The 57,528-nt window shown below is 67.9% G+C and carries 52 protein-coding genes and 1 tRNA gene (2 of these 53 only partly in view); 33 read left to right on the top strand and 20 right to left on the bottom strand.

Annotation, left to right across the window (positions count from 1 at the left end; all coding sequences use genetic code 11):
* The 6 genes from Q9K23_RS06135 to Q9K23_RS06110 form a co-directional block, all read left to right on the top strand.
* Positions 1-105, top strand: the 3' end of a protein-coding gene (locus Q9K23_RS06135) for a hypothetical protein (protein WP_305950428.1). Its footprint begins 165 nt before the window's first position; the window shows 105 of its 270 coding nt (coding positions 166-270); its start codon lies off the left edge, out of view; its stop codon occupies positions 103-105.
* Positions 106-446: 341 nt separating this feature from the next.
* Entirely contained in the window at positions 447-2,003 is a 1,557-nt protein-coding gene (locus Q9K23_RS06130; protein ID WP_305950537.1) for a hypothetical protein, read from the top strand.
* 1 nt (position 2,004) lies between these two features.
* Positions 2,005-2,442, top strand: a complete 438-nt coding sequence (locus Q9K23_RS06125) for a hypothetical protein (RefSeq protein WP_053778488.1) — start codon at positions 2,005-2,007, stop codon at positions 2,440-2,442.
* Positions 2,439-4,103 (top strand): FHA domain-containing protein, encoded by a 1,665-nt coding sequence (locus Q9K23_RS06120; RefSeq protein ID WP_053778487.1) that lies wholly within the window; start codon positions 2,439-2,441, stop codon positions 4,101-4,103. The genes Q9K23_RS06125 and Q9K23_RS06120 overlap by 4 nt, the downstream gene beginning before the upstream one ends.
* Positions 4,104-4,134: 31 nt before the next feature.
* Positions 4,135-6,255 carry a cation:proton antiporter gene (locus Q9K23_RS06115; RefSeq protein WP_053778486.1) on the top strand — a complete coding sequence of 707 codons (2,121 nt, stop codon included), beginning with the start codon at positions 4,135-4,137 and terminating at the stop codon, positions 6,253-6,255.
* A 1-nt stretch (position 6,256) separates the two neighbouring features.
* Positions 6,257-7,078 (top strand): protein kinase, encoded by an 822-nt coding sequence (locus Q9K23_RS06110; protein WP_053778485.1) that lies wholly within the window; start codon positions 6,257-6,259, stop codon positions 7,076-7,078.
* A gap of 17 nt (positions 7,079-7,095) precedes the next feature.
* Here the strand turns inward: Q9K23_RS06110 and Q9K23_RS06105 are convergent, their stop codons facing one another.
* Entirely contained in the window at positions 7,096-7,425 is a 330-nt protein-coding gene (locus tag Q9K23_RS06105; RefSeq protein WP_053778484.1) for a hypothetical protein, read from the bottom strand.
* Positions 7,426-7,601: 176 nt separating this feature from the next.
* Here Q9K23_RS06105 and Q9K23_RS06100 point away from each other — a divergent pair, with 176 nt between their 5' ends.
* The 6 genes from Q9K23_RS06100 to Q9K23_RS06075 all read left to right on the top strand — a co-directional run bounded on the left by Q9K23_RS06100 (position 7,602) and on the right by Q9K23_RS06075 (position 13,035).
* Entirely contained in the window at positions 7,602-8,471 is an 870-nt protein-coding gene (locus Q9K23_RS06100; RefSeq protein WP_020791876.1) for a universal stress protein, read from the top strand.
* Between the two features lie 19 nt (positions 8,472-8,490).
* Positions 8,491-8,955 carry a redox-sensitive transcriptional activator SoxR gene (gene soxR / locus Q9K23_RS06095; protein ID WP_020791875.1) on the top strand — a complete coding sequence of 155 codons (465 nt, stop codon included), beginning with the start codon at positions 8,491-8,493 and terminating at the stop codon, positions 8,953-8,955.
* 10 nt (positions 8,956-8,965) lie between these two features.
* The gene (locus Q9K23_RS06090) at positions 8,966-10,057 is read left to right on the top strand and encodes a patatin-like phospholipase family protein (protein ID WP_053778483.1); all 1,092 of its coding nucleotides are present in this window, start codon (positions 8,966-8,968) and stop codon (positions 10,055-10,057) included.
* Positions 10,054-11,295, top strand: coding sequence for an MFS transporter (locus Q9K23_RS06085; protein WP_020793628.1), 1,242 nt, complete (start codon positions 10,054-10,056; stop codon positions 11,293-11,295). Before Q9K23_RS06090 ends, Q9K23_RS06085 begins: the two co-directional genes overlap by 4 nt.
* A 112-nt stretch (positions 11,296-11,407) precedes the next feature.
* Entirely contained in the window at positions 11,408-12,664 is a 1,257-nt protein-coding gene (locus Q9K23_RS06080; RefSeq protein WP_053778482.1) for an arginine deiminase, read from the top strand.
* Positions 12,664-13,035 (top strand): GntR family transcriptional regulator, encoded by a 372-nt coding sequence (locus Q9K23_RS06075; RefSeq protein ID WP_152972890.1) that lies wholly within the window; start codon positions 12,664-12,666, stop codon positions 13,033-13,035. The genes Q9K23_RS06080 and Q9K23_RS06075 overlap by 1 nt, the downstream gene beginning before the upstream one ends.
* Positions 13,036-13,137: 102 nt before the next feature.
* Here the strand turns inward: Q9K23_RS06075 and Q9K23_RS06070 are convergent, their stop codons facing one another.
* Positions 13,138-14,736 carry a phospholipid carrier-dependent glycosyltransferase gene (locus Q9K23_RS06070; RefSeq protein ID WP_305950427.1) on the bottom strand — a complete coding sequence of 533 codons (1,599 nt, stop codon included), beginning with the start codon at positions 14,734-14,736 and terminating at the stop codon, positions 13,138-13,140.
* 42 nt (positions 14,737-14,778) lie between these two features.
* Between Q9K23_RS06070 and rsmI the strand changes: the two genes are divergently transcribed.
* Positions 14,779-15,633 carry a 16S rRNA (cytidine(1402)-2'-O)-methyltransferase gene (gene rsmI, locus Q9K23_RS06065; RefSeq protein ID WP_053778495.1) on the top strand — a complete coding sequence of 285 codons (855 nt, stop codon included), beginning with the start codon at positions 14,779-14,781 and terminating at the stop codon, positions 15,631-15,633.
* 693 nt (positions 15,634-16,326) lie between these two features.
* On the opposite strand, the gene Q9K23_RS06060 is transcribed toward rsmI, so the two are convergent.
* Genes Q9K23_RS06060 through metG form a run of 3 tightly spaced genes read right to left on the bottom strand, consistent with a single transcriptional unit; the run spans position 16,327 to position 19,848 of the window.
* On the bottom strand, positions 16,327-17,061 hold the full coding sequence (locus tag Q9K23_RS06060; RefSeq protein ID WP_053778480.1) for an SGNH/GDSL hydrolase family protein: 735 nt from the start codon (positions 17,059-17,061) through the stop codon (positions 16,327-16,329).
* Positions 17,061-18,254: an aminodeoxychorismate synthase component I gene (locus Q9K23_RS06055; RefSeq protein WP_020789734.1), complete on the bottom strand. Its 1,194-nt coding sequence runs from the start codon at positions 18,252-18,254 to the stop codon at positions 17,061-17,063. Before Q9K23_RS06055 ends, Q9K23_RS06060 begins: the two co-directional genes overlap by 1 nt.
* 22 nt (positions 18,255-18,276) lie before the next feature.
* Positions 18,277-19,848 carry a methionine--tRNA ligase gene (gene metG, locus Q9K23_RS06050; protein WP_020789741.1) on the bottom strand — a complete coding sequence of 524 codons (1,572 nt, stop codon included), beginning with the start codon at positions 19,846-19,848 and terminating at the stop codon, positions 18,277-18,279.
* Positions 19,849-19,887: 39 nt separating this feature from the next.
* Between metG and Q9K23_RS06045 the strand changes: the two genes are divergently transcribed.
* Both Q9K23_RS06045 and Q9K23_RS06040 read left to right on the top strand, forming a co-directional pair.
* Positions 19,888-21,003, top strand: a complete 1,116-nt coding sequence (locus Q9K23_RS06045) for an alpha/beta hydrolase (protein ID WP_020789729.1) — start codon at positions 19,888-19,890, stop codon at positions 21,001-21,003.
* Between the two features lie 60 nt (positions 21,004-21,063).
* On the top strand, positions 21,064-22,179 hold the full coding sequence (locus Q9K23_RS06040) for an alpha/beta hydrolase (RefSeq protein WP_020789733.1): 1,116 nt from the start codon (positions 21,064-21,066) through the stop codon (positions 22,177-22,179).
* Between the two features lie 78 nt (positions 22,180-22,257).
* On the opposite strand, the gene Q9K23_RS06035 is transcribed toward Q9K23_RS06040, so the two are convergent.
* Both Q9K23_RS06035 and Q9K23_RS06030 read right to left on the bottom strand, forming a co-directional pair.
* The gene (locus Q9K23_RS06035) at positions 22,258-24,609 is read right to left on the bottom strand and encodes a glycosyl hydrolase family 65 protein (RefSeq protein ID WP_020789739.1); all 2,352 of its coding nucleotides are present in this window, start codon (positions 24,607-24,609) and stop codon (positions 22,258-22,260) included.
* Positions 24,606-25,316, bottom strand: a complete 711-nt coding sequence (locus Q9K23_RS06030; RefSeq protein WP_305950426.1) for an HAD-IA family hydrolase — start codon at positions 25,314-25,316, stop codon at positions 24,606-24,608. The genes Q9K23_RS06035 and Q9K23_RS06030 overlap by 4 nt, the downstream gene beginning before the upstream one ends.
* A gap of 136 nt (positions 25,317-25,452) precedes the next feature.
* Between Q9K23_RS06030 and Q9K23_RS06025 the strand changes: the two genes are divergently transcribed.
* The 7 genes from Q9K23_RS06025 (at position 25,453) to Q9K23_RS05995 (ending at position 33,598) form a co-directional block, all read left to right on the top strand.
* The gene (locus Q9K23_RS06025; RefSeq protein ID WP_053778494.1) at positions 25,453-26,310 is read left to right on the top strand and encodes a PhzF family phenazine biosynthesis protein; all 858 of its coding nucleotides are present in this window, start codon (positions 25,453-25,455) and stop codon (positions 26,308-26,310) included.
* A gap of 85 nt (positions 26,311-26,395) precedes the next feature.
* The gene (locus Q9K23_RS06020; RefSeq protein ID WP_305950536.1) at positions 26,396-27,262 is read left to right on the top strand and encodes a TatD family hydrolase; all 867 of its coding nucleotides are present in this window, start codon (positions 26,396-26,398) and stop codon (positions 27,260-27,262) included.
* A gap of 77 nt (positions 27,263-27,339) precedes the next feature.
* Positions 27,340-28,470: a resuscitation-promoting factor gene (locus tag Q9K23_RS06015; RefSeq protein WP_020792816.1), complete on the top strand. Its 1,131-nt coding sequence runs from the start codon at positions 27,340-27,342 to the stop codon at positions 28,468-28,470.
* Positions 28,434-29,348, top strand: a complete 915-nt coding sequence (gene rsmA, locus Q9K23_RS06010; protein ID WP_053778478.1) for a 16S rRNA (adenine(1518)-N(6)/adenine(1519)-N(6))-dimethyltransferase RsmA — start codon at positions 28,434-28,436, stop codon at positions 29,346-29,348. The genes Q9K23_RS06015 and rsmA overlap by 37 nt, the downstream gene beginning before the upstream one ends.
* A gap of 130 nt (positions 29,349-29,478) precedes the next feature.
* Positions 29,479-30,438, top strand: a complete 960-nt coding sequence (locus Q9K23_RS06005; protein WP_053778477.1) for a 4-(cytidine 5'-diphospho)-2-C-methyl-D-erythritol kinase — start codon at positions 29,479-29,481, stop codon at positions 30,436-30,438.
* Between the two features lie 123 nt (positions 30,439-30,561).
* The gene (locus tag Q9K23_RS06000; protein WP_244882640.1) at positions 30,562-31,659 is read left to right on the top strand and encodes a lipase family protein; all 1,098 of its coding nucleotides are present in this window, start codon (positions 30,562-30,564) and stop codon (positions 31,657-31,659) included.
* Between the two features lie 142 nt (positions 31,660-31,801).
* Positions 31,802-33,598: an ABC-F family ATP-binding cassette domain-containing protein gene (locus Q9K23_RS05995; protein ID WP_053778476.1), complete on the top strand. Its 1,797-nt coding sequence runs from the start codon at positions 31,802-31,804 to the stop codon at positions 33,596-33,598.
* Between the two features lie 477 nt (positions 33,599-34,075).
* Here the strand turns inward: Q9K23_RS05995 and Q9K23_RS05990 are convergent, their stop codons facing one another.
* Both Q9K23_RS05990 and Q9K23_RS05985 read right to left on the bottom strand, forming a co-directional pair.
* Complete coding sequence (locus Q9K23_RS05990) at positions 34,076-34,867, bottom strand: alpha/beta hydrolase (RefSeq protein ID WP_020792544.1); 792 nt, start codon at positions 34,865-34,867, stop codon at positions 34,076-34,078.
* Positions 34,868-34,931: 64 nt separating this feature from the next.
* Complete coding sequence (locus Q9K23_RS05985) at positions 34,932-36,551, bottom strand: ATP-binding cassette domain-containing protein (RefSeq protein WP_020792546.1); 1,620 nt, start codon at positions 36,549-36,551, stop codon at positions 34,932-34,934.
* A gap of 181 nt (positions 36,552-36,732) precedes the next feature.
* Between Q9K23_RS05985 and Q9K23_RS05980 the strand changes: the two genes are divergently transcribed.
* Positions 36,733-37,740 (top strand): enoyl-CoA hydratase/isomerase family protein, encoded by a 1,008-nt coding sequence (locus Q9K23_RS05980; protein ID WP_305950425.1) that lies wholly within the window; start codon positions 36,733-36,735, stop codon positions 37,738-37,740.
* A gap of 4 nt (positions 37,741-37,744) precedes the next feature.
* Here Q9K23_RS05980 and Q9K23_RS05975 read toward each other — a convergent pair whose 3' ends face one another.
* From Q9K23_RS05975 to Q9K23_RS05960, 4 genes are all read right to left on the bottom strand, one after another.
* A complete protein-coding gene (locus tag Q9K23_RS05975; protein ID WP_305950424.1) occupies positions 37,745-38,518 on the bottom strand; it encodes a hypothetical protein in 774 nt (257 codons plus the stop codon).
* A gap of 27 nt (positions 38,519-38,545) precedes the next feature.
* Positions 38,546-40,150, bottom strand: coding sequence for a peptide chain release factor 3 (locus Q9K23_RS05970; protein WP_053778474.1), 1,605 nt, complete (start codon positions 40,148-40,150; stop codon positions 38,546-38,548).
* A 107-nt stretch (positions 40,151-40,257) separates the two neighbouring features.
* Entirely contained in the window at positions 40,258-41,274 is a 1,017-nt protein-coding gene (locus Q9K23_RS05965; protein ID WP_020792065.1) for a beta-ketoacyl-ACP synthase III, read from the bottom strand.
* 51 nt (positions 41,275-41,325) lie between these two features.
* The gene (locus Q9K23_RS05960; RefSeq protein WP_053778473.1) at positions 41,326-41,997 is read right to left on the bottom strand and encodes a PadR family transcriptional regulator; all 672 of its coding nucleotides are present in this window, start codon (positions 41,995-41,997) and stop codon (positions 41,326-41,328) included.
* A gap of 212 nt (positions 41,998-42,209) precedes the next feature.
* Here Q9K23_RS05960 and Q9K23_RS05955 point away from each other — a divergent pair, with 212 nt between their 5' ends.
* Entirely contained in the window at positions 42,210-43,223 is a 1,014-nt protein-coding gene (locus Q9K23_RS05955; protein WP_020792877.1) for an ATP-binding cassette domain-containing protein, read from the top strand.
* On the top strand, positions 43,220-43,981 hold the full coding sequence (locus tag Q9K23_RS05950) for an ABC transporter permease (RefSeq protein WP_020792876.1): 762 nt from the start codon (positions 43,220-43,222) through the stop codon (positions 43,979-43,981). Before Q9K23_RS05955 ends, Q9K23_RS05950 begins: the two co-directional genes overlap by 4 nt.
* 1,085 nt (positions 43,982-45,066) lie before the next feature.
* Here Q9K23_RS05950 and Q9K23_RS05945 read toward each other — a convergent pair.
* From Q9K23_RS05945 to Q9K23_RS05935, 3 genes are all read right to left on the bottom strand, one after another.
* Complete coding sequence (locus Q9K23_RS05945) at positions 45,067-46,137, bottom strand: beta-ketoacyl-ACP synthase 3 (protein ID WP_053778492.1); 1,071 nt, start codon at positions 46,135-46,137, stop codon at positions 45,067-45,069.
* Between the two features lie 150 nt (positions 46,138-46,287).
* Positions 46,288-46,854 (bottom strand): aminoacyl-tRNA hydrolase, encoded by a 567-nt coding sequence (gene pth, locus Q9K23_RS05940; protein WP_020792871.1) that lies wholly within the window; start codon positions 46,852-46,854, stop codon positions 46,288-46,290.
* A 47-nt stretch (positions 46,855-46,901) separates the two neighbouring features.
* On the bottom strand, positions 46,902-47,516 hold the full coding sequence (locus tag Q9K23_RS05935) for a 50S ribosomal protein L25/general stress protein Ctc (RefSeq protein WP_053778491.1): 615 nt from the start codon (positions 47,514-47,516) through the stop codon (positions 46,902-46,904).
* 276 nt (positions 47,517-47,792) lie between these two features.
* On the opposite strand from Q9K23_RS05935, the gene Q9K23_RS05930 reads away from it, so the two are divergent.
* Both Q9K23_RS05930 and arsC read left to right on the top strand, forming a co-directional pair.
* Positions 47,793-48,245, top strand: a complete 453-nt coding sequence (locus Q9K23_RS05930; protein WP_053778490.1) for a limonene-1,2-epoxide hydrolase family protein — start codon at positions 47,793-47,795, stop codon at positions 48,243-48,245.
* A gap of 40 nt (positions 48,246-48,285) precedes the next feature.
* Complete coding sequence (gene arsC, locus Q9K23_RS05925; RefSeq protein ID WP_020792483.1) at positions 48,286-48,627, top strand: arsenate reductase (glutaredoxin); 342 nt, start codon at positions 48,286-48,288, stop codon at positions 48,625-48,627.
* 50 nt (positions 48,628-48,677) lie between these two features.
* Here the strand turns inward: arsC and Q9K23_RS05920 are convergent, their stop codons facing one another.
* The 4 genes from Q9K23_RS05920 to glmU form a co-directional block, all read right to left on the bottom strand.
* Positions 48,678-49,364, bottom strand: coding sequence for a catechol 1,2-dioxygenase (locus Q9K23_RS05920; RefSeq protein ID WP_020792482.1), 687 nt, complete (start codon positions 49,362-49,364; stop codon positions 48,678-48,680).
* A 29-nt stretch (positions 49,365-49,393) separates the two neighbouring features.
* On the bottom strand, positions 49,394-49,969 hold the full coding sequence (locus Q9K23_RS05915) for a flavin reductase family protein (protein ID WP_053778471.1): 576 nt from the start codon (positions 49,967-49,969) through the stop codon (positions 49,394-49,396).
* 318 nt (positions 49,970-50,287) lie between these two features.
* Positions 50,288-51,265 carry a ribose-phosphate diphosphokinase gene (locus tag Q9K23_RS05910; RefSeq protein WP_053778470.1) on the bottom strand — a complete coding sequence of 326 codons (978 nt, stop codon included), beginning with the start codon at positions 51,263-51,265 and terminating at the stop codon, positions 50,288-50,290.
* Positions 51,266-51,329: 64 nt separating this feature from the next.
* The gene (gene glmU / locus Q9K23_RS05905) at positions 51,330-52,802 is read right to left on the bottom strand and encodes a bifunctional UDP-N-acetylglucosamine diphosphorylase/glucosamine-1-phosphate N-acetyltransferase GlmU (RefSeq protein WP_053778469.1); all 1,473 of its coding nucleotides are present in this window, start codon (positions 52,800-52,802) and stop codon (positions 51,330-51,332) included.
* Positions 52,803-52,993: 191 nt separating this feature from the next.
* On the opposite strand from glmU, the gene Q9K23_RS05900 reads away from it, so the two are divergent.
* The 6 genes from Q9K23_RS05900 to Q9K23_RS05875 all read left to right on the top strand — a co-directional run.
* Entirely contained in the window at positions 52,994-53,746 is a 753-nt protein-coding gene (locus Q9K23_RS05900) for an SDR family oxidoreductase (protein ID WP_053778489.1), read from the top strand.
* Positions 53,747-53,825: 79 nt separating this feature from the next.
* Positions 53,826-53,897: transfer RNA gene (locus Q9K23_RS05895), tRNA-Gln, on the top strand.
* A 1,393-nt stretch (positions 53,898-55,290) separates the two neighbouring features.
* The gene (locus tag Q9K23_RS05890; protein WP_053778468.1) at positions 55,291-55,914 is read left to right on the top strand and encodes a ParA family protein; all 624 of its coding nucleotides are present in this window, start codon (positions 55,291-55,293) and stop codon (positions 55,912-55,914) included.
* 98 nt (positions 55,915-56,012) lie between these two features.
* Positions 56,013-56,237, top strand: coding sequence for a hypothetical protein (locus tag Q9K23_RS05885; RefSeq protein ID WP_305950423.1), 225 nt, complete (start codon positions 56,013-56,015; stop codon positions 56,235-56,237).
* A 329-nt stretch (positions 56,238-56,566) separates the two neighbouring features.
* Positions 56,567-56,764 (top strand): helix-turn-helix domain-containing protein, encoded by a 198-nt coding sequence (locus Q9K23_RS05880; RefSeq protein ID WP_020790383.1) that lies wholly within the window; start codon positions 56,567-56,569, stop codon positions 56,762-56,764.
* 90 nt (positions 56,765-56,854) lie between these two features.
* Positions 56,855-57,528 carry the 5' portion of a hypothetical protein gene (locus tag Q9K23_RS05875; RefSeq protein ID WP_020790379.1) on the top strand. It continues 268 nt past the right edge of the window, so only the first 674 of its 942 coding nucleotides appear in the window; it begins with the start codon at positions 56,855-56,857; its stop codon lies beyond the right edge, outside the window.

Below are 57,528 nucleotides of genomic sequence, written 5' to 3'. Positions count from 1 at the left end.
GGAACACCGTCGCCCGGGTCGATCGCGGTCATCGTGCCCGCCGTCGGCGCGGTGTCGGCGGTGGGCCGTCGGGTCCTCGGCCGGACGCGACGGAGGCGTCGATGAGCGGCGGCGGGCGGTATCCCGCGCAACCCGGTCCGGTCGACCCGACCCGGCGGGTCCGGGTGCCCGGGCCGCCTCCGGGGCCGGGGCAGCCGAATCCGGCACCGCCGCAACACCTCCCACCGCACCATGTTCCACCCCAGCACATCCCGCCCCAGCATGTCCCGCCCCAGCACGTCCCACCCGGTCCGGCGCAGCCGCCGAGGCAGGTGCCGCCGCAGCGGCCCGGGCAGCCGCCCGCCGGTCGACCGGGGCCGCCGCCGGCGGGAGGCGCGCCGCGTGGCGGCCGCTCCGGGGGAGACCTGACCCCCGAACTCGTCGAGACCGACGTGTGGACCGACGCGATGGTCGAGCAGGCCGGGATCCCGGTGGTCGACGTCCCGTTCGTCACCGTCGGCTCCGGTATCGGTTCGTTCGTCACCGTCGACTATCTCCGCGTCTGCGGGGTGCCACTGGACCAGATCGTGGTGCTCGGCCCGCAGGACGTCCCATGGCACTCCTACGAGTACCTGACCCGCGTCTCGCAGATCCCGCGTACCGAGCGGCTGCGGTCGGACTCGGCCTCCACCCCGGACAACATCTGGGGGTTCCCGTCGTATGCGGTGCGCGAGGCGTGGGCCGACAAGTCCCTGAAACCACTGTGGAACGTGGGCACCGAACCGATCTTCAGCAACTACTACACGCCCCGCGCCGGTCACGCCTTCGAGTCGATGGAGGCCGAGTGCAACCGGATCGGATACCTGCAGTGCCTCCGGCTCGGGCAGGTCCGCATGATCCGGCGGCGCGCCGGGGGTGGCTACTACACGATCCTCACCCCGCAGGCCGCAGGCACCGGTGTCGCGCCCGGCACCGCCACACCGAATCATGGTGGGGCGCATGGTGATCCGCAGCAGTACGCCACCAAGCGGGTGGCCTTCCGCAGTCAGTGGGTGCACGTCGCGATCGGCTATCCGGGCATCAAGCTCCTGCCCGACCTGCAGGCATTCCGCGAGAAGTACCGTGACGCGAGCAAGGTGGTCAACGCCTACGAGCCGCACGAGACGGTCTATCAGGCGCTGCAGCGGCGGCCGGGCACGGTGATGATCCGCGGTGCCGGCATCGTCGCCTCCCGGGTACTGCAGCGGCTGATCGACGATCGCGACGCCCTCGGCCTGCAGACACAGATCGTGCACCTGTTCCGGACCTACGTCGACAAGCCGCACGGACCGCATATCTTCATGCGCCGAAAAGGTAAGGACGGCTGGGCATATCAGGGATTCAACTATCCCAAGTCGGTGTGGGGCGGGCAGCTCAAGGCGCGGATGCGCAGACTCGAGGGCCACGAGCGCGCCGCCGCCTACAAACAGATGGGCGGCACCAACACCCCGGTCCGCAAGGACTGGCAGGAACAGCTCAAGCGCGGTCGGCGGGAGGGCTGGTACCGGGTGGCCGTCGGCAAGGCCGAGTCCCTGGTGCCGGGCCCCGGCGGGCAGGGCGTGGTGGCCACCGTGCGCGTCGACCCACACGCATCGATCACCCAGGATGCCCGGCCGGACGGGACCTTCGAGCTCTACGCCGACTACGTGATCGACTGCACCGGACTGGAGGCCGACGTCCGCGAGCACCGGCTGCTCGCCGACCTGCTCGACCACACCGGCGCCGGGATCAACCCGGTGGGCCGGATGGACGTGGGCCGCGACTTCGAACTGCTGGGCTGCCGGAGCGGCAACGGCAAGATCTACGCGTCCGGAAGTGCCACCCTCGGCGGCTACTTCCCGGGGGTCGACACCTTCCTCGGGCTGCAGATCGCAGGCCTGGAGATCGTCGACGACCTTGCCCGGCAAGGATTCTGCAAGAAGCTGACACCGTGGCGGTCGACGCGACAGTGGTGGCGCTGGGTGCGAGGCAAGGGAGTGGACTGACGTGCTGCCGACTCTGTGGGGGCGTTTGCAGACCAGGGTTCTGGTGCTGGCCATCGTCGGCGGCATCTGGACCCTCATCATCGGTCCGCTGCTGCCCGACGGCGCCGACATCGCCACCAGCTACCGCGTGGCGTTCACCGTGCTCGCGGTGGTCATCGTGCTCGGGATCGCCTGGGAGTTCCTCTATCACTTCCTGCAGCAGTTCCGCTGGGAGAAGGACTGGCCGACGATGTTCGGTCTGCTGACCGGTATCCCGGAAGGGATCGCGGCCTGGTGCGTGGTGGCCTACACGCCGCTGCTGCCCGACGATCTGCGGCCGTCGCCGCTGGTCTACTCGATCCAGTTCGTGACCACCTGGCTGGTGGTGTGGATCGTGCTCAACGGTCCACTGCGAGCGATCTTCCCGCACTGGCGATTCCAAGGAGGTCGGTTCTTTTGAGCGCGCCTGTCGGCGGTCCCAGCGTGACACCCACGGTGACGTTGGTGGCCGGTTCCGGGATCGTGATCCGTAAACCCGCCTTCCTGTGTGTGATCGGCGAGCGATCCCGCGCACTGGTTCCCGAGATCCTGGCCCTCGAGGAGTCGGTGGCCGTCCCCGACCGGATGCCGCGCCGCGGACGTCACGTCGCGCGGGCGCTGGCGCAGCTGGTCGCCACCGCCGATCTCGACCACACCGTCGACGTCGCGTTCGCCGCGCCGGACAGTGTGGGCATCGCGATCTACCTGAGCGGCACGGTCTTCGGTGAGGCCGACGGCCACCGTCTGCAACCGGGCGACGACGAACCGTTCGACCGGGCCATCCCGTGGCCGTACGAGGGTTTCGGACTGTATCTGTCGGGTACCCGCCCTGCCGAACCCGGTGAGGAGACCTACGACCTGGTGGAGGGTTTCGTGCCCGCCGCCGGTGCGTTGCTGCACACACCGCTGGGCCTGCGCGGCACGGAGATCCACGATCTGAGTTCGCGGCCGGCCCCGGTCCGCGGTGGGCCGGCGCCCGAACCGCCGGCCGAGAAGCCCGCCGTACCCGACAAGCCTGCCGTACTGGAGAAGCCTGCCGTACCCGAGAAACCTGCGGTACCCGAGAAGCCCGCCGTACTCGAGAAGCCTGCCGCGCCCGAGCCACCGGGTACCGAACCGATGCCGGTGATGGACGACGAGCCCGAGCCGGCACCGACTCCGGAACCGGCCCCCGCTCCGGAACCGGCCCCCGTTCCGGAACCTGTATCGACTCCGGAACCGGCACCGTTCCGGTCGGCCTCGCTCGGTGGTGTCGACGTCGAGTCCGAGCCGCGGCGTGCACCGCTGGGGAAACAGCCGCCCCGCCCGGCACCGCCGTTGCCCGAACCGGCCCTTCAGGACCTCGCCGGCTCGGACCAGCAGACCGAGGCCCTGCGTCCTGAACCCCTGCGTCCTGAACCCCTGCACGCCGAACCCCTGCACGCCGAACCCCTGCGCCCGGTGAGCCCGGCCGCCCACCCGCACGCCGCGCACCGGCCCGCCGACCCGTTCGGCGACTTCAAGGTCGACTCGCTGCAGGATGCGTCGCCCGAACAACGGGAACCGTTGCCGGTGGAGGAGAGCAAACGCCCGGCCACCGAGGTCGTCGAGATCGTCGAGTCCCGCGCCCACGTGCACGGCATCCGCTGTTCGCGAGGACACCTGAACCACCCGAGGTCGTGGCTGTGCGGGGTGTGCGGGATTCGGATGGATCAGCTCACCGGCATCCTCGTCGAGGGCGAACGTCCGCCGCTGGGATGGCTGCTGCTCGACAACGGCTCCACCTACCTGCTCGACGAGGACCTCGTGCTCGGCCGGGAACCCGGCAGCTCGGGGGGCCGACGGCGCGGCACCCCCAAACCGATCCGGGTGCCCGACGAGACGGGGCAGCTCTCGCGTCGGCACATCGAGATCCGCCTGGTCGAATGGGACGTCCACGTGATCGACCTGGGTTCGGCGAACGGCACCTACGTCGCCGATCCGGCACTCGGCAACCGTGAGGTGCGCCTGAATCCGCGGCAGCCGCACGTTCTCTCACCCGGCTCACACGTGCGGATCGGTGGCCGTCACTTCATCTTCGAATCGCCGCACGCCCGGACATGAACGCATTCCCACGGGCGACGGGAGCCCGATGATGGACAAACACACGGTGGCATTCCTGCTGATCGACGTGGCGGTGGTGATCGCTGCGGCCCGGGTCGGCGGATGGATCGCCCAGAAGCTGCGTCAACCGGCCGTGGTCGGCGAGATCGCCGCCGGTATCGCGTTGGGCCCCAGCCTGCTCGGGCTGCTGCCCGGCGACCCCACCGGATGGTTGTTCCCGACGGAGGTCCGGCCCCTGCTCGGGGCGCTGGCGCAGATCGGCCTGGTCCTGTTCATGTTCATCGTCGGGCTCGAACTCGACATGCGCCTGATCAAGGGCAGAGAACGTGCCGCGGGAACCATCTCGATCTGCTCGATCATCCTGCCGTTCGTCCTCGGTGCGGGGCTGGCGGTGGTGCTCTACCCGTCGCACAACGTGGTCGGCGGCACCGAGATCGGGTTGCTGGGGATGGCGCTGTTCCTCGGGATCGCCATGTCCATCACGGCTTTCCCGGTGCTCGCCCGCATCCTCACCGACCGCGGCATGCAACGGACCGCGCCCGGGGTGTTCAGTCTCGCCGCCGCGGCCGTCGACGACATCCTCGCGTGGTCGGGGCTGGCCTTCGTGATCGCGGTGATCCAGGGCGGCAGTCCGCTCGCCGTCGCCCGCATCCTCGGACTCACCCTGGTCTACGCCGCCGTCATGTTCCTGGTGGTCCGGCCGCTGCTGCGCAGACTCCTGGTGTGGCGCAACGCCGCCGGACGCATGACCCCCGACATCCTCGCGGTGATCCTGATCGGGTTGTTCTGTTCGGCCGCGGCCACCGACCTGATCGGCATCCACCAGATCTTCGGTGCCTTCGTCTTCGGTGCGGTGATGCCGAAGGTGGACGCCGAGGAACTGACCCGCGACATCCTCGAACGTCTCGAGCAGGTCAGTGTGCTGCTGCTGTTGCCGATGTTCTTCGTGGTGACCGGACTCGAGGTGAACCTCGCCGGCATCGGCCCGGGTGGGTGGTGGCAACTGCTGCTGGTGCTGGCCGTGGCGATCGGCGGCAAGTTCGTCGGCGCCTACACCGGGGCCCGGCTGTCGTCGATACCCGGACGCCAGTCGGCGGCGATCGCGGTCCTGATGAACACCCGCGGACTCACCGAACTGGTGATCCTCAGTGCGGGCAAACAACTCGGGGTCCTGTCCGACGAGCTGTTCGCGATGATGGTGGTGATGGCGCTGGTGACCACCATCCTCACCGAGCCCCTGCTGCGGCTGGTCTACCCGGACAAGGTGGTGGACATGGACATCGCCGCGGCCGAACGCAAGGCGCTGGCCTCCGGCACCTCTGCCCGGACGCTGATCGTGCTGGCCGATCTGGATGCCGACCTCGACGACCTGCTGGCGCGGCATCGGCGTGCCTTCGCCGCGGGCGCGGGCACCGACGTCGTCCTCGCCGGGATCCTGGCGAGCGCACCGAGATCGGAACGTCTCGAGGTGGGCGTACCGCTGGTACCGGATCTGTCGGCGATGGCGTCGGCCGTGGAGAAACTCGGTGCGCTCGGCGCGCGGCTGACCGACGCCGAATCGGTGTCGGTGCTGTGCCGGTTCAGCGCCGACCCCGCCGCCGACCTGCAGGAGATGGCCGACAACTCCAACGCCGACGTCGTCGTGGTGGACAGCGGGTGGCGGTCGCTGACCGAATCGGTCACCGCCGCACCGATCGTCGTCGTCGACGAGCAGGCGTCCCCGGGCCGGATGCCCGGCAGCGCACCGCTGACCTGCGTGGCCGCCGACAGCCGGTCCGGGCGTACCGCGGTGGTGCTCGCCGGTGCGCTCGCGGTACACGCGCACACCGCGCTGACCGTCGTGACCTCCGGGTCGAGGCGTCGCCTCACCGCCGACCTGGCACCGGTGGCCACCCGCGGCGTCGACGTCACGGTCACCGAGCGCGACGACGTCCTGGTGCTGCCCGGCACGCTGATCATCGCGCCCGACGACGCCGGCCGGCCATCGGTTCCGGTGGCGTTCACGGTGATCGACCAGATGCAGACCAGTGAGGAATCACTGGCCCAACGCATCGATCTGTTCGTCGCGTCGGCCGGCCCGACCGACCAACGGTCTGCTCCCACACCCGAACTGAACGCGACCCATCCGACCGCATCCCCGGAGAGGCACTGACATGGCCACCGTCGAGGTACCGCAGCACCTGGCCGACTTCACCGTCCTGAGCCGACTCGGCGAAGGCGGCAACGGCACCTTCTACCTGGCCGTCCCACCGGAGCGGCTCGGTCTCACCACCGACCGCGTGGTGCTCAAGGTGTTCGGCGGGAGGTGCAGCGACGACGCCTATCGCCGTGGCGTGCGGGAACTGCGGGCCTTCGCCGCGGTGCGATCGCCCTATCTGGCGTCGCTGTACGACGCGGTCCTGCAGGGGCAGTTCATGTATGCGATGGAGTACTTCCCGCTCGGATCGCTGGCCCGGCCGACGCAGCCGCTGACCCGCGACACCGCCCTCGCGGCGCTCGCCGACGCCGCGCGCGGGGTGGACGCCCTCCACGAGGCGGGGATCGCGCACGCCAACATCACCCCGTCGAGTGTGCTGCTCACAGAGTCCGGTGGCCGGCCCGGCGGCAAGGTGTCGGATCTGGGTCTGGCCCGGGTGCTGGCCGCCGACGAGCCCATCACGAGCTTCGCCCAACCCGGTGCGGTGCAGTACATGGACCCCGCACTGCTGGCGGGCGACGTACCGTCACGGGCCACCGACATCTGGTCGCTGGGTGCGGTGCTGCACCGTGCCCTCACCGGCCAGGGGGTCTACGGCGAGGTACCCGATGCGCAGCCGCTGCTGGCGATCCGTGCCGCACTGTCGACGCCGCCGGCACTGTCGGACAAGCTCGATCCCGAGGAACGCACACTGATCGCCAATTGCCTTGCGCTGTCCGGGGAACGACCCGCGACCGCCGGGGAGGTGGCCGGGCGGATCGACCGTCTGCGCCACTGACCCGAGGTGGCGTGCGGTCAGCCGGACACCAGGAACGGTGCGGTGGCGAACAGGAACACCACGAACGATGCGAGCAGGAACCACGACGCCCCCTGCCAGACCTGCCAGCGGCCGCGGGCACGCCACTGCCGGTAGGTGTGCCACAGGGCACCGAGGGCGCCGACCCCGACGACGGCCGGTGCGACGATCACCAGCACGGTGCGCAGGGCACCGCTGGACAGCAGTGCCACCACCAGGGTGGCGATCCCGAAGCCGAGGACGATCACGCCATAGCGGACGGCCCGCCGCACCTGTGCGTCGGTGCTGTCGGGACCTTGGTCGTCTGGGGGGTGAGGATCAGGGGACATGGCCGGTTCGTGGGATGGAATTTGTCGGAAAGGTGAACATCACCGAGCGTACACATTGCCGAAATATGCCGTATTTCAGGACTTTCCTCACTTTGCCGGGCATCGTATGTCCGGGCAGGATGGGTATGGAAGCAAGGTTATGAGCGTGTGAGAGCACGAGAGGGAGATGACCGAAGATGAGTGCCATTCTCGTTGGCGTCGACGGTTCGGATGCGTCCAATGCGGCCGTCGTGTGGGCTGCGAAGACCGCACAGTACGAAGGCCACGAGCTGAAGCTGGTCGCGGTGTACGACGCCAGTACCAGTGACTACGCGCCGGGTCTGATCATTCCCCAGGACGTCATCGACGCCATTCGTCAGGATGCCACCGATTCGGTGCACGCCGCCGCCACCCTCGCCCACGAGTCCGCACCCGCGCTCGAGGTGCATTCCTCGATCGTCGACGGCGACGCCGCCCGCGTCCTGCTCGAACTCGGCAAGGACGCCGCGATGATCGTGCTCGGCACCCGTGGTCTCGGCAGCGTCAAGGGTCTGTTCCTCGGCTCGGTCTCCACCACCGTCGCCGCCCATCATCACGGGCGTGTCGTGGTGGTGTGCGGTTCCGAGGGCAGCGACAACGGCCCGGTGGTCGTCGGCGTCGACGACTCCCCGGTGAGTGCCGCCGCGGTCAAGGAGGCCTTCCGGCAGGCGGCGCTGCGTGGCACCAAGCTGATCGCCGTGCACACCTGGACCCCGCTCGACGCCGATGCGCTGCACGGCTACGGCATCGACCCCGACGAGGTGTCGCGGATGTCGCAGGACGCCGTCGCCGCCGTCGCCGAGCAGCTCTCCGGCTACCACTCCGACTACCCGGACGTGGAGGTCGTGCGTGAGGTGCTGCCGGAGGAGCCGGCCAAGGCCGTCCTCGACGCCGTCGAGAAGTACAAGGCGCAGTTCGTGGTGGTCGGCAGCCGCGGTCGCGGCGGGTTCAAGGGTCTGATGCTCGGTTCCACCAGCCAGAAGATCCTGCACAGTGCGAACCTGCCGGTGATGGTCGTCCGGGCCTGACCGGCATACGCTCGCAGGGATGGGCCTGAAGAAACTCGAGCTCTCCGTCGGTGAGCTCGCCCTGCGAGCGGGGATCGCCCCGTCGGCGGTTCGGTACTACGAGGATCAGGGACTGATCTTCGCGCGCCGGACCGCCGGCAACCAGCGTCGCTATCACCGTGCGATGCTGCGTCGCGTCGCCTTCATCAAGGCCTCCCAGGTCGCGGGGATCCCGCTCAGCGTGATCGCCGAGGTACTCGCCGAACTCGGTCACACCGAGTCGCCGTCGAAGGCGATGTGGGAGGCCGCCTCGCGACGCTGGATCGACGATCTCGACGCGCGTATCGCGCTGCTGGAACGTCTGCGCGACATGATCGGCTCCTGTGTGGGCTGCGGGTGCCTCTCGCTCGGGGCGTGTCACCTGCTCAACCCCGGCGACGAGCTCAACCGGCTCGGTCCCGGTCCCCGTCGACTCCTCGACGAGCAGGATCAGGCCGACCTATAGGGTTGACGCCATGCCAGGAGGTTCCCGTGTGGCGCTCGCCCTGGGCAGCGGCGGCGCCCGGGGATATGCCCATATCGGTGTGATCGCCGAGCTCGAGGCCCGCGGATTCACACTCGTATCGGTCGCCGGATCGTCCATGGGCGCCCTCGTCGGCGGCCTGTACTGCGGCGGCGGTCTCGACGACTATGTGCGCTGGGCCTCCGGGCTCACCCAGATCGACGTGATGCGTCTGCTCGACGTGTCGCTGTCCCGGCAGGGTGGGGTGATCGGCGCCGAACGCGTCGTCGCGCGGGTCCGCGACATCCTCGGCGACGCCCGGATCGAAGACCTCGCGATCCCGTTCACCGCGGTCGCCACCGACCTCGGCACCGGCCGGTCGGTGTGGTTCCAGAACGGGTCGCTGGTCGACGCGATCCGCGCCTCGATCGCCATCCCCGGGGTCATCGCACCCCACCGCTACGACGGCCGGCTGCTCGCCGACGGCGGCATCCTCGACCCGCTGCCGGTCGCGCCCACATCGGCGGTCAACAGCGACGTCACGATCGGGGTGGTGCTCGACGCCGACGGCGGACCGGGAACCGGGGCGACCCGGGTGCCCGGCGGGCGGGACAAGGACCGCCACCGGGAATCCCGGGAGAACAAGGAACCCCGGGAACCGAAAGAGTCGCGGGAGCATCGGGAGCCGAAGGACAAGGGGATCATCCGCCGCAACATGGAGCCGTTGTTGTCGGGGGATTTCGTCCGGTCGGTCCGCGATCGGATCGGCCTCGACGTGCCGACCGTGGCACCCGAGACCGCCGACGGCCCCTACCAGGACATGCTCGACGAGCTCGGCCGGGCAGACCCGGCCGCGACCCGGGCGGCCGAACCCGAGGTGCGGATGGCGCGGACGATGGGCCGGATGGAAGTGCTCAGCCGGTCCCTCGACATCATGTCGGTGGCGCTGACGCGTCATCAGATTGCCGGGTACCCGCCGGACATCCTCATCCGGGTGCCTCGAAAAGCGGTGCGCACCCTCGACTTCCACAAGGCCACCGAGATGATCGAACTCGGTCGGACGCTGACCGCCGAGGCCCTCGACCGGCTGCCCGAGCAGTCGTGACCACACCGGCCTGGCGACAGATCCCTCGCGGCATCTGGGTGCTGCTGAGCGCGAACGTGGTGATCGCGCTCGGCTTCGGGCTGATCGCCCCCGCGCTGCCCAGCTTCGCCCGGAGCTTCGACGTCGGCTACACCGCAGTCTCTTTCGTGGTGTCGATGTTCGCGTTGATGCGACTGCTGTTCGCCCCGCCGGCCGGCAGGCTGGTCGCGAGACTGGGGGAGCGCCGGATCTATCTGAGCGGTCTGCTGATCGTGGCGGCGAGCACCTTCGCCTGCGCCTTCGCCCAGAACTATGTGCAGCTGCTGATCTTTCGCGGACTCGGCGGCATCGGGTCGACCATGTTCTCCATCTCGGCGATGGCCCTGCTGATCCGGTTGTCGCCCAGCGAGATCCGCGGACGGGTGTCCGGGTTCTTCTCCGCGGGTTTCCTGATCGGCAACATCGCCGGACCGCTGGTAGGTGCGGCGCTGGTCGGCTTCGGGCTGCGGATGCCGTTCGCGGTGTACGCGATCGCGCTGGTGATCGCATCGGTGGTGGTGGCCACCCAGCTGCGCGACGCCGGGACCGCGGTCTCGGCGACGCAGTCCGGGCACGAGGTCATGTCCCTGCGGACGGCGCTGCGCGACAGTGCCTATCGTGCGATCCTGGCCTCCAACTTCGCCCAGGGCTGGGCGTCGATCGGGGTCCGGGTGGCGGTGGTGCCGCTGTTCATCACCGAGGGACTCGACGAGTCCGCGGCGATGGCCGGCGTGGTGCTGGCGGTCTATGCGGTCGGCAATGTCGCCGCGATCCTGCTCGCCGGTCGATTCTCCGACCGCTACGGGCGCCGTCGGGTGATGCTGCCCGGGCTGGCCACCATGGCCGTGTCCACCGCCCTGCTCGGCTTCGCCCCCGGCATCGGTATCGCCCTGGCGTTGTCGGCGCTCTCGGGTGTCGGCTCCGGTTTGTTCGCGCCGACCCACCAGGCGGCCCTCGCCGACGTCCTCGGTGCACGGCGCCAAGGTGGTTCGGCGCTCGCGTCCTACGGCATGGCGTCGGATCTCGGTGCCATCAGCGGTCCGGTCGTGGTGGGATTCGTCGCCCAGCAGGTCGGATTCGGTCCGGCGTTCGTGTTCACCGGGGCGGTGGCCGCGGTGGCGTGCGTGGTGTGGGGATTCGCCCGCGAGACCGCACCGACGGTCGTCGGGGAACCGGCCAAACTGAGCGACCCCGAGACCGGCAGCCCCGATCCCGCCTGAGCCCACACCGCCGAACCACACCGGCGTGAACCCGCCCACATGATCGCCGACATCCGCAGGCCGGCACGCGTCGTCGCCCCCTCGCACACCGCCCAGGCACTACGGTTGTCCCATGGCGAACGAGGGTCCTTCCACAGCGTCCGGCGCACCGGACGACTCCTATCGTCTGGGCAGCGATTCGGAGGTGGGCCGGCTCCGCGCGGTGATGCTGCACCGTCCCGGTGACGAACTGCGGCGCCTCACCCCGCGCAACAGTGACCAGTTGCTGTTCGACGGTCTGCCGTGGGTCGACCGGGCGCAGGAAGAACACGACGCCTTCGCCGACGAACTCCGTACCCGCGGGGTGGATGTGTTCCTGCTCGGTGACCTGCTCGTGGAGGCCATCGAGCACAGCGGTGCCGCCCGAATCCAGGGCATCGCCGCGGCGGTGAGTGCGCGCCGGCTCGGCCCGCACCTCGCGAGCGAGTTGTCGGCGCACCTGCGGGGATTGTCGGCGTCGGAGCTCGCGCACGTGCTGATGACGGGGATGACCTTCGACGAGCTCCCGATGGCACCCCACGCCGGCCGTTCCTCCCTGGTGCGGATGATGCACGTCGGGCCCGAGTTCGCGATCGACCCGCTGCCCAATCTGCTGTTCACCCGGGACAGTTCGTTCTGGATCGGCCCCCGGTTCGCGATCACCTCGCTGGCCATGCCCGCCCGCATCCGGGAGACGTCGCTGACCGACCTGATCTACGCCCACCACCCCCGGTTCACCGGGGCGCGACGCGCCTACGAGTCGCAGGTCGCGCCGGTCGAGGGCGGTGACGTCCTGCTGCTGGCACCCGGCGTGGTGGCGGTGGGGGTGGGGGAGCGCACCACCCCGGCGGGTGCGGAAGCCCTGGCGCAGAGCCTGTTCGGGGACGGGCTCGCGCACACGGTGCTGGCCGTTCCGATCGAGCAGGCGCGGGCGTTCATGCATCTCGACACCGTGTGCACGATGGTCGACGTCGACGCGGTGGTGATGTACCCCAATATCCGGGACACGATGTCGGCGTTCACACTGACCGAGCGCGGCGACGGTCGGATCGAGGTCACCGGTGCCCGGCCGTTCGTGGAGGCGGCGGCCGAGGCGATGCAGATCGAGAAGCTGCGTGTGATCGACACCGGTCTCGATCCGGTGACCGCCGAGCGTGAGCAGTGGGACGACGGCAACAACACCCTGGCGATCGCGCCGGGGGTGGTGGTGTCCTACAACCGCAATGTGGAAACCAATCGGCGACTGCGGGATTCGGGTATCGAGGTGATCGAGATCGAAGGACGTGAACTCGGTTCCGGCCGTGGCGGTCCCCGCTGTATGTCGTGTCCGCTGGCCCGGGATCCGCTGTGATCGACCTGGGCGCGCACCTGCGCCTCGACCCGGAATCCGATCAGCCACCCTACGAGCAGATCCGCCGCGGGGTACTCGCACTGATCGACGACGGCGTGCTGCTGGTGGGTTCGCGCATCCCCACCGTCCGTGCCCTGGCCGCCGACCTGCACGTTGCACCGAACACCGTCGCCCGCAGCTACCGGGAACTCGAGAGCGCCGGGGTGCTCGAGACCCGCGGGCGCAGTGGTTCGTTCGTCAAGGCCGGTCCGGATGCGACGCTGGCCGCGGCACAGAACGCCACCGTCGAGCATGTGAGCAACCTTCGGCAGCTGGGTGTCTCGGACGAGAAGATCGTGGAACTGGTCACCCGGGCCGTGCAGAGCCGCTGACCGCTGATCCGCCGCCGGCATCGGGCAGGTGGACCCGACGTCGGCGAGCCGGTCGTCCTCGCGTGACGGGCACGTCGGATTGTCGCCGCGCGCCAGGTCGGCTCAGCCCCAGCTGGGTAGCCAGATCTGGTTGCGCCACGTCGCCGGGGAGATCGGACTGGCGGTCATGATCGGCCACAGCCATACGAAGTTGGCCACCACCACCCCGATGTAGATCGCCACCACCAATACGGCGAGGGCTTGGCGTTCGGGTCGGGAACCGGGGATCGATTTGCGTGATCCCCGGAGGATGTCGCCGCAACAGAGGGCCAGTCCCATCACCAGGAACGGGGCGAGGACGGTGGCGTAGAAGAAGTACATCTGTCGGTCGATCTCGGCGAACCACGGCAGGAAGCCGGCGGCGTATGCGGTGACGACGGCGGCGTAGCGCCAGTCGCGCCGGACCAGCCACGACCACAGGCCCCACAGGAGTACCGGCAGGGCCAGCCACCACATGGCCGGCGAGCCGATGAGCATCTGGGCGCGCACGCAGTCACCGCCGCCACACTGGTCGGGGCCGTTCTCGATGGCGTAGAGCATCGGGCGCAGGCTCATCGGCCACGTCCACGGCTTCGATTCCCATGGGTGGTGATAGCCGGCGGAGTTGGTCAGGCCGGCGTGGAACTCGAGGATGCCCGACTCGTAGTACCAGAGCGAGCGCCACGCGCCCGGCACCCACGACCACGGGCCGTCGGTCCCGATGGTGTTGCCGACCTGATAGCGGTAGACCGATGTCTCACCGGAGAACCAGGGGATGAAGGTGGCCAGGTAGATGGCCACCGGCATCACCACGAGACTCAGGCCCGACGGCACCACGTCGCGGACGAGGGCGCCCAGCCACGGGCGTTGCACGTGATAGGCGCGGCGTGCGGCGACGTCGAAGCCGACGGCCAGAAGGGTGAAGAAGATGACGTAGTAGATGCCCGACCATTTGGTGCCGCAGGTCAGGCCGAGCATCACACCGGCGGTGAAGCGATACCAGCGGAATCCGAGCCGCGGGCCGAATCGCGAGTCGCCGATCCGGCCCTCCAGGTACACCTTGTGCATCCGTTCGCGGACCTGATCGCGGTCGGCGACGAGCGCGGTGAACGCGGCCACGATGAACAGTGTCTGGAAGATGTCGAGCATGCCCATCCGGGACTGGACGAACAGTACGCCGTCGCAGATCGCGAACACCCCGGCGATGGCGCCCACCAGTGTCGAACGGGTCATCCGTCGCACCGCCAGATAGATCAGCGCCACGATCAGGATTCCCGACACCGCGGACATGAACCGCCAGCCCATCGGGGTGTAGCCGAACAGCCACTCACCGATCGCGAGCATCCACTTTCCCACCGGCGGATGGACCACCAGGCCGTATGCCGGATTGTCCTCGATCCAGTTGCCGCCGGTCAGTACCTGCCAGCCCTGCGGGACGTAGTGCTTCTCGTCGAAGACCGGTGTGCCCTTGTCGGTGGGGAGCCACAGCGTCCAGAACCGGGTGATCGTGGCGATCACCACCAGCACCAGCCCGACGATCAGTCCGCGGCGTCGGTCGGTCGGCCCGAACAGTGGGGTGGGGATCTCCGGTCCGGGGTTGGGCGGCGTGGGCTGAGCCGACGCCGGGAAGTCGGCGCCGTGATGTCGTGCGTCCGCTCCGACGTCGCCCACGGTGAGAGTCACCCGATCGATGGTAGTGGTCGGCCCGCCGTAAGCTCTGTGGACATGACATCCGAGCCGACGACGTCCGGGGCGCTGGTCCTCGCGGCCACCCCGATGGGCCGCTACGACGACGCGTCCCCGCGGTTGCGTGAGGCGCTCACCACCGCCGACATCGTGGCCGCCGAGGACACCCGACGTGCCCGCGCGTTGGCCGCCGGTCTGGATGTGACGATCACCGGTGAACTGATCAGCTACTACGACCAGGTCGAGGCCGCGCGCACCCCTCGGTTGGTCGAGGCCATCGCCGGGGGTGCCACGGTGCTGCTGATCACCGACGCCGGGATGCCGTCGGTCAGCGATCCGGGCTATCGCGTGGTGGTGGCATGTGCCGAGGCCGGTCTGAAGGTCACCGCGCTGCCCGGGCCGTCGGCGGTGACGACGGCGCTGGCGGTCTCGGCGATGCCGTCCGAACGTTTCTGCTTCGAAGGGTTCGCGCCACGGAAGCCCGGTGCACGCAAGGAGTGGCTCGGTCAGTTGCGGGACGAACGCCGTACCGCGGTGTTCTTCGAGTCGCCGCATCGGCTCGCCGACTGCCTCGGCGATGCGGTGACCGTCCTCGGCGGCGACCGCCGGGCCGCGGTGTGCCGCGAGCTGACCAAGACCTACGAGGAGATCCGACGCGGCGATCTCGCAGAGCTGGCCGAGTGGGCCGCCGGCGGAGTCAAGGGCGAGATCACCGTGGTGTTTGCCGGTGCGGTCGCGACCGAACCGGATCTCGACGAGCTCGTCGTCCGTGCCGAAGGTCTCGTCGAGGGCGGGATGCGACTCAAGGCCGCGTGTGAAGAGGTGACGCGGGGGACGTCGGTCTCCCGGCGCGACGTCTACGAGGCCGTACTCGCCGCACGGTCGGCGGAGTAGTTCTTTTCGCGACACCCCGGAGGTGGCCACCACCCGACGTCGGGCTGCGGAGATTTCGACTCGGGTCCTCGCGATGCTCGGTCCCGGCTCAATCAGCAACGGGCAGTTGCTGAGGCGTGTCGAAACCTCAGACGGCCGGGTTGTTGACGTGACCACCTCTGAGGTGGTTGCTACCCGACGTCGGCTGCGGAGATTTCGACACGGGTCCTCGCGATGCTCGGTCCCGGCTCAATCAGCAACGAGGATCGCAGTTCAATCAGCAATGCCCAGTGGATGGTTGAGCCGATGAGGAGCGTAGCGACGAGGCGTGTCGAAACCTCAGACGGCCGGGCTTGCTGGCGTGACCACTTCGGAGGTGGTTGCTATTCGACGTCGGCTGCGGAGATTTCGACTCGGGTCCTCGCGATGCTCGGTCCCGGCTCAATCAGCAATGGGCCGTTGCTGAGGCGTGTTGAAACCTCAGTCGGCCGGGTCGTCAACTCGGCCACCTCTATCGTTGCTCAATCAGCAATGCCCAGTGGATGGTTGAGCCGATGAGGAGCGTAGCGACGAGGCGTGTCGAAACCTCAGACGGCCGACGTCGTCAACTCAACCACCCCGGTCCCGGCTCAATCAGCAACGGGCCGTTCCTTCGTCGCTGCTCAGCCCGAGCGACGGCCGACCGGCTGCGCCATGGCGAGGAAGTCGCCTTGATCAGCGGGGGATCGGGTCTGTCAGGACGGAATCGATGAGGCCGGCGTAGACGTCGTGGAACGACTCCGATGGATGGAAGCCGTCGGCGGCGAACAGGTCGTCGCCGGGCGGGACGAAACGATCGAATCGGCGAATCCGGGTGTTGCGGGCGGCCACCTCGTCGGCCACCGCGTCGAACCGGGCGGCCCGCCGGCCGAGGGTGGTGGCAAGGGTGCCGGGCAGTGCGGGGCACATGTTGAGGATGGGGACGGGCAGCAGCACGATCTGGGCTGACTCGGCGGCGCCGTCGACGACGGTGTCCATCAGCGTGGTCAGGTCGGCCCGCCACTGTTGTGAGCGCACCATGTTCTTGGTGTCGTTCGCGCCGACCGACACCACGATGACGTCGGCCGCCGACAGTGCCTGCGGATCGATCAGGGTGACCACTTCGCGTGCGGTGAATCCGGTCCGCGCGTAGACATGCCATTCCACCGGCCCGTCGACGCGGGCGGCGAGGCGTCGTGCGACCCCGCCGGCCAGGGTGTCGCGATGATGGTCGACGCCCACGCCGCCGGCGAGACTGTCGCCGAGCACCACCAGGCGGGTGACCGGGCCATCGCGGTCGTCACCGACCACGTCGTGATCGCCGACCGCCTGCGGCAGACGCAGCACCGTCTTACGGGCGCGCAGGCCCTGGACCAATGCGACCGGCGTCCGCCAGGTGGCGGCACCGGTGAGTGCAACGATTCGCTGCATCAGATCACCTCAACCGTGTTCTCGAAGCCGACGATGCTCGCGGCCTTGTCCAGACATTCCTGCCATTCCCGCTCGGGGACGGAATCGATGGTGATCCCGCCGCCCACACCGAGTTCGGCGGTCCCCGACGGTGTGAGCTCGACGGTGCGGATCGCCACGTTCAGATCGAGCAGGTGGTCGGGCCCGGCCAGGCCCACGGCGCCGCAGTAGACGCCGCGCGCCTCGGCCTCCCACTGTGCGGTGAGATCCCATGCACGCAGCTTCGGGGTGCCGGTCACCGATGCCGGTGGCCACGTCGCCTCGAGCAGGCGGGAGGTGCCGACGGTGGGATCGACGATCGCCTGCACCGTCGACACCAGATGCCACACCCCGGGTGCGGGGACCACGGTGAGCAGATCGGTCACCCGGACCGATCCGGTGACCGCGACCCGGCCGAGATCGTTGCGGACCAGGTCGACGATCATCACGTTCTCGGCGATGTCCTTGGCGGACGCGGCGAGTGCGGTGGGGTCGGCATCGGCGGGCAGGGTTCCCTTGATCGGCGACGACGAGACGATGTTGCCGGTGCGGCGCAGGAAGGTCTCCGGCGAGAAGCTCGCCACCGACCCCCAATCACCCTGGAGGAAAGCCGACTTCGCCGGACGGGTGGCGGCGGTCAGATCGGTGTAGAAGGCCAGGGCCGAACCGTGGACGACGCCGGTGAAGCGGGTACACACACATGCCTGGTACACCTCGCCGGCGCGGATCGCCTCCAGACACTCCTCGATGGCGAGCAGGTGGGGATCGCGCTGCGGAGCAACCCATTCGGCGGACCACGCATCACCGCATCCGTCTGCTGACATGATGGCCGACGGGTCGGCCAGGCATCGCTCGATCCAGTCGGGCATCGGCGAACCCGCCGGTGCCACATGCTCCCACCGGCCGTCGCGCAGCACCAGCAGACGATCGGTGAGGCCGCCCGCACACTCCGGCAGCGGTCCCTCGCCCGCGCGGGGGCCGCCGAATCCCAGATAGCCCAACCAGAAGCGGTCGGGGTTCGCCGGGGGCGGGGTGTCGCGCAGGATCTCGATCGACGGCGCGATCACCGCGTCGGCATCCCACCAGTCGCCGATCAGTGCCGCGGGTCCGGGCAGCCCGAGGCGCCCCGACTCGACGTCGAGGGCGTGCAACAGGTCGAGTGCGGTGGCGCTCATCGACGCTGACCGGACCGGGTGATCATCCCTCGTAGCGGGGGAAAACCGGTGTGGGCTTGGGCAGTTCGGTCCCGGGCGTCAGACGGTCGGCGACGGCGGTGAAGTCCCGGCGTTCGCCCACGGCGAGCAGATCGAGCAGTGTGCCACAGGATGTCGGCAGGACCGGCTGGGCCAGCAGCGCGACGATCCGCACCACCTCGGCACACGCGTACAGCACGGTGCCGGTGCGATCGAGATCGGTCTTGGCCAGCTTCCAGGGTTCCTGCGCCGAGATGTAGCGGTTGGTGTCGGCGAGCACCGACCACAGCGCCTCGAGGCCGAGATGGATGGCCTGCTCGTCGAAGTGGTTGCGCACCGCCGACAGCAATCCGTCTGCGGCGGAAAGGAGTTGGCGATCGGCGTCGGTGTACTCGCCGGGGGTGGGGACCGCGCCGTCGAAGTACTTGCCGATCATCGACAGGGTGCGCTGGGCCAGGTTGCCGAACTCGTTGGCGAGGTCGGCGTTGATCCGGGCGACGATCGCATCGGTGGAATACGACCCGTCCTGCCCATAGGAGACCTCGCGCAGGAAGAAGTACCGCACCGGATCCAGGCCGTACTCGTCGATCAGGGTGTCCGGGTCGACGACGTTGCCGATCGACTTGCTCATCTTCTCGCCCTTGTTGAACAAGAAGCCGTGTGCGAAGACCCGTTTCGGCAGGGGCAGGCCGGCACTCATCAGGAACGCCGGCCAGTACACACAGTGGAACCGGATGATGTCCTTGCCGATGATGTGCAGATCGGCCGGCCAGTACCGGTCGTAGGTGGCCTGGTCGTCGGGGAAGCCGACACCGGTCAGGTAGTTCGTCAGCGCGTCCACCCACACGTACATGACGTGGCCGGGGTGATCGGGGACCGGCACACCCCAGTCGAAGGTGGTGCGCGACACCGACAGGTCGGTCAGTCCGCCCTTGACGAAGCTGATCACCTCGTTGCGGCGGGTGTCGGGGCCGATGAACTCCGGGTGGCTCTCGTACAGGTCGAGCAGCCTGTCCTGGTACGCCGACAGCCGGAAGAAGTAGGTCTGCTCCTCGGTCCAGGTCAGCACATGCCCGGAATCGGTGGCGACGCGGTTGCCGTCGTCGTCGACGGTGGTGTCGGCCTCGGCGTAGAACGCCTCGTCGCGGACGTCGTACCAGCCGGCGTAGGTGTCGAGGTAGATGTCCCCATTGGCACTCATCCGCTGCCAGATGGCCTCCGAGGCACGCTTGTGATCGTCGTCGGAGGTGCGGATGAAGCGGTCGTAGCTCGAGCCGAGCCGATCCTGCAGCGCCTGGAAGCTGTCGGAGTTGCGGCGGGCGAGCTCGGCGGTGGGGATGCCCTCCTTCTCCGCGGTCTGCTGCATCTTCTGGCCGTGGACGTCGGTTCCGGTAAGGAATCGGAGGTCGAATCCGTCGAGCCGTTTGAAACGCGCGAGAGCATCGGCCGAGATGTACTCGTAGGCGTGCCCGATGTGCGGTGCGCCGTTGGGGTAGGCGATCGCGGTGGTGAGGTAGTACGGGCGTCCGGCGCCGTACGAGGCGGCCGCGTCGGTGCTGGTCAGATCAGAGGACATAGTGGTGCCAAGAATACGTGTCGCGTTTAAGCTGGCCACATGGTGATGGCCGATCGACCTGAAGTCCAGACCGCCTCGACCCCCGTGACGGCGCTGACGATGGTCGGACTCGCCGACAACATGCTCAACGGATTGGCCCGAGTCCCCTTCCGCAAGTTCTGGAACGGCCCGGGCGGACTGCTCGACAACGTCGGCCAGTCGGTCACCCGCCAGGCGATTCGCTCGTTCATGGGCTACATCGTGGGACTGCCGATCGAGGAGTTCCGCTCGATGGAGAAGGTGCTCGACGATCTCTGCCAGGTGGTGATCCCGCCGTTCATCCGTCTCACCGACGGCGTCGAGGTCACCACCGACGAGATCGCCGGGGTTCCCGGGCTGTGGCTGCGTGCCCGGGCCAGCGCCGACGAGCACGTCGACGACGCCGAGGACAAGAAGACCATCAAGGGCACCATCCTGTATCTGCACGGCGGCGGCTACATCGGCACCACCCCGATGATGTACTCGGCGTTCGCCGCGTCGCTGGTCAGCGGTACCGGATGCGAGGTGTTCATCGCCGACTACCGGATGGCGCCGGAGTTTCCCTACCCGGCCGGGGTGCTCGACGCGACGGACGTCTATCGCGGGCTCCTCGACCGCGGTGTGGACGCCGACCACCTGATCATCGCCGGTGACTCCGGTGGCGGCGGCCTGGCGACGCAGGTGGTGAACCATCTGCGGACCGAGGGTCTGCCCCGGCCCGCGGCGGTGGCCCTGTTCTCCCCGGAGGTCGATCTGGATCTCGACCACCCGTCGATCACCGAGAACGCCACCACCGACATCCTGCCGTGGAACGTGCCGGTCACCCCCTACCTGCACGGCATCCAGCCCGACGACGAGCGGGTGTCGGCGGCCCGCGCCGAGCCCGACCCGGAGTGGTTTCCGCCGGCGTTCGTCTGTTGGGGCAGTTCCGAGATGTTCCGCGATCCCGTCCGCGACTACGTCGCCGTCCTGGAGAAGGCCGAGGTCGAGGTGTGCTCGGTGGAGGGCCGGGGAATGTTCCATGTGTTCCCGATCCTGATGCCGTGGGCGGAGAGCTCACACGAGGTGTATCGCGAACTCGACGCCTTCGTCGACCGGCACGTCACCCCGGATCCGGCGGCCACGGCCACGCACTGAGCCCTGTGTGGGCGATGCTCCATGTGGTCCGGTTCGTCCGGAACCCCTAGGCTGAGCGCCATGGTGATGGCCGATCGTGACGGAGTGGAAACAGCATCGACACCGGTGGCGGCCTTGGCCGTATGGGGGCTGGTGCAGAACGTGACCAACGGACTGGCCCGGGTGCCGTTCCAGCAACCCTGGCGCGGGCCGGCGGGGGTGCTCGACAATCTCGGTCAGTCGTTCACCCGTCAGGCCGTGCGGTCGTTCATGGGGTACTCGATGGGCCTGCCCATCGAGGAGTTCCGGTCGGTGGAGAAGGTCCTCGACGGGATCTGCAACGTCGTGCTGCCTCCGGTGATCGGCAACGCCGGAGGCGTCGAGATCACCAGCGACGAGATCGCCGGGGTGCGCGGACTCTGGTGCCGTGCGAAGGCCAGCTCGGACTCCTACGTCGACGACGGCGAGGAGAAGGTGGCTATCGACGCCACACTGCTGTACCTGCACGGCGGCGGCTACATCGGCACCTCGCCCATCATGTACGCGGCGTTCGCCGCGGCGCTGGTGCGGTTGACCGGGACCGAGATCTTCATCCCCGACTACCGGATGGCCCCCGAATTCCCCTTCCCCGCAGGACTTCACGACGCCGCCGACGTCTATCGAGGACTGCTCGACCGGGGAATCGACGCCGACCACCTGATCGTCGCCGGCGATTCCGGCGGCGGTGGTCTCGCGACGTCGCTGATCACCTACCTGCGTGACAACGATCTACCCAAACCCGCTGCGCTGGCGCTGTTCTCGCCGGAGATCGACCTCGACCTCGACCACGATTCGGTGGTCGACAACGCCCCCTTCGACATCCTGCCGTGGAGTATCCCGGTGGCGCCGTACCTTCGGGGCGTGCAGCCCAACGACGACAGGGTGTCGGCGGTGTACGGACACCCCGATCCGGAGTGGTTCCCGCCGACATTCGTCTGCTGGGGTGAACGTGAGATGTTCCGCGACGGTATCCGCAGCTTCGTCGAGGTGCTGCGCGATGCCGGTGTGCCGCTGTCGGTGATGGAGGAGGAAGGGATGTTCCACGTGTTCCCGATCCTCATGCCGTGGGCCGAGTCGTCCAAGCGGGTGCTGCGCAAGCTCGGCGAGCTCGCCGACAAGCACGTCACCCCCGACCCGGATGCCCGGCCGACACACTGAGCAGTGCACACCGGGTAGGGCCACAACGGGTGTGCCGGTCTCGCCGGCACGTGGGGTCACGTGCCGGCGAGGGTCGGGTCAGATGCGGCGGTACGGTTCGCAGCCCGGCGGTGCCTTGGGCGGCTCCCGCAGTTCGATCTCCGGGATGCTCAGGCTCACCGGGGTACCCTCGGTGAGGGTGAACTGCTTGCCGTGATGGGCCAGGTCGATCGGCGGCCCCGACAGCAACCGGTAGGTGGCCATCGACTTGTCCACGGCCACCACGATCTTCGAGTCGCGGACCACCATGCGGAAGGACAGATAGTCCAGCCGCGACGGCAGCCGCGGTGCGAAGGTGATGTTGCCGCCGAAGTCGCGCATACCGCCGAACCCGGCCACACAGTCGGTCCACGCCCCGGCCAGCGCGGCGATGTGCAGACCGCTGGTCACGTTGTCGTGCAGGTCGTGGAGATCGGTGAACACCGATTCGACGAGCAGGTCGTAGGCCAGGTCGAGATAGCCCACCTCGGCCGCGGTGACCGCCTCACAGCACGCCGACAGCGACGAGTCGCGCACGGTGATCGGGTAGTAGTAGTCGAAGTTCCGCAGCTTCTGCTCGGGGGTGAACCGGTCACCGAACATGTACATCGCGAACACCAGGTCGGCCTGTTTGACCACCTGCTTGCGGTACAGGTCGAAGTACGGATAGTTCAGCAGCAGAGGGTATTTGCCGCGTGACGCCTCGAAGTCCCACACCCCGAGGTGGGTGAAGGCCTCACACTGCTGATGCACCCCGAGTGCCTCGTCGTAGGGCAGCACCATGTCGTCGGCACACGATTCCCAGTGTGCGGTCTCGGCATTGGTGACCCCGAGTTTGTGCGCCAGGTCGGGGCGACGGTGCACTGCGGTGATCGCATCCCGGAAGTTCTGCTGGGCGGCGAGATTGGTGAAGATGTTGTTGTTCACCACGGCCGTGTACTCGTCGGGGCCGGTGATGCCGTCGATCCGGAAGTTGCCGTCGGCGTCGTGATGACCCATCCCGGCGAACAGCCGCGCGGTCTCCACCAGCAGTTCGACGCCGCACTCCTCCTCGAACTGTTCGTCGCCGGTGGCGCGCAGATATCGTCCGGTGGCATTGGCGATGTCGGCGCTGACGTGCACACCGGCGGTACCGGCGGGCCAGTAGCCCGAACACTCGTCACCGTTGATCGACCGCCACGGGAACATCGCACCGCGCTGGGCGAGTTCGGCGGCCCGGGACTTGGCCTTGTCCATCGTGGCGTGCCGCCACCGCAGTTCCTCGCCGGCCGCAGCGGGGACGGTGTAGGTGAGCATCGGCAGGATGAAACTCTCGGTGTCCCAGAAGGTGTGGCCGTCATAGCCGGGACCGGTGAGGCCCTTCGCCGGGATCGCCCGCGACTGACCGCGGGCACCGGCCTGCAGGACGTGGTAGAGCGCGAACCGAATCGCCTGCTGCAGTTCGGGATCGCCGTCGATCTCGACGTCGGCGTCACGCCAGAAGTCCTCGAGGTAGGCCACCTGGTCGGCCTTCAGCGACTCCCAGCCGGTCTCCATCGCCATCGCCAGGGCGGCGTCGACCTGTGCTCGCAGGGCGGGCACCGACCGGCGTGCCGACCAGCCGTAGCCGATGTACTTGGTCAGGCTCAGCCGGCTGCCCTGCGGGACGTTCGCGGCCACCGTGAGCCGGGCGAGGTCGCCGTCGGCACGGATGAACGTGTCCGCGCGATCGGGGAAGTCGATCTGGTGGTCCATGCCCGCCGCCATGTGCAGACCGGAGGACTTGGTGTGGTGCACCAGGATTCCCCAGTAGTTGCGGCAGGTCGCGAGGTCGGAGACCAGCGGTGCGTCCAGGGCCGCCGCCAGACGAGGATCGTTGCCGGGCGTCGGGATCGGTTCGTTGGCCAGCAGATCCGACTGCAGCACCAGCTTCATGTCCTCGCCGACCGGCTCCACCTCGTAGTGGATCGCGGCGATGGTGCGCTTGGTGAACGAGACGAGGCGTTCGGATTTGATCCGCACGGTCCGGCCGGTGGGGGAGGTCCACAGGGTGTTGCGCCGCAGGGTGCCGGTGCGGAAGTCGAGTACACGCTCGTGCTCCTCGGTGCGCCCGTACCGGAGATCCATCGGCTCGTCCTCGACGAGCAACCGGATGATCTTGCCGTCGGTGACGTTGACCACCGTCTGCCCGGATTCCGGGTAGCCGTAACCACTTTCGGCATACGGCAGACCGCGCTGCTCGTAGAAGCCGTTCAGGTACGTACCGGGATGGTCGACCGGCTCGCCCTCCTCGAAGCTGCCGCGCAACCCGATGTGCCCGTTCGACAGCGCGAAGAGGGTCTCGGTGCGACCGAGCATGTCGATGTCGAGCCCGCGCCAGCGCAGCTGCCAGGGGTGGACGTCGAAGCCGTAGGCGTGATCAGTGTTGCTCATACAGGCAGCAGTTCCTCGAGATCGTTGACGACGATGGACGCACCGGCCGCGGTCATGGACGCAGCCTGTGTGCCGCCGACCCGGTCGATGCCGACGACATAGCCGAAGTGGCCGGCGGCGCCGGACTGCACTCCGGAGATCGCATCCTCGAACACAGCGGCCGCCGAGGGTGGCACACCCATCAGCTCCGCGCCGAGAAGATACGAATCGGGGGCGGGCTTGCCGCGCAGCCCCCGCTCGGAGGTGACGAGTCCGTCGACCCGCACCTCCACGAACTTCGACAGGTCGGCCGCGTCGAGGACGGCCTTGCCGTTCTTCGACGAGGTGACCACAGCGATCCGCAGCCCGGCGTCGCGAGCCGCCTGCAGGTAGCGGACCGATCCCGGATAGGGCATGACCCCACCGCTTTCCAGGTTTTTCAGGAACAACTCGTTCTTGCCGGAGCCGATCGCCGCAGCGGTGGCCGGGTCGACGTCGGTGATCCCGCGCGCGGCGAGGAAGGCCGCGATGCCGTCGTCACGGGGACGGCCGTCGACGTAGTCGAGGTAGTCCTGTTCGGTGAACGGGACGAAGCCGGCTCCGTCTCGTTGCCGCAGGAAGGCGTCGAATGCCGCCTTCCACGCCTGCTGATGCAGCACCGCGGTACTGGTGAGAACACCGTCGAGGTCGAACAGGGCGACGGTGACGGTATCTGGCAATCCCAACACGATTCGCAACGCTACCCGCCGGTGGCGTGCTCGGCGCGCTATGCGACGTAACCGTGTCCGTGCGGTGGCGTGTCGGCGACGAGACGATGGCGATGTGGGGTGGACCGCAGGTCGGTGAATGTTCAAAGATGGGGCCATGTCTCGTCGCTTCGCCCAGGTGGATGTGTTCGTCTCCGGTCCGGTCACCGGCAATCCGGTCGCAGTGGTCCTCGACGCGGAGGGTCTGACCGGTGAGCAGATGGCGGCGTTCGCGCTCTGGACCAACCTGTCGGAGACCACCTTCGTGTTGCCGCCGACCGATCCGTCGGCCGACTATCGCCTGCGGATCTTCACCCCGACCCCGGCGGGCGTCGACGGGGAACTGCCGTTCGCCGGTCATCCGACGCTCGGTTCGGCGCATGCCTGGCTGGCCGCCGGCGGGGTGCCGCGCGGCGAGGTGATCGTGCAGGAGTGCGGGATCGGCCTGGTGGAGATCCGACGCGATGCCGACCGTCTGGCGTTCGCCGCCCCCGGGCTGCGGCGGTCGGGCCCGATCGCCGACGACGATCTCACGCGGGTGCGCGAGGCCCTCGGCCTCGACGCCGGCCACGTCCTGGGCGCCGCCTGGGTGGACAACGGTCCGCCGTGGATGGGTCTGCGGCTCGACTCCGCCGCGCGCGTCCTCGACGTGCGACCCGACTACGCCGCCCTCGGCGCGCGTGATGTGGGACTGATCGGCGCCTACGACGAGGGCAGCCGGCCCGGCACCGACGTGGGCTTCGAGGTGCGGGCCTTCGCGCCGGGTGTGGCGGTGCCCGAGGACCCGGTGACCGGCAGCCTCAACGCCGGGCTGGCGGTGTGGCTGCGCGGCGAGGGGGTGCTGCCGCCGAGTTATGTGGTGTCGCAGGGGACCGTGCTCGGCCGCGCCGGCCGGGTCTACGTCGACGATGACGGGGATCACATCTGGGTGGGCGGGCGCAGTGCCACCGTGATCGACGGGAGCGTCGCTCTCTAGAGTTGGGCGCATGTCCGATTCCTCCCTGCCCGACGCTGCGCAGCAGCACGGTTCGCAGCAGAACGGTTCGCAGCAGTCGGGTTCGATGAAGACCGAGTCGGCCAAGGAGGCCAAGAAGCGTCGTCGGCGGGAGCCACCGCCGGACCCGGCGCCGCTGCCGGGCCTGGTGGATGCGCACACCCACCTCGCCGCCTGCGGTGGCCGGGATGCCGAGTCGGTCCGCGCGATCCTCGACCACGCCCAGGCGGTGGGGGTGGAGGCGGTGGTCACCGTCGCCGACGACATGATCGACGCCCGCTGGGCGGTACAGGCCGCGCACTGGGACGAGCGGGCCTTCGCGGCGGTCGCCCTGCACCCGACGCATGCCGGTGAGCTCGACGACGCCGCGCGCGCCGAGCTGGAGGAGATGGTCGCCGATCCGCGTGTGGTGGCGGTGGGTGAGACGGGGCTGGACTACTACTGGCCGGGCAAGTCGGAGTCGGCGGCATCCCCCGAGGTGCAGAAGGACGCCTTCGTCTGGCACATCGACCTCGCGAAGCGGATCGGCAAGCCGCTGATGATCCACAACCGGGAGGCCGACCAGGATCTGCTCGACATCCTGGCGGCCGAGGGCTCACCGGAGGTCGTGATCATGCATTGCTTCTCCGGTGACCGAAATGTTGCACGCGAATGTGTCGACCGCGGGTACCTGCTGAGCTTCTCCGGGACTGTGAGCTTCGCCAATGCCGACGAACTTCGTGAGGCGGCTCTCCTGGTGCCCGACGAGCAGATCCTGGTGGAGACCGATGCGCCGTTCCTGACCCCACATCCCTACCGTGGCCAGCCGAATCAGTCGTATTGCCTGCCGTACACCGCCCGCGCACTGGCCGCCATCCGCGGAACCGACGACGAGACGATGGCCGGAATCCTGGGCGGCAATGCGCGACGCGCCTATCGGGCACCTTTGCAGTAATCACCCCGGCTCGTTATCGTATTGTGATCCGTCGCCGATTCAGTTCGCGGCACGGGGGGACCATGTAGTCGACCAGGATGCTGCTCTTGTCTGTAATCGCCAGAATCCACCAGCTCGAATCGATGCGTGCGCGCGTGGCCATCGGGGCCGTGCTCGTCACTGTTGCCGCCGGCGGTGTGATGGGCGTGACGATGCACAAGAACGTCACCCTCGACGTCGACGGCCAGAAGATCCAGGTCGCCACCATGTCGATGGACGTCGACTCCCTGCTCGAGTCGCAAGGCTACGACGCCGCCGACGGCGACATCGTCTCGCCGGCGCTCGACGCCGGGTTCTCCGACGGCCAGACCATCACCTTCCACCGGCAGAAGACCGTCACCCTCGACATCGAGGGGGAGCGGCGCACCGTGCAGACCACCGCGGTCAACGTCGCCCAGCTGCTCGCACAGCAGGGGCTCGACCAGGCCGCCGACGACCCGAACTTCAACGCCGCCGGCCCGATCCCGGTGGACGGAGCCGTCGTCGACGTCACCCTCCCCAAGAAGCTGACCATCGTCGACGGCGGGGTGAAGTCGGTGAAGTCGGTCCCGGCCGAGACCGTCGCCGAGGTCTTCGAGCGTCTCGGTGCCCCGCTGACCGCAGCCGACGAGGTGACCCCGGCCGCCGACACCAAGGTCCGCGACGACATGACCCTCGACGTCACCCGGATCCGGACCTCGGAGACCACCGTCGAAGAGGACATCACCGCTCCCGATGTCACCCAGGACGATCCGACGCTGATCAAGAACCGCCGCGTCGTCGTGAAGAAGGGCACCCCGGGGCGGGCCAACGTCACCTATGAGGTGACCACCGTCAACGGCAAGATCGTCAAGCGCACCAAGCTGGGCCAGCAGGTGCTGACCGAACCGGTCGCCGCGACGGTCAAGGTGGGCACCAAGCCCGGCGCCCCGTTCGTGCCGCTCGGCTCGGTGTGGGATGCCCTCGCGCAGTGTGAGGCCACCGGCAACTGGGCGATCAACACCGGCAACGGTTTCTACGGTGGTGTCCAGTTCGACCAGAACACCTGGGAGCGCTGGGGCGGACTCGAGTACGCACCGCGCGCCGATCTCGCCTCCCGTGAGGAGCAGATCGCCGTCGCCTCCAAGACCCAGGCCGCCCAGGGCTGGGGTGCCTGGCCGTCCTGCTCGTCCAGGCTGGGCCTGCGCTGAGCACCGACGACACGCCTGCCGACACCGATGTCCGGTTGCTCGGCCCGGCCCAGATCCGGCGCCTTGCCGACGAGCTCGGCGTCCGCCCCACCAAGACCCTGGGGCAGAACTTCGTCCATGACGGCAACACCGTGCGACGCATCGTCGCCGCCTCCGGGGTGGGCGCCGACGACACCGTGCTGGAGGTCGGTCCCGGCCTCGGGTCGCTGACCCTGGCGCTGCTCGGTACCGTCTCGCGTGTCGTCGCGGTGGAGATCGACCCGGTCCTGGCCACCCGCCTGCCGGCCACGGTCGCCGAACAGGCACCGAGCCGGTCGGCGTCGTTGTCGGTGGTCACCGCCGATGCGATGAGCGTGCGCGCCACCGATCTGCCGTATGCGCCGACGGCCCTGGTCGCCAATCTGCCGTACAACGTCGCGGTCCCGGTGCTGCTGCATCTGCTCGCCGAATGTCCTTCGATCACAACCGCTCTGGTGATGGTGCAGGCCGAGGTGGCCGACCGTCTCGCCGCACCCCCCGGCAACCGCGTCTACGGTGTGCCCAGTGTCAAGGCCCGCTACTTCGGTGACGTCAGCCGTGCAGGCGCGGTGGGCCGCAACGTCTTCTGGCCCGAACCCAAGGTGGAATCCGGGTTGGTGCGGGTGCAGCGGACCGACGCCCACTCCGCCGATCCCGCCGCGCGCGCACGGGTGTTCGCGGTGATCGACGCGGCATTCGCCCAGCGCCGCAAGACGATGCGTTCGGCGCTGGCCGGCTGGGCCGGATCACCGGTCGAGGCCGAACGGCGGCTGCGTGCGGCCGGGATCGACCCGCAGATCCGCGGCGAGAAGCTCGACGTCGACGACTTCGTGCGTCTGGCCGCCGTCGAACCCGCCTGAATCCTCGACGGCACCTGCTCGACGGCACCTGCTCGACGGCACCTGCTCGGCGGTCCCCGTTCGGCGACACGGCAGCGCGCCGACGCGTCTCGATGGCCGCCGGAGCGGTGGCATTCACTATCCTTGACGCGTGTCTCCCGCATCCCTGTCGGTGATCTCGGGTGCCGTCACGGTGCGCGTCCCGGCCAAGATCAATCTGCATCTCGGCGTCGGTCCGCTGCGCGACGACGGCTACCACGACCTCGTCACCATCTTCCAGGCGTTGTCGCTCTACGACGACGTCACCGTCGCGCGGTCGGCCGCGACGACCGTCACCATGTCGCGGTCGGGTGGTCGCGGCGCCGACACCGAATCGGTGCCGCTCGACGAGAACAACCTCGCCGTACGGGCCGCCCGGGCGCTCGGCGAACACGTCGGACGCGATCCGCGGGTGAGTATCGACATCGTCAAACGCATCCCCGTCGCCGGGGGGATGGCCGGCGGCAGCGCCGATGCCGCCGGTGCGCTCGTGGCCTTGGCGGCCCTGTGGAAGCTCGACATCTCCCGCGCCGAGATCCTCGAACTCGCGGCCGGCCTCGGCAGCGACGTCCCCTTCTCGGTGCAGGGCGGAACCGCACTCGGCACTGGTCGCGGCGAGCAGCTGATGCCGGTACTCGCCCGCGGTGAACTGCACTGGGTACTGGCGTTGGCACGCGAAGGTCTCTCGACACCAAAGGTTTTCGCCGAGCTCGATCGGTTGCGGGAGAACCGGGCCGACGAGTACTCCGGTGCCAACCCCCGTCCGGACGCGCTCGTGCAGGCACTTGCCGGTGGCCGGCCGCAGGAGATCGCCCCGCTGTTGCACAACGATCTGCAGCCGGCCGCGCTGAGTCTGCAACCGGCACTACGGCGCACCCTGCGGGCCGGGATCGACGCCGGGGCGCTCGGCGGCATCGTGTCGGGCTCGGGTCCGACATGCGCATTCCTGTGCTCGGGCGCCGAGGATGCGGTGGCGGTGGCCGCCGAACTGTCGGGGGCCGGGGTGGCCCGCTCGGTGCGCACCGCCGCCGGTCCGGTGCCCGGTGCCACCCGCAAGCCGCCAGAGGAGTGACCCCGGTCTCGTCGACTTCTCGCTAAGCTCGATCGGGTGCGTCCTGCCACCCGAACCCGAACCGGCCCGTCGTCGCCCACGCGACCGCTGCGTCGGCTCGTGTCGACGGTCGGGGCGCTCGCGGTGTTCGCCGGCGCGGGTGTGGTCACCACCGCACCGGCATCGGCCGCACCCGATGCGGGACGTGTGCTGTCGACCGAGGCGATCGCCGGTGCCGACCTCCCGTCCGGTGCCGCCTCCGGCACCCGGCTGACCTATGTGACCCGCGACCAGAACGGCCGGCCGGCCATCTCCACCGGGGTCGTCTACATCCCGTCGACGCCGGCACCCACCGGGGGACGCCGCATCTTCTCCTGGGCGCACGGCACCACCGGGATCGCCGACGAGTGCGCACCGAGCCGCACCCGCAAGGGCGACGGTGTCGACGCCCCGATCCGCGACGCACTGAGATCGGGATATGCGGTCACCGCCACCGACTACGCCGGACTCGGATCGGCCGGGGAGACCGAATATCTCGGCGGCAAGGCCGCGGCGCACTCGGTGCTCGACCTGATCCGCGCGGCCCGGGCCCGGGATGCCTCACTGAGCGCCGACTGGGTGTCGGTGGGGCACTCGCAGGGCGGGCACGCCGCACTGTTCGCCGGACACGAGGCACCGTCGTATGCACCGGAGTTGCGGCTACGGGAGATCGTCGCCTTCGCCCCGGCCTCCGGCGTCGAACGGCTGATGGCCGGTGTGTTCACCCCCGACGTGCCGAGTCTGGGCAAACTCAACGTCGTCAGCGCGCTGTTCCTCTACATCCTGGCCGGTCTCGACCACGCCCGACCCGACCTGCACGTGACCGACCACCTCACCGCCGACGGCAAGCGCTACCTCGACCTGGCCCGTTCGGCCTGCAACGGCGAGGTGTCCGAGGCGATGCGGTCGGTGGCGCCCGGTGCATTGCTCGACTCGTCGCTGCGCACCACGGAGTTCACCGACGCCCTCACCGACTACATGAGCGTCCCGACCAGTGGCTATCCGGCGCCGATCCGGATCGACCACGGCGTTCTCGACCCGGTGGTCCCGTACACGCTGACCGCATCGCTGGTCCGCTCGATGCGTTCGGCCGGGACCGCCGTCGATCTGCACACACATCTGCGCGCCGACCACACCGACGTCGTGACCAAGGCGCTCGGCGAGGTGATCGGGTCGGTGTCGTCGGCATTCGGCCGCGACTGATGGCGCCGGCCCGGGACCGGCGCCGACCGGGACGCTGTGGCCCCGTCGGGTGGCGTGTCACGCGTCGTTGTTATCGTCTACCAGTGCTTTCTGCCTGCTCATCGGTACTGATCGACCCGTCGACCACGGGGGAGGTCCGCTGATGGCCACACCCCTGCTCGGTGCCGAAGGCCTGCACCTGGAGTTCCCCACCAAGGTCGTCTTCGATTCGCTCACCCTCGGCATCGAGGAGGGCGACCGGATCGGCATCGTCGGCCGCAACGGCGACGGCAAGTCCAGCCTGCTGGGCATGCTGGCGGGCCGGATCGAGCCGCAGGCCGGACGCGTCACCCGGCGTGGCGGCGTGCGCTTCGGGGTTCTCGCCCAGGGCGACGAGCTCGACCCGGAGTCGACGGTCGGCCACGAGATCGTCGGCGACCGTCCCGAACACGAATGGGCCGGCGACCCCGAGATCCGGGATGTGATCAGCGGATTGGTCGCCGACATCCCGTGGGATGCGCGGATCGGCGGGCTCAGCGGCGGTCAGCGCCGCCGGGTGGCGCTCGCGGCGCTGCTGGTCGGGGAGTGGGATCTGATCGCCCTCGACGAGCCCACCAACCATCTGGACGTGGAAGGTATCGCGTGGCTGGCCGACCACGTGAAACGTCGGTGGGCGAAGAACTCCGGCGGACTGCTGGTGATCACCCACGACCGGTGGTTCCTCGACGAGGTGTGCACCGAGACGTGGGAGGTGCACGACGGGATCGTCGAACCGTTCGAGGGCGGTTACGCCGCCTATGTGCTGCAGCGCGTCGAGCGTGACCGGATCGCCGCGACGATGGAATCCAAGCGCCAGAACCTGATGCGCAAGGAGCTGGCCTGGCTGCGCCGCGGTGCGCCGGCCCGCACGTCCAAACCGAAGTTCCGGATCGAGGCCGCCAACCAGCTGATCGCCGACGTCCCGCCGGTCCGCAATCCGATCGAGTTGCAGCGCCTGGCCGTCGCCCGGCTCGGCAAGCAGGTCGTCGACCTCGAGGAGGTCGGGGTCCGCTTCGGCGAGCGTGAGGTGCTGCGGGAGATCACCTGGCGGATCGGACCCGGCGAGCGCACCGGCATCCTCGGCGCCAACGGTGCCGGCAAGTCGACCCTCCTCGGCCTGGTCTGTGGCACGGTGGCGGCCACCAGCGGAAAGGTCAAGCGCGGGAAGACCGTTCGGATCGGCATGCTCGACCAGCAGTTCTCGCAGCTGGCCGACATCGGCGGCGACAGGGTGCGCGAGGTGCTGGCCGAGACCAAGACCACCTTCACCATCGACGGCAAAGACCACACACCGGCGCAGCTACTCGAACGACTCGGCTTTGCGCGCGAACATCTCTCGGCACGTGTCGACGACCTGTCGGGCGGACAGAAGCGACGTCTGCAGCTGCTGATGTTGCTGCTCAGCGAACCGAACCTGATCGTGCTGGACGAGCCGACCAACGACGTCGACTCCGACATGCTCGCCGCGATGGAAGACCTGCTCGACTCGTGGCCGGGCACGCTGATCGTCGTCTCGCACGACCGGTACCTGCTCGAGCGGGTCACCGACCAGCAGTACGCGGTCCTGGACGGACGGCTGCGGCATGTGCCCGGCGGCGTCGACGAGTATCTCGCCCTGCGTGCGGCACATGTTGCAGCACACGAGAATCCGACCAGCGCGAGCTCGTCGTCATCGGCGGCGGAAACGCAGGAAGGGTTGTCGGGGGCCGAACTGCGTGCGGCACAGAAGGAATTGTCGGCCCTCGAACGCCGCCTGGAGAAGCTCGGCACCACCATCGAGAAGGTGCACAACGAGATGGCCGCCCACGACCAGGGCGACTACGAAGGCCTGGCCAAGCACACCGCACGGCTACGTGAACTCGAAGACGAGGTCACCGAGACCGAAGAGCGCTGGCTCGAACTGTCGGAGCAACTCGGCTGAGGTCTCTCGCCGCTGAGTGAGAGCCGCGTCGGTGTCGGCGACCGTCGTGATGGTGGTTGCGTGTCGACGTCGGGTGGCGGAGGTTTCGACGGGCGCGTCGTCGCTTGCGCTCCTCGCTGCTCAACCATCGTTGGTTGGTCGATGGGCGCGTCGTCGCTAGCGCTCCTCGCTGCTCAACCATCGTGGGGATGAGGTGCTGCGGGTGTGCTTTTGGTGGTTGAGCAGGTCATCCTCGCGATAGCGAGGCTGGCCGTTGTCGAAACCTGGTGGGTTGTCGGTGTCGGTGAGCGTGGTGGTGGTTGCGTGCCGTTGTTGGGTGGCGGAGGTTTCGACGGGCGCGTCGTCGCTTGCGCTCCTCGCTGCTCAACCATCGTGGGTTGGTCGCTTGCGCTCCTCGCTGCTCAACCATCGTGGGTTGGTCGCTTGCGCTCGTCGTCGGCCCAACATCGTGGGTTGGTCGTTGAGCTGGTTGCCGGTTCACCCGGCGTCGGAGCTGCGCACCTGGTCGAGTCGTGCAGCGAAATCGCCGATCATGGCCCCGGTCACCTCGGGCTGGATCAGCGGATACAAGTGGGTGGCACGCGGGATCACGCGGACCTCGGTGTCTTGGGACAATGCGGCGAATCGCTGTTCGTGCATACGGAATTGGTCCCATGCACCGTTGGCGAGCAGCGTCGGACCCCGGTAGCGCGACAGTTCGGCCAGTGCGTCGAAGCGGGCCACCTCGTCGACGACGTCGGCTATCGAGTGCAGGGCGAGACCACCGGCCTCCATGTCCTCGGCGACCTGACGGCCGACGGCGAGCCGCGTCAGGATCTTGCTGATCACCGCCGATCCGCCGGGCAGCATGCCGGTGAGGAAGCCGAACAGCCGGAACGGTGCGGCGAGCATCCGACTCGGCTGCGCGGTGGAACCCATGACCACCAGGCCGGCGATGCGGTCGGGGTGACGGCCGGCGGCCGCCATCGTCACATATCCGCCGAGTGAGATCCCGGCCAGGACAACGGGTCTGCCGAACTCGTCTGCGGTGTCGAGGACGGTCTGAACCGCGTCGTCGAGGCTGAACTTCTCGGCGAACCGCTGTCCGTGGCCGGGGAGGTCGGGGGTGCGGACCGCCCGCCCGTCGATTGCCGCGGCGATCCGGCGCATCGATGTCCCGCTGACCCGCAGTCCGTGGATCAGGACCACGGGAGTGGCGTCGTCGAGCACTGGGGAAGGAGTGCTCGACGGCGTGGGTTCGAGGGTGATGTCGGAGTCGTCGCAGATCATCGCGGGCCAGTGTGCCGGGCCCGCCGAACCCGGTCCAGGCCCCGCACGCAGTGTTCACGTCTGCTCACACAGTGTTCACGTCGCCGTCGGCTTCCGGCGCGGCCTCGTCACCCTCGCCGTCGTCACCCTCATCGTCGTCGGGTTCGCCGACGCGGACCTCGCGGTCGATCCCCACCTGCTCCCGGAAACCGGCGTCGTGGCTGACCAGGATCAGGGCGCCGGTCCACTTCTGCAGTGCCTCGACGAGTTCCTCGGTGGTGGTGATGTCGAGGTTGTTGGTGGGCTCGTCGAGGATCAGGAGCTTGGGGATCGGATCGGCGAGCAACGCCGACGCCAACGCGACCCGCAGACGTTCGCCACCGGACAGCTCGGTCAGCGGCCGGTCGGCGGCCCTGCCGCGGAACAGGAATCGGGCCAGGTGCGACCGCACCTGCTGGACCGTGCGGTCGGGATGCTCGGCCATCAGGTGTTCGGCGATCGTGCGGGTGGGATCGTCGAACGTGATCCGCTGGGGCACCAGTGCATAGGGGACGAACACCCGCCCGGAGGCGATCAGTTCCCGGATGAGGGTGGTCTTCCCGGCCCCGTTGCGCCCGACCAGGGCGATTCGTTCCGGTCCGTCGACGTAGAGCCGCTCGTCGTCGATCACCTGTACGCGCGTACCCATCTCGGGGTCGGGCATCGCGATGTGTGCGGTGTGGTCGGCGCGGATTCCGTCCTGGGCGGACGCGAGACGGCCGGCAGCCGCATCGACGTCGGCTCGGTGCGCGGTACGGAACTTACCCGCCGACACCTCCGCGGCGTTCCGACGCAGTCCCGCGACGATCTTGGGTACCCGCTTCTCCCGCTCGGCGCGGGCGGCGGTGCGGGCCCGCCGGTCCAGGGCGATCTGGGCGTCGACCATCTCGCGTTTCTGCCGGCGAAGATCGTTGGCCGCGTTGGCCACCGCGTCGGCCGCAGCAGCCTGTTCGGCGTCGATCATCGACCGATATACCGAGTACGGACCACCGAACTGACGGATGTGACCGTGGTAGAGCTCGAGCGTCGTGTCGACGCGTTCGAGGAGTTCGAGATCGTGGCTGACCAGCACGACGGTGCCGGCGAACCGTTCGATCATCGTGAACAACCGGCCCCGTGACCGCTCGTCGAGATTGTTGGTCGGCTCGTCGAGCAGCAGGACGTCGGGGCGGTGCACGAGTCGCGCGGCGATCGCCAGCATCGTCGACTCCCCACCGGAGAGGGTGCCCACCGTGCGGTCGAGATCGGCGACCAGACCCAGTGCCGACAGCTCGGCGACAGCGCGTTCTTCGACGTCCCAGTCGTCGCCGACGATGTCGAAGTCGGCCTCGTCGACCGAACCGTTCTCGATGCGCCGCAACGCTGTTCGGGTCTCGGTGATCCCGAGGACATCACTGATGGTGGCGTGCGGATCGGCGTCGGGATGCTGGGGGACCAGTGCGGTACGCCCCGGCACCGAGACACTGCCGCGGGTCGGTCGCACCGTGCCGGCCATCAGGTGCAGCAGCGTGCTCTTCCCGGCACCGTTGACACCGACCAGCGAACACACGCCGGAGGGGACGACGAACGACAGGCCGTCGAAGACCACCGAGCCGTCGGGCCACGTGAAGGAGACGTCCGAGAGGGTGATGGAGGAGGAAAGGTCGTGCGCAGAAAATGATGCCATGTGAGGCTCCTGAGGTGGTGGGCAGAGCGCGGCGAGACTCGCGGCGCTGCGGGAAACCGACCTCAGATGTTCATATTCTGCGGATCACTCCTCTGGTTGGCGACAAGGACGGGGACCACCATAGCGCGTGATCCCGGCGCCCTGTCAAGGAACTCGGTGGTCACGCGATAGCGTGAACACCATGTCGTTCATCCGCACCTCCGTCGCCAACGGGGTGGGAGAGGTCATCCTCGATCGCCCGAAAGCACTCAATGCACTCGACCAGTCGATGGTCGACGACATGTACGAGATCCTCGGGGAGTGGGGTGATGACGACGATGTGGAGACCGTGCTGGTCACCTCGGCGAGCGAGCGCGCCTTCTGCGCCGGTGGTGACATCCGGGCGATCCGGGAGTCCGCCCTCGAGGGCGACACCGAGGCCATCACCCGCTACTTCGCCCACGAATACCGGCTGAACCAGCTCATCGCCACCTACCCCAAGGCCTATGTCGCGTTGGTCGACGGGCCCGCGATGGGCGGTGGCCTCGGGATCAGCGTGCACGGGGAGGTGCGGGTGGTCAGCGAGAAGGCGATGATCGCGATGCCCGAGACCGCGATCGGCTTCCTGCCCGACGTCGGTTCCACCCACTTCCTGCCGCGCCTGCCGATGGGTGTCGGAATGTGGTTGGGACTCACCGGTTCCCGCGTCCTCGGAGAGCAGGCACTGTCGGTGGGACTGGCCACCCACTTCGTGCCGTCGGCGCGGATCGGTGCGGTGGCCGAACGGATTCGGGCCGGTGCGCCGCTGGGTGAGGCACTCGCGCCCGAACCCGCCGAACTCGATCGGCACCCACTGTTGCCGCTGGACAAGATCGGGGAGTACTTCGCCGACACCAATGTCGCCGCGATCATCGGCGGACTGCGTGGCGCAGTCGGCGACGACTGGGCGGCCCAGATGCTCGACCTGCTCGCGGCGGCATCGCCGACGAGTCTGGCGGTGACCGCCCGTATGCTCGAACTCGGCGAGGCGTCATCGCTGGACGAGTGCCTCGAGCGCGAGCTTCATGCTGCCGAGAAGATCACCCTCACACCGGATTTCGTGGAAGGCGTGCGGGCCGTTCTGGTGGACAAGGACCGGGATCCGTCGTTCTCGCCGGCATCGGTCGACGACGTCGACCCCGCCGAGGTGGCACGGATCGTCGGCGCCTGAGGCGTCACGGCGTCAGGTCGAACCAGCCGGACAGGCGGGTCGGCTGCTCCGACATCGTCGGCGCCTGCGGTGCCGACGTCTGTGGTGCCGATGTCTGCGGTGCCGACACCGCGGGACCCGGTGCCGGGGCCGCGGGCGCATCCGGGGCGCTCGCAGTGGCCTCGTCGTCGGTGATGTCCTCGCTCGGGGCGAACGGATTGGCCCGCGTGGTGACCGCGGTCGGGCAGTCGAGGTGGCCGGCCATCCGCTCCCCGGTGACGGTGGTGAGCGCGAGGCGGCACGTGGACGACGTCCGGTAGACACCGCCCACCGACACCCCGACCTGTGCGGTGATCACCCCGGTCAGCGGTCCGACGGTGGGCCGGACGGCACCGATCGGCGGCAACACCCCGCCGGTGAGCTCGCCGACGAGGAATTCCAGTTGCGCCCCATCGGTTCCCGGCCCGGCGAAGGTGAACAGCAAAGTGTCCGGCGGCACCTCGGGGGCCGGGTTGCCGGACTTGTCGAACTCGTAGCAGGACGTCTCGGACGCGCCCTCGGGACCGGTGGCCGGGGCGATCGCGATCAGCATGTGGCCGTGGGTGAACCGAAGACCTGTGCCGCTGCGGTCGACCCGCCCGGCCGGCGGGTCCTGCGCGCAGCGTTTCGCATCCAGGGGCACCGAGACCGCCGGTGACGTCGGCGACGCCTCGGACGAGGCGGGCGACGCGGCGTCGGAACCGGCACATCCGGTGAGCAGGACACCCGCCAGCCCCAGACCCGTGACAGCCATCGACATGCGAGAACGGTTGACGCGCATGACGTCTCAGTCGGCGGTGGCGACCAGGGGCTCCAGGGTCAGGTCGGGGTGTTCCTTCTCGATGTACTGCAGCCGCCACTTGTCGCTGAACAGGGCGAGCAGGGCGCCGTCGGTGCGGGTGAACACCTCGACACCGCGCTGACGGTTCAGCTCGTCGGCGCTCTCGGCGTCGGTGCGTCGGGCCAGGGTGTAGCCGAGCGGATCGATCACGGTGTCGACGTTGAACTCCGACTTCAGCCGCGCGGTGACCACCTCGAACTGCATCGGTCCGACGGCTGCGAGCACCGGCGAGGCATCACCGCGCAGATCGTTGCGCAGGACCTGCACCACGCCCTCGCTGTCGAGCTGATCCATCCCCTTGCGGAACTGCTTGTACTTGTCGGCGGTGGTGGCCCGCAACGACGAGAAGTGTTCGGGCGCAAACGACGGGATCGGCGGGAACTGCACCTTGGGGTCGTTGAAGAGGGTGTCGCCGGGGGCCAGTGCGGTGGCGTTGACCAGACCCACCACATCACCGGGGTAGGCGGTGTCGACGGTGGAACGGTCGCGGCCGAACACCGCCTGGGCGTACTTGGTGGCGAACGGCTTTCCGGTCTGCGCATGCGTGACCACCATGCCGCGCTCGAACTCGCCGGACACGATCCGCATGTACGCCAAGCGATCTCGGTGGCTCGCGTCCATGCCGGCCTGGACCTTGAACACCACCGCACTGAAGGGGTCGGTGGGTTCACGGACGGTGCCGTCGAGATCGGTGCGGCCGGCCGGGGCGGGGGCGAGCTCGACGAGGGTCTCGAGGAGCTGTCGCACACCGAAGTTGAGCATCGCCGAGGAGAAGATCATCGGTGAGGTCTCACCGGCCAGGAACAGTTCCTGATCGTGGTCCTGGCCCATCTCGGTGAGCAGTGCGCTCTCCTCGCTGGCCGCGACCCACTCGTCGCCCTCGCGGGCGGCGGCGGCCTCGGCGTCCATGATCTCCTCGGGGGCGATCTTGGCGCCACCGGCGGTGCGGGTGAAGTGGATGTACCGGCCGGTGCGGCGGTCGAGCAGGCCGCGGAAGTCGCCGGCGATACCCACCGGGAAGTACAGCGGGGTGGGGGTCAGGCCGATGCGTTCGCTGATCTCGTCGATCAGTTCCAGCGGGGTCTGTCCCGGACGGTCCCACTTGTTGATGACGGTGATCACCGGGATGCCGCGATGGCGACACACCTGGAACAGTTTGAGGGTCTGCGGCTCGAGGCCCTTGGCGGCGTCGATCAGCATCACCGCGGCGTCGACGGCGGTGAGCACCCGGTAGGTGTCCTCGGAGAAGTCGGCGTGACCGGGGGTGTCGACGAGGTTGATCACCGCGGGCTCGTCGTCGTCGGACCAGCCGGCCGGGGTGTAGTTGAACTGCAGCGCGGTGGAACTCACCGAGATACCGCGGGCCTTCTCCATCTCCATCCAGTCGGAGACGGTGGACTTGCGGCCGGCCTTGCCGTGGATGGCGCCTGCCTCGCTGATCATGCGGGCATGGAGCGCCAGGGCCTCGGTCATCGTCGACTTACCCGCGTCGGGGTGGGAGATGATCGCGAAGGTACGTCGGCGCTTGACCTCATCGGCAACAGAACTCACCCATCGAGGCTATCGGGCGAGGTCGTGGCGCCCACAACCTCCCCCGGGGAGTGGTCGCATGCCGGCCCGGAATCCGGGGCCGGAATGCCACCACTCACATCCGGGGTCTACTCGAACGGGACGGGCGGCAGGGTGACCACCTGCGAGGCGTAACTGAGGCCCGCGCCGTAGCCGAGCAGCAGTGCGGTGTCGCCGGGCCGGGCCTTGCCGGTGGAGAGCAGGTCTTCCATCGCGAGCGGGATCGAGGCGGCCGAGGTGTTGCCGGTGTGCTCGATGTCGTTGGCGACGACGGCGCCCTCACGCAGGTGCAGGTTCTTGGCGAGCAGATCGTTGATCCGCGAGTTGGCCTGGTGCGGGACGAAGACGTCGAGATCGGTGGCGTCGACCTTCGCGGCCTCGAGTGCACGCTGGGCGACCTTGCCCATCTCGAAGGCGGCCCAGCGGAAGACCGCGGTGCCCTCGAGCCGCAGGAACGGACGCTGGACGCGGTCGCCGTCGAGGAAGGTGACCCAGTCGATGTCCTGGCGGATGGCGTCGTACTGGCTGCCGTCGCTGCCCCAGATCACCGGGCCGAGCTGCTGCTGCTCGGTGGGGCCCACCACGACGGCACCGGCGCCGTCACCGAAGATGAAGCAGTTGGTGCGGTCGGTCATGTCGAGGGCCACCGACAGCTGCTCGGCGCCGATCACCAGCACGTGGGTCGCACTGCCGCCGCGGACCATGTCGGAGGCCAGCGCCATGCCGTAGCCGAAACCGGCGCAGCCGACGGTGACGTCGAAGGCGGGCACACCGTTGCAGCCGAGCTGGGTGGCGACGGTGGTGGCACCGGCCGGGGTGAGGAGCAGGTGGGTGTTGGTCGCGAGGATCACCGCGTCGATGTCGGAGCCGGAGAGCAGCGCATTCGCGATGGCCTTGCGGCCGGCATGGACGGCCATCTGGGTGACGTCCTCGTCGCGGCGGGCGAACCGGCGTGACTTGATGCCCGTACGGGTGTAGATCCACTCGTCGGAGGAGTCGATCTGCTGACAGATCTCCTCGTTGGTCACCACGCGTTCGGGACGGTATGCACCGATCCCGAGCATGCCGATGTTGTTCACCCCGGAGGTTTCGGCGATCACGGCCATGATGGTTCCTTCCGTTATGCGACCCGACATAGACCGTCTCACATTCACCCACTACTCGGAAGTAGCGGTGTCCTGTTCGACGGATCGCCGGGCGATCATCTCGTGGTAGCGGGCGCGGTCGGCGGTCATCTGATGCCCCGGGTCGTCGGCGGGCGGGGCCCACGCCGTGGAGGCGAGCCGCAGCCGTCCCGACCGCAGGTCGGCGACGACGTCGGCGAGCCAGGTCAGTTCCGCCTGCGCGAGGTCGCCGAACAGGGCGAGTGCACGCAGGGCGTGAGGGGGAGCATAAGGGTTGGCCGACGGGTCGCCGTCGTCGCGGTGGCGTTGGAGCTCGGCGGTGGCCCGTCGGAGACGCTCGTCGAGGAGTTCGAGCGCATGCTCGTCACCGATCAGCGGGAGCAGGCCGAATGCCGCCTGGAATGCGGTGCGGTCGAAGATGTCCACGTCGAGGACGGCCTCGGCGATCAGTTCGTGGAGCCGTCGTGTGCCGGTGGCGGTGAGCTCGTACACGGCGACGTCGCGGGAGCCGTCACGCAGGTCGTGGCGGGTGAGCAGGCCGGATCGGCTCAGCTGGGTGAGCGCGTGGTAGATCGAGCCCGGTTGCACGTTCAGCCAGCGATCGACCTGCCAGGACAGCAACTCGCGCCGGATCTGGTAGCCGTTCACCGGTCCGAACAGGCCGACCGCGCCCAGCAGCAGCATCTGGGTCGACGTCGATCGCATGGTGATAACCCCTATCAGGCCGGTCGGTCCGGGTCTTTGTGATGTCGCGGACCGTAGCTGTCCGCTATTCGATGAATTCTTCTCGTCGAGCCGGTCGGTACCGGTGGATGGCGGTGGACGCCGTCGCCGAGGGGTGTGGCGTACATCACCATCATATGTTCAAATTTGAATAGTCGACGGAAGTCGGCTTCTCAGGTCACAGGAGAGCGATCATGATCCACGCACGAGGTCTCGTCCAGACCTTCCGGACCGGGCGCGGCAAGCAGAAACGAGAGGTGCGCGCCGTCGACGGCGTCGACCTCGACATCGCCGAAGGGGAGGTGGTCGGCTTCCTCGGGCCCAACGGTGCGGGCAAGACCACCACGCTCCGGATGCTCACCACGCTGCTCCGTCCCACCGCGGGTACCGCGACGGTCAACGGCTACGACGTCGTCGACGACGCGGTGATGGTGCGCCGCAGCATCGGCTATGTCTCGCAGGCGGGCGGCACCTTCAGTCAGGCGCAGGCCGGCGACGAGGTGGTCGATCACGGCATGCTCTACGGACTCAGCCGGGCGGAGGCGACCCGCCGCGGCAAGGTGCTGTTCGAGAAGTTCCAGCTCGACGGACTCTGGGAACGCATGCCCAAGAACATGTCCGGCGGCCAGAAACGACGCCTCGACATCGCGATGGGACTCGTCCACGACCCGACGCTGGTCTTCCTCGACGAGCCGACCACCGGACTCGATCCGCAGGCCCGCGCCAATCTGTGGGAGCACATCCGTGCGCTGCGCACCGAGCGTGGCGCGACGGTGTTCCTCACCACCCACTATCTCGACGAGGCCGACGAACTCTCGGACCGGATCCTCATCATCGACAACGGCAAGATCGTCGCCGCCGACACCTCCGACAATCTCAAGGCGCATGTCTCCGGAGACCTCGTCGACCTCGAGGTGACCGAACTCGCCCATGTCGGGGTGGCCGCCGAGAAACTCGCCTCGATCGCCGGACACATCGAGACCGAAGGACGACACGTGCGTGGACGCGTGCGTCGCGCCGGTCGCGAGGTACCCGGCCTGCTTCGCGATCTCACCAGCACCGCAATCGAATTGGATTCCATCGAGGTGATCCGCCCCACCCTCGACGACGTCTTCCTCACCATGACCGGACGATCCCTGCGCGACGCCCAGGCCACCACCGAGGATGCCGCCGAGACCGAACTCGACAACGAAGGGGCGCTGCGATGACCTTCCTGCGTGAATCCCAGATCGTCTTCCGCCGCCAGATCCGGATGAACCTGCGCAACCCCGCGTGGGTGCTGATCGGTGTGATGCAGCCGGTGCTCTACCTGGTGCTGTTCGGCCCGCTGCTCAAACCCCTTGTCTCCCAGTTCCCCGGAGGCTCCGACAACGCCTACACCTTCCTCGTTCCCGGACTCCTGGTGCAGCTGGGCATGTTCGGTGCCTTCTTCGCCGGCTTCAGCCTGATCGGCGAATGGCGCGAGGGCGTGGTGGAGGCCGAACGCGTCACCCCGGCCAGCCGCACCGCACTGCTCACCGGGCGGCTGATGCGCGACGTGCTGCAACTGTTCGTGCAGGCCCTGATCCTGGTGCTGCTCGGCTGGGCGATGGGCATGCGCGGCTCGATCGTCGGGGTGATCGTCGGCATCGTGATCACCCTGATCATCGGTGGCGCATGCGCGGCGTCGTCGAATGCGTTGGCGCTCACCACCAAATCCGAGGATGTGATGGCGCCCGTGATCAACATGGTGATGATGCCGGTGCTGTTGCTGTCGGGGATCCTGCTGCCGATGACACTCGGCCCCGAATGGTTGCGTCACGTCAGCGCGATCATGCCGTTCCGCTGGGTCGTCGACGGTGTACGAGATGCGTTCGGCGGCAACATCGCCACCATGGGAGTGGTGTGGGCACTGGTCGCATCCCTGATCCTTGGCTTCCTCGGTACCTGGTGGGGCACAGCGGTGTTCCGAAAGGAAAGCGCCTAGTACTCGAGCTCGTCCTCCCGGATGAAGATGCCAGCGGCTCGGCGTTTGGTGTCTCGGGCCTGAGAATCCTCGAGATCAATGGCCGAGACCTGACGATCGGTCGCGCCGAAACATCGGCCCGGCTGGTCAGGCTGATCTGCAGGCCGCGATGCCCTCCACCGTCAGGAACTACGCCGCGGGCGCCATCGACGGAGACGTCACTGAGCCGATCCACCAGCGAGCCGCACCAGAAGAAATCGACAAGACTGATCTGCCGGATTCGAATTGCGGCTCGACCTTCAGGGAGGCCGTAATGGGTGTGGCTCCGGTGAACCGGTCGGAGCCTCCGGAACAGTGGACTGCCGGGCTCATGGCCGGTCACCGGTTCATCCACCTCAGTGATTTCTCATGCTCCCAGGCCGGGAGTGATCAAGACCAGTTACACCAGATCAACAGTGGTCGCCGGTGGCGATGCCGAGGACGAGGCCACCTGCGAGGTCGGTGATTTGCGGCATGACAAGGCTTCTCCAGAGTGGGGTGGCCGATGACCAGCTGTGCGTGACGGCTTGTCGATGCAGCCGTTCAGCAAGTCGACCGCGCTCGTTTCTGGTTCGGTCTGTCTGTCTCGGAAACGCTCGCGGCCCCAAACAGTGTGGTTCAGGGTGGCCAGTAGATGCTGAGGTACAGGACCTCGTGGCACCATCGCCGGCATTCGTCGGCTTCACCGGAATCTCAGTATGACGTAATGAGAAGGACGAGAATGAAGACCAAGTAGCCGGCAATCCCACCACCAACCAGCGTCGCAAGCCCGGCTGCGAGACTTTGAGTTCTGCGCCTTACCACCTCGCTGATCGCGACCACGACAGCGGCCAAGAAGGCGATCAACAGCCACACCTGAAGTAGTGACATGGTCAGCAGACTTTCCAAGCGCCTTCCCGTGACGTTGTGCCCCAAGTCCATGTTTCTGCTCGGCGCCGCCCACGCGGGCCGGGCAGGCCGACCATGCACGCGGAAGGCCGGCCGTCGACGCCCGCTCAGATGCGCATATCCCCAACCGGATCCGACGCTGTCCCGGTACCAGACCGGTACCGGGGCAGCGTCACGGTCTACCCGAGGTCGTCGAAGCTGGTGACCTGCGGCGCCGGGGGCAGCGTCACGATGGCCCCCGCATAGGAGAGTCCGGCGCCGAATCCGAGGAGCATCGCGGTCTGGCCGCCCTTGGCCTTTCCGGTCGCGAGCATCTCCTCCATGGCGAGCGGGATGGATGCCGCCGAGGTGTTGCCGGTGTTCTCGATGTCGTTGGCCATCGGCAGGTCGTCGGGGAAGCCGAGGTTCTTCTTCATCAGCTCGTTGATGCGGGCGTTCGCCTGGTGCGGGACGAACACCTCGATGTCGTCGACGCTCACGCCGGAGGTCTCGATCACCTGGGCCAGGGCCTTGGGCAGGGTGATCGCCGCCCAGCGGAACACCCGCGAGCCCTGCATGGTGACGAACATCCGGCCGACGGGCTCGGTCTCGGGGTCCTTGTGCTGGAACTCCTGTGCCCGATCCATGTAGGCGGGGATGTCGAAGTTCTGGCCGATCGCGTCGGCACTCTCGCCGTCGCTGCCCCAGACGGTGGGGGAGATTCCGTTCTCCTCGCTCGGCCCGACGACCACCGCGCCGGCGCCGTCGCCGAAGATGAAGGCGGTGTTGCGATCGGTGGGTTCCATCACCACCGACATGGTCTCCACGCCGACCACCAGCACGTACTCGGCCGAACCGGCGCGCACGGTGTCGGCGGCGATCCCGAGGGCATACCCGAATCCACCGCAGCCGGCGGCGACGTCGTAGGCGGGAATGCCGTTGAGCCCGATGTCGAAGGCGATGATCGGGCCACCGTGGGGGATCTTGGTCTTCCAGCTGTTGGTGGCCAGGACCAGGGCGCCGATCTTCTCCTTGGGCACACCGGAATTGGCGATCGCACGTTCGGCGGCCGCGGCTGCCATCGACCGGGCGGTCTCGTCGCCGCTGATCCAGCGACGGTTACGGATGCCGCTTCGCTCGAAGATCCACTCGTCACTGCTGTCGAGGACCTGGCACACCTCGTCGTTGCTGACCAGACGTTTCGGTCGATAAGCGCCGATCCCGAGCATCGCGACGTTCTGATGTCCGGTCTTCGCTGCGATCTGTGCCACCGTGTCTGCCACTCCTCGAACCCTCCGCGCACCCACCCCGTTGCGGATACGCCTGCCGATTCTAAGACGTGAGGGTGTGCTCACCATCGGACCAAGGTCCTGTTCGGCGCGTTACCGTCGACGCTGTCGGGCCCGGCTGTGAGCCGCCGATCACCAGGCGTGGACGATGTTCTGCGCCACCTCGAGATCCTTGGCGATCAGTAGTTCCACGGCGTCGGCACCGTTGGTGATGAGCAGATCGACCTCGTCACGCGCCCCGGACGGAAACGGCTTGAGGACGTAGTCGGCGGGATCCTGGCGGCCCGGCGGACGTCCGATGCCCAGGCGGACCCGCAGATAATCGCGGGTACCGATGGCCTGGCTGATCGAACGCAGACCGTTGTGGCCGCCCTCGCCGCCGCCGCGCTTGAGCCGGACGAGGCCGAAGTCGATGTCGAGCTCGTCGTGCAGCACGATCAGATCGGCCGGCGCCACCTTGTAGAAGGCGGCCAGCGGCCCGATCTGGCGCCCGGTCTCGTTCATGTAGGTGCGGGCCTTGGCGACCAGCACAGAACCGCCGGCCAGCGGTACCGATGCGACCTCTGCGCCGGAGCGCTTGTGCACCGTGTACCGCTCGCCGGCGGCGGCGACCAGACGATCGGCGACCATGGCGCCGATGTTGTGTCGTGTCTTCTCGTACTTCGGTCCGGGATTGCCCAGCCCGACGATGAGTTTCACGTGAAGACACTCCTGTTGGTCGGTGGATCAGTCCGTTCGGACCGTGATCACTCGGCTGCTTCGGCGGGGGCCTCAGCACCCTCGGCGGCCTCGGCGCCCGAGTCCTCGGCGGCGGCAGTGGCCTCGTTGACGGCCACGATCAGGGTCTCGGCGTCGCTGATCAGGGTCACACCGGCAGGCAGCTCCAGGTCGGAGGCATGGATGGTGGTTCCGGCCACCTTGCCGTCGACGTCGACGACGATCTGCTCGGGGATCGACAGGGCGTCGGCCTCGACCTCGATGGCGTTGGCGTCCTGGACGACCAGGGTGCCGGACTGGGCGTCACCCTCGACGACGATGTTGACCTCGACGGTGACCTTCTCGCCGCGCTTGATGACCAGCAGGTCGGCGTGCTCGATGTAGTTGCGGATCGGGTGGACGTCGACCTGCTTGGTCAGCGCGAGCTGGTTGGTGCCCTCGATGTCGAGCTCGAGCACGGCGTTGGTGCCGTGGTTACGCAGAATGGCGGCGAACTCGCGGGCCGGGATGTTCAGGTGCTGCGGGTCGGTGCCGTGGCCGTACAGAACGGCGGGGACCTGGCCGCCGGCACGGGCGCGACGGGCGGCACCCTTGCCCTTCTCGGTGCGGGTGGTGACGGCGATGTTGTTGGTCTCGGTTGCCATGGGCATCTCCTTTGTGGGCGGCCGGCTCGGATGCCGGTTGGCGGTCGGGTCCCGGCAGACACGCCGCCCCACGACCGCCACGATGCGCACAGAGAGGGCACCGGAACAGATGTGTGGTGGTCGCGCCGATAACGGTGAACGCTCACCCTCGCCGAGACAACCCGAAAAGGATAGCCGATCACCTGCGCCGATGTCATATCCGGGGCCGGATGCCCCCGAGTGCGTCCCGGGCGAAAAGGTGCTCCGTGTGATGTGCTCGCGGGCATACTGGCCGTCATGACCTCACGGACCCCGATCGAGATCGTCACCGGATTCCTCGACTCGCTCGCCCGCGGCGACGTCGACGCCGCGATGCTCGACGTCGCCGACAACATCGACTACACCAACGTCTCGCTACCCACCGTTCGTGGAAAACGTAAGGTGGCCAAGATCTTTGCCGCGATGAAGCCGGCCCGCCTGCGGTTCAACCTCGAGATGGTCAACATCGCCGAGGACGGCACGGTGGTGCTCACCGAACGGATCGACGAGATCTCGCTGGGACGTCTGCACCTGCAGTTCTGGGTGTGCGGGCGATTCGAGGTGCGCAACGCGCAGATCGTGGTGTGGCGCGACTACTTCGACTACCTCGACATGACCAAGGCGCTGCTGCGGGGGCTCGCGGCCCTGGCGGTGCCGTCGCTGGTGACACCGTTGCCGGCGCCGGGGGCGGTGTCCACGAACCGGCCCTGAGTGCTGCGATGGCCGGCCGGTCCGCGGGTACGGTGTGAGCGTGGATGCGACGATCTATCACAACCCGAGGTGTTCGACCTCGCGTAAGGCCTTGCAGGCGCTGCGCGACGCCGGTGTCGAACCGACCATCGTCAAGTACCTCGACGAGCCGTACACGCGCGAAAGACTGGTGGAGCTGTTCGCCGACGCGGGGCTCACGCCGAAGCAGGCGGTGCGCAAGCGGGAGGCGCTGTATGCCGAACTCGGTCTCGCCGAGGCCTCCGACGACGAGATCCTCGATGCGATGGTGCAGCATCCGATCCTGGTAGAACGTCCGATCGTGGTGACCGACAAGGGAACCCGGATTCCAAGGCCCTTCGAGAAGCTCGACGAGATCCTGTAGCGCCACGACATCGTCGCCCGGAGCCGTGTGCCCCGGGCGACGAGGTCGTGTCACCCGGGGTCGAGGACGAAGTCGTGACGTACCGAATCACGCCCCTGCTCATCGGGTTCCGGGTCGAGGAGTGATCCGGGCCCGGCCGCCGGGGTGACATCGCCGCCGAGGCGTCGATCACCGGTGAGGTAGAGCTGGGTGATGACCGGATGCTGCCCCTTGCCGGACACGCGCAGATTCAGGTGTGCCGGTTGCCGCGGATGCCGGTCTGCTGCCCCGCCGCACGTCCCGGTGGGGCCGTCGGCCGGGATCTGGTGGGGCGCAGGCGCGATGGTGGTGATCTCATAGCGTCCCGCACCGTCGGTCACGACCGTGCCCCGCAGATTCCAGTCGGGGACGTGCCGGGTGTACCCGGAGTAGTGGCCCTCGGCGTCGGCGTGCCAGATCTCGAGGGTGGCTCCGGGTACCGGCGCACCCGAGACATCGAGGACCTGGCCGTACAGCACCAGTGGGGGCTGCGCCCGGTCGCGTGAGCGCATCGGGAGGGTGCACCTGGCGGGGAGCAGCGGGGCATCGGCGAGGTAGTACGGACCCTCGATACTTCCCGTGGGGCCCGGGAACTCTCGTGCGTCGATCGCGTCGATGTGGTGCTCGACGAAGGCCGTGGCCGCGCTCCCGGAGCCGAGGGTGATCGGATGCCCGGAGCGGTCGACGACGGTGTCGGGGGAGAGGTCGATGGCGGTCATGGTGTCCTCACTCGTCGGGAGTCGATGCGTCAGGCGGGGACGGAGTCCGGGATGGGCACGCAGGTGGGGGTGAACCTGGCCGTCGCGCCGAACCAGCGGCTGTGCGGGTCGTCGAGGTCGCTGCAGTGGGCGGCGGTCGCCGTCGTCTCGCCGAGATCGTGGAACTTGCTGCGGTAGAACAGGAGTGGTTCCGACGATGTGTCCACGTGCGCGTCGACGATCTCGCCGACGAAGATGATGTGGTCGCCGCCGTCATAGGACGCCCAGGGATTGCAGATCAGTGTCGCGGCGTTGCCGGTGAGCGCCGGGACCGGCCACGCCGCGCTCCACTCGGGTGCGGGAACCCGTGGTTTGCCCGCGAAGTGCATCGCGGTGTCGAGCTGGTCGGCGGAGAGGATGTTCACCGCGAACGGGGCGTCGTGGAGGTATCCGCACGCCGGGGATCGGCGGGTGAGTGTCACCTGACACAGCCGCGGCTCGAGGGAGATGACGGTGAACGCCGTCACCGTCGCGCCGTGGGTCTCGCCCTCGTCGTCGGTGCAGGTGATGACGGTGACACCACTGGCGAACTGGCCGAAGATGCTGCGCATCGTGCGTTCGTTCATGGGGATCAGCCTCCGTGGCTCGGCACCTTCTCGATCGGTGGGAAGGCGGTGGACGTGTGCCGTGGAACCCAATCTATGACCGAGGTCACACCACGTCGATCCGGATTGCGAAGCCACCATCCGGATTGCGTGACGAGATCACCCGGGCCGTCTTCGCGGTCGCCACCTCGCGCTGTCGGCCCGCCGATCACCCCGACCATCACCGGGATCGTGACCCGTCGGCAGTACGCGCCGGCTCCGGGGGACGCACCAAAACAGCCGCGCCGGGTCGTTCACGAGGAACGACCCGGCGCGGTGAGTGATCCGGACGGTGACCGGTCAGGCGATGCCGTCGAACAGGCTGGTGACCGAACCGTTCTCGAACACCTCGCGGATGGTCTGGGCCAGCAGCGGGGCGATCGACAGGACGGTGAGCGTCGGGAAGCGCTTGGACTCCGGGATCGGCAGCGTGTCGGTCGCGATGACCTCCTTGGCGCCGCAACTGGCCAGCCGCTCGGTGGCCGGCTCGGAGAACACGCCGTGGGTGGTGGCGATGACGACGTCACCGGCGCCGGCGTCCTTGAGCTTGCTGACCGCGCCGGCGATGGTGCCGCCGGTGTCGATCATGTCGTCGATCAGCACGCAGGTGCGGCCCTGCACGTCACCGACGACGCGGTGGGCGACCACCTGGTTGGCGACCAGCGGGTCGCGGGTCTTGTGGATGAAGGCCACCGGTGCGCCACCGAGGGCGTCGGCCCACTTCTCGGCCACGCGCACACGACCGGAGTCGGGGGAGACGATGGCGATGTTGTCGGTGCCGTAGTTGGAGCGCACGTAGTCGGCGAGCTGGCCGAGGGCGTGCATGTGGTCGACCGGGCCGTCGAAGAAGCCCTGGATCTGGTCGGTGTGCAGGTCGACGGTGATGATGCGGTCGGCGCCCGCGGTCTTCATCAGGTCGGCGATCAGGCGGGCGGAGATGGGCTCACGGCCGCGGTGCTTCTTGTCCTGGCGGGCGTAGGGGTAGAACGGCAGGATCACGCTGATGCGCTTGGCGGAGCCGCGCTTGAGGGCGTCGATCATGATCAGCGACTCCATCACCCACTCGTTGAGCGGGGCGGGGCAGCTCTGCAGGACGAATGCGTCCGACCCACGGACGGACTCCTCGAACCGGACGAACAGCTCGCCGTTGGCGAAGTTCCGTGCGGTTTGCGGGGTGACCTTGATGCCCAGTTCGTCGGCGACGGCCTGTGCGAGCTCGGGGTGGGCGCGTCCCGAGAACAACATCAGGTTCTTCTGGTTATCGGTGGTCCAGGTCATGAAAACTCTTCTACTCGAACGGATGTGGGCCGTGGTGGACGATGGGCTGCCGGTTGCACCGGGGTCAGGAGCCGTCGGGGTCGGACCGGTCGGCACCCGATGCACGGGCGGCTCGGGCCGCAGCGGTGTCGGGCCGCTTGCGAACCACCCAGTTCTCGATGTTGCGTTGTTGACCCGCGGACACCGCGAGTGCCCCGGGCGGGACATCGTCCCGCACGACGGTACCCGCACCGGTGTAGGCGCCGTCACCGACCCGTACGGGTGCGACGAACATGTTGTCAGAACCGGTGCGGCAGTGTGAGCCGATCACCGTTTGATGTTTGTTCACCCCGTCGTAGTTCACGAACACACTGGACGCCCCGATGTTCGATTCGTCACCGATGGTGGCGTCGCCGACGTAGGTCAGATGCGGGACCTTGCTGCCCGCGCCGATCCGCGCGTTCTTGGTCTCGACGAACGTGCCGATCTTGCCGCCGGCGCCCAGGTCGGTGCCGGGACGCAGGTAGGCGAACGGTCCGACGGTGGCGTCGGCGGCGATCACCGCATCGCTGCCGTGGGTGCGGATCACCTGGGCGCGGTCGCCCACGGAGACATCGCGCAGGGTGGTGTCGGGTCCGATCACCACGTCCTCGCCGATCACGGTGGCGCCCTGCAGCTGGGTGCCGGGCTCGATGCGGGTGTCGGCGCCGATCCGGACGTCGACGTCGATCCAGGTGGTCGCCGGGTCGACGATGGTGACCCCGGCGAGCTGATGGGCCCGCACGATCCGACGGTTGAGGGCACCGGCCAGCTCCGACAGCTGGGCGCGGTCGTTGCAGCCGGCCACCAGGATCGGGTCGTCGACGATGTGTGCGCGCACGGTCTGGCCGTCGCTGTCGGCGATCTCCACCACGTCGGTCAGGTAGTACTCGCCCTGCGCGTTGTCGGTGGACAGGTGGCCCAGTGCGGCGCGCAGCACGGCGGCGTCGAAGGCGTAGACACCGGCGTTGACCTCGGTGATGGCGAGTTCGGCCGCGTCGGCGTCCTTGTGCTCGACGATCGCGCGGACCGCGGCGTCGGCGTCGCGACGGATCCGCCCGTAGCCGGTGGGATCGGCGGCGACGAAGCCGGTCAGCGTGACCGCCGCACCGTCGTCGCCGGAGTGGGTGGCGACCAGCGCGGCCAGGGTGGCGCCGTCGAGTAGCGGCACGTCGGCGGCGGTGACCAGCACGGTGCCGGTGAAGTCGTCGGGCAGTGCCCGCAGCCCGGCGAGCACGGCATCGCCGGTGCCCAGCGGCTGCTCCTGCACGGCCAGGACGACGGGCCGGCCGAGCTGCGTGGCGACGGCCTGCACCTCGGCCGAGACGCGTTCGCGTTCGTGGCCGACGACGGCGATCAGGTGGGCCGGATCCAGTTCGGCGGCGCCGTGCAGGGCGTGGGCGACCAGGGTGCGGCCGGCGAGCGCATGCAGGATCTTGGGGGTCTTGGACTTCATCCGGGTACCCGCGCCCGCAGCGAGGACGATGACGGCGGTCGTCGGTTGGGACGTCTGTGACATGACGGACTCCGATGTCGGGATTCCTGCCTGGCCCGGGGAGGTCAGGTGCCGACACTCGTCGGCGCGGCAACGGAGGCGATCTTACTGAGTGGTCTGCGCCACCCGGTCTCGTCCCCCGGCGCGTCGCACCGCCTGATAGAAACCAATGGGACTCTCATCACATCCACGGCATGACCATGAAGGAGAACTCAATGGCTCAGAAGACAGCAATCGTCACCGGTTCGGCCCGGGGGATCGGAGCCGCGGTGGCCAAGCGGCTGGCCGACGACGGCCTCGCCGTCGCGGTGCTCGACCTCAAGGAAGAGGACTGCGCGGCCACGGTCTCGGCGATCACCGAGGCCGGCGGCAAGGCGATCGCGGTGGGCGCGGACGTCTCCGACGAGGCGTCGGTGGCCGCGGCCGTGGAGAAGGTCGCCACCGAGCTCGGTGCGCCGACCGTGCTGGTCAACAACGCCGGCATCATCCGCGACAACATGCTGTTCAAGATGACCGTCGCCGACTGGGATGCGGTGATGGGCGTGCACCTGCGCGGTGCGTTCCTGATGAGCCGGGCCTGCCAGAAGCACATGGTGGACGCCAACTGGGGTCGCATCGTGAACCTGTCGTCGACCTCGGCGCTCGGTAACCGCGGACAGGCCAACTACTCGGCCGCGAAGGCCGGCATGCAGGGCTTCACCAAGACCCTCGCCATCGAGCTCGGCAAGTTCGGTGTCACCGCCAACGCGATCGGCCCCGGCTTCATCGAGACCGAGATGACCGCCGCGACCGCCGCCCGCATGGGTGTGCCGTTCGACGACTTCAAGGCTGCCATCGCGAGTCAGACGCCGGTCAACCGTGTCGGTGTGCCCGAGGACATCGCGCACACCGTCTCGTTCTTCGCCAGCGAGGGCGCGGGCTACGTGACCGGCCAGGTCATCTACGTCGCCGGTGGCCCCAAGGACTGATCGCCGATCGGGTACCGCGCACTGCCGGTACTGATCACGCTGCGCGGCGAGGCCTGTGGCACAATCGTCTGCGCAGTATTCCCCCATGGTGTAATCGGCAACACTTCTGATTTTGGTTCAGGCATTCCAGGTTCGAGCCCTGGTGGGGGAGCAACGGGAAAGGCCAGCTCAGAGCTGGTTTCGCTTCAGCTCCGCAACCCTCATGTCGATATTTTGTCGACATCGCACGCGAGGACCCCTCGAAAACGAACGACCCCGACCAGGTGTTGGAGCACCTGCCGGGGTCTGGCGAGGGGATCGTCGCATGATCCTCCATCGCGTTGATTAGCACTGTACCGCTCGCGGTAGTGCTGGTCTAGCGTCGCCGCCGATAGGCGGTTATCCCTTCGCCACGAGCCGAAGGGATCTTTCATGTCCTACGAGCTGACCGCGTGGGCGGTCGCCGTCGAGCGTCCTGCCGAAGCCGGCGCCGACTGGACCACAGTCAAACTCACTCTCGTGACCATGGCGTCGTTTGCCGACGCGCAGGGCCGGGAATGCTTCGCCAGCGTCGCGACAATCGCCAGCCGAATGGGTGTCTCATCTGCGACGGTCAAGCGCGCGATCAGCTCGCTAAGGCAGTTGGGGCTCGTCGTCGCCTCGGAGCAGCAATCGCCAGGGCGGCCGACGCGATTTCAGTTCGTCGACGGTGTGTGCGTGACCGAACCTGGGTCACCCATGACCCAGGTCAACGATGACCCGGGTCGTGCCCGACCTGGGTCGCTCGTGAGCCAGGGGGTAGGTCACCCGCGACCCAGGGGGTGGGTCACAGATGAGCCACAAACAAGGTCTTTAACAAGAGATCTAACAGGGGGCGCGCGTCGAGGCGCCGATCGTCCGCGCTTGACGGTGGTCTCCGAACCCCCATCCAAGACATGTGAACGTCACCCCGATGGGACCGACATGCCCTGCGCCGCTTGCGGAGACGCTCGCCGTCGCAGCCAGGAGTTCGAGCAGCGGCGACGGCTGACAGCACTTGAAGCCCAGCGGGAAGAACGGGAATTGGCGGTGGCGGCCGAGCGGGCGGCGATTCGCGAGTGCGACATGTGTGATGACCGCGGATACCGCGGAAGCAGACCGTGTGACCACGATCCCGACGCTGATGCTCGGCATGCACGGGGGATGGCCCAGGTTCGGGCCGTCCTCGCGCGGGGGAGTGCATCGTAATGGATTCCGAAGCGCAAGTGGATGATACGAGTCAATTGTGCGATCTATGCGGTTCGCATGAACTGATTGTCAGCCACGGCTTGAGTGATGATGGGCGGCATCTCTCGACCCGATACCTGCCGACGGCCCGACTGCTCAGTCGTCCTGGCTGGTTCCACGCGCCGTGCCTTCTCAAGCCTCCTTGATCGTCTCGTATGCTGCAAAATCGGGCTAGCAGCAACGTATTTGGCTCCGTCGGGTATTCAGCTGAACAGCCAATTTTCTACTTATTCATTTAGCTAAACGCCCAAACATCTAAGTACCTATTCATCTATCTGGCTGAACCGGAAGGACTTTCAGTGCTCTGCATCGCTGTTGTCAATCTCAAAGGTGGGTCGACGAAGACCACGTCGGCTGCCTACCTGCTCCATGCGCTCGCTGAATCAGGCTTGTCGGTGCTGGGGGTAGATGCCGACCCCGAAAACTGTTCACTCGTCCGATGGTCGGACCTCGCAGAGTGGGCCACGCCAGTCGTCGGGATGCCGGTCAAGGACTTGCATCGACGGTTGGATGCGGTGTCCGAAGGGTTCGACGCCGTGGTCATCGACACGCCGCCGATGGAGTCCGGCCGCGGCATCGTGACCTCGGCCGTGCGCGTGGCCACTCACATTGTGATCCCGATGTCGCCGACGCCTATGGACTTCGATCGTCTGGGTGCAGTTCTCGATCTGATTGACGGCGTCGAACCCTTGCGCGCGGCTCCACCTGTCGTCGCCGCGCTGCTGACGCGAGTAGTGACGAACTCGGCGTCGGGAGAGGTGTATCGGACGGCAGCAAACGAGCTGGTGCCGGTTTTGCCTGCCCGGGTTGCGAGGTTGGAGCGCTTCGCCCAGGCGTTTGGGTGTCCGATTGGCGATGCGCTCAACACCGCGTATGGCGACGCTCTGACCCAGTTGCTCGACATGGAGGTCGCGGAGCGATGACCTCACGAGCTGAACAGATCCGCGCACAGGCATCGCGTGTAGCGTCCCAGCCGTCCACTCGGGCAGCCGCGACCGCGAAGGCGACGAGTCAGACTGCGATGCCGGCGGTGTCGAGGCGGGTCGGCAAGACGGTCAACCTCGATGCGGACCTTAACCGACGGGTTCTGGCCTGGCAGGCCGACGCAGCTCATGCCCTTGGGGTGCCTCGCGTGACGTTCCAGTCCGTCGTAGATGCGTTGCTCACGGAACTCTTGGACGACGATCTGCTTGCGAGGCGTGTCCGCGAATCCCTGGCCGCCGAGTGCGTGGAGAACGAAGGCTGAGCCACCTCCCGAATGATGGCGGGGACGACCGGGAAGACGGCGGCGAGTCGTGTCAGTCTCAATCCGGTGTCACTTTGGCTACAGGTAAGTAAACGTGACTGGTGATCATGAATCGGTCGCCGAATTCGACAGGCGCTCAACATATTTGGTGAGTATTGCCGGAGTTGTAGGGTTGGGTTGAATGGGGTGTGGCGCGCCGAGACGCAGCGGTGTGGTGTTTCAAAACTCATGTCCAAAACTTCTGATGCACTCCAAACATGTTCGTGCGTATGAACTTTGACAGGTAGCTCGCCGTAGATGTGCATAGCATTGCGTTCATGAGCGCAGCCATGAATCAATCTGGAGATCGAGGATCGTTCGTCTCCATCTCCCAGGTGGCGGAGATCTACGGGGTGCACCCAACCACCGTTCGTCGCTGGATCATGGAGGGACGAATCGAGGCGCAACGCGTCGGGTCGCGACTCATTCGGCTCGATCTGGAGTCGGTGTACCGCAAGCTCGGCCGGCCCACGCCGTCGGATGTCTGAGCCTGGGGTTGAACGGCATCCCGCGACACCCAGGCGAGCGTCGCTGTGAGGCACCTACGACCTTGATGCGCACCGATCAAGGGTGCCGAGATGTCCGAGCGGTTTCGTACTCTGTTCCGTGTGTTGGACGAGAGTTTCCACGAGTCGATTGAGGGCATCCGAGAGTTTGCGGTCGCTGCAACCAACGTGGGCCAGGCAGTGGCTCATTTCGGATTGACCGCCGCATATTTCACGCCCCTCTACCGCGAGCCGGGCATCGAATCGATAGACGCGATTGACCGCATCATCGGCAGCAAGGACGACGTCGATGGGCCGCTGCTCACGGCGCATCGTCTGGTCAAGTTCTACGTCATTTCGTCGGGTGATGCACTCCTCTCAGCGTGCGACCTTGTTGGACGGGATTTCCCGATGCACGTCGGTTCGGGCGCCCTCGCGCGCGTTGCTGCTGAGCACGCTTCTAAAGCGATGTTTCTCGCTGATCCCGCGATCGACTGGAGGGCCAGGGTCCTCCGGACTTACGGCCTCTTTCGATCAGCCCTACAGGAATACCGGTCGTCGAACGACGAAGGCTCGACCAAGTTGATCGACGATTGGAAGCGATGGCGCGATCGAACCGGTTCCGAATTCACGGACGTGCCCAAGCAGCCGTCGAGTAGCTCGCGGAAGTTGATTGCGGCGCACTTTGGTAGCGATCTCGGCTACGACGAACTCAGTCGGCCGACGCATGGCAATGCGGTCTGGATGACGCTGGCTGTGATCCAGGA

It is taken from the genome of Gordonia sp. NB41Y (assembly GCF_030718915.1).
Taxonomy (GTDB): domain Bacteria; phylum Actinomycetota; class Actinomycetes; order Mycobacteriales; family Mycobacteriaceae; genus Gordonia; species Gordonia desulfuricans.
This window is presented reverse-complemented; position numbering and strand designations above follow the sequence as displayed.

Bases quoted from the DNA above. Each gene is read 5' to 3' on its own strand.
- Q9K23_RS05960 (WP_053778473.1), bottom strand. From the start codon at position 41,997: ATGCGATCGACGTCGACCCAGATGCTGCTGCTGGGCGCGGTCGGCCTG.
- Q9K23_RS05975 (WP_305950424.1), bottom strand. From the start codon at position 38,518: ATGTCGATGGCTGTCACGGGTCTGGGGCTGGCGGGTGTCCTGCTCACC.
- rsmI (WP_053778495.1), top strand. From the start codon at position 14,779: ATGACATCCGAGCCGACGACGTCCGGGGCGCTGGTCCTCGCGGCCACC.
- Q9K23_RS06110 (WP_053778485.1), top strand. From the start codon at position 6,257: ATGGCCACCGTCGAGGTACCGCAGCACCTGGCCGACTTCACCGTCCTG.
- Q9K23_RS06130 (WP_305950537.1), top strand. From the start codon at position 447: ATGGTCGAGCAGGCCGGGATCCCGGTGGTCGACGTCCCGTTCGTCACC.
- Q9K23_RS06115 (WP_053778486.1), top strand. From the start codon at position 4,135: ATGGACAAACACACGGTGGCATTCCTGCTGATCGACGTGGCGGTGGTG.
- Q9K23_RS05985 (WP_020792546.1), bottom strand. From the start codon at position 36,551: ATGGCATCATTTTCTGCGCACGACCTTTCCTCCTCCATCACCCTCTCG.
- Q9K23_RS05935 (WP_053778491.1), bottom strand. From the start codon at position 47,516: ATGGCAACCGAGACCAACAACATCGCCGTCACCACCCGCACCGAGAAG.
- Q9K23_RS06025 (WP_053778494.1), top strand. From the start codon at position 25,453: ATGTCTCGTCGCTTCGCCCAGGTGGATGTGTTCGTCTCCGGTCCGGTC.
- Q9K23_RS05910 (WP_053778470.1), bottom strand. From the start codon at position 51,265: ATGACCTGGACCACCGATAACCAGAAGAACCTGATGTTGTTCTCGGGA.
- Q9K23_RS05950 (WP_020792876.1), top strand. From the start codon at position 43,220: ATGACCTTCCTGCGTGAATCCCAGATCGTCTTCCGCCGCCAGATCCGG.
- Q9K23_RS05990 (WP_020792544.1), bottom strand. From the start codon at position 34,867: ATGATCTGCGACGACTCCGACATCACCCTCGAACCCACGCCGTCGAGC.
- Q9K23_RS06035 (WP_020789739.1), bottom strand. From the start codon at position 24,609: ATGAGCAACACTGATCACGCCTACGGCTTCGACGTCCACCCCTGGCAG.
- Q9K23_RS06040 (WP_020789733.1), top strand. From the start codon at position 21,064: ATGGTGATGGCCGATCGTGACGGAGTGGAAACAGCATCGACACCGGTG.
- Q9K23_RS05915 (WP_053778471.1), bottom strand. From the start codon at position 49,969: ATGAACGAACGCACGATGCGCAGCATCTTCGGCCAGTTCGCCAGTGGT.
- soxR (WP_020791875.1), top strand. From the start codon at position 8,491: ATGGGCCTGAAGAAACTCGAGCTCTCCGTCGGTGAGCTCGCCCTGCGA.
- Q9K23_RS05955 (WP_020792877.1), top strand. From the start codon at position 42,210: ATGATCCACGCACGAGGTCTCGTCCAGACCTTCCGGACCGGGCGCGGC.
- Q9K23_RS06080 (WP_053778482.1), top strand. From the start codon at position 11,408: ATGGCGAACGAGGGTCCTTCCACAGCGTCCGGCGCACCGGACGACTCC.
- Q9K23_RS06060 (WP_053778480.1), bottom strand. From the start codon at position 17,061: ATGCAGCGAATCGTTGCACTCACCGGTGCCGCCACCTGGCGGACGCCG.
- Q9K23_RS05900 (WP_053778489.1), top strand. From the start codon at position 52,994: ATGGCTCAGAAGACAGCAATCGTCACCGGTTCGGCCCGGGGGATCGGA.
- Q9K23_RS06020 (WP_305950536.1), top strand. From the start codon at position 26,396: ATGAAGACCGAGTCGGCCAAGGAGGCCAAGAAGCGTCGTCGGCGGGAG.
- Q9K23_RS05885 (WP_305950423.1), top strand. From the start codon at position 56,013: ATGCCGGCGGTGTCGAGGCGGGTCGGCAAGACGGTCAACCTCGATGCG.
- Q9K23_RS05930 (WP_053778490.1), top strand. From the start codon at position 47,793: ATGACCTCACGGACCCCGATCGAGATCGTCACCGGATTCCTCGACTCG.
- Q9K23_RS06105 (WP_053778484.1), bottom strand. From the start codon at position 7,425: ATGTCCCCTGATCCTCACCCCCCAGACGACCAAGGTCCCGACAGCACC.
- glmU (WP_053778469.1), bottom strand. From the start codon at position 52,802: ATGTCACAGACGTCCCAACCGACGACCGCCGTCATCGTCCTCGCTGCG.
- Q9K23_RS05995 (WP_053778476.1), top strand. From the start codon at position 31,802: ATGGCCACACCCCTGCTCGGTGCCGAAGGCCTGCACCTGGAGTTCCCC.
- Q9K23_RS06045 (WP_020789729.1), top strand. From the start codon at position 19,888: ATGGTGATGGCCGATCGACCTGAAGTCCAGACCGCCTCGACCCCCGTG.
- Q9K23_RS05965 (WP_020792065.1), bottom strand. From the start codon at position 41,274: ATGGCCGTGATCGCCGAAACCTCCGGGGTGAACAACATCGGCATGCTC.
- metG (WP_020789741.1), bottom strand. From the start codon at position 19,848: ATGTCCTCTGATCTGACCAGCACCGACGCGGCCGCCTCGTACGGCGCC.
- Q9K23_RS05880 (WP_020790383.1), top strand. From the start codon at position 56,567: ATGAATCAATCTGGAGATCGAGGATCGTTCGTCTCCATCTCCCAGGTG.
- Q9K23_RS06100 (WP_020791876.1), top strand. From the start codon at position 7,602: ATGAGTGCCATTCTCGTTGGCGTCGACGGTTCGGATGCGTCCAATGCG.
- Q9K23_RS06015 (WP_020792816.1), top strand. From the start codon at position 27,340: ATGCTGCTCTTGTCTGTAATCGCCAGAATCCACCAGCTCGAATCGATG.
- Q9K23_RS05920 (WP_020792482.1), bottom strand. From the start codon at position 49,364: ATGACCGCCATCGACCTCTCCCCCGACACCGTCGTCGACCGCTCCGGG.
- Q9K23_RS06055 (WP_020789734.1), bottom strand. From the start codon at position 18,254: ATGAGCGCCACCGCACTCGACCTGTTGCACGCCCTCGACGTCGAGTCG.
- Q9K23_RS05980 (WP_305950425.1), top strand. From the start codon at position 36,733: ATGTCGTTCATCCGCACCTCCGTCGCCAACGGGGTGGGAGAGGTCATC.
- Q9K23_RS06090 (WP_053778483.1), top strand. From the start codon at position 8,966: ATGCCAGGAGGTTCCCGTGTGGCGCTCGCCCTGGGCAGCGGCGGCGCC.